General features: G+C 71.6%; 54 protein-coding genes (2 of these 54 only partly in view). 16 read left to right on the top strand and 38 right to left on the bottom strand.

Annotated features, from left to right (window positions below; genetic code table 11):
• On the top strand, positions 1-24 hold the final stretch of the coding sequence (locus RUR49_RS23685; RefSeq protein WP_409148915.1) for a hypothetical protein. It extends 867 nt beyond the left edge of the window; 24 of the gene's 891 nt are visible here — the last part of the coding sequence; its start codon lies off the left edge, out of view; its stop codon occupies positions 22-24.
• Between the two features lie 63 nt (positions 25-87).
• On the opposite strand, the gene RUR49_RS23680 is transcribed toward RUR49_RS23685, so the two are convergent.
• Positions 88-1101, bottom strand: coding sequence for a zinc-binding alcohol dehydrogenase family protein (locus RUR49_RS23680; RefSeq protein WP_409148914.1), 1014 nt, complete (start codon positions 1099-1101; stop codon positions 88-90).
• A 151-nt stretch (positions 1102-1252) separates the two neighbouring features.
• On the opposite strand from RUR49_RS23680, the gene RUR49_RS23675 reads away from it, so the two are divergent.
• Positions 1253-3091: a heavy metal translocating P-type ATPase gene (locus RUR49_RS23675; RefSeq protein ID WP_409148913.1), complete on the top strand. Its 1839-nt coding sequence runs from the start codon at positions 1253-1255 to the stop codon at positions 3089-3091.
• Between the two features lie 9 nt (positions 3092-3100).
• Here the strand turns inward: RUR49_RS23675 and RUR49_RS23670 are convergent, their stop codons facing one another.
• The 7 genes from RUR49_RS23670 to RUR49_RS23640 all read right to left on the bottom strand — a co-directional run bounded on the left by RUR49_RS23670 (position 3101) and on the right by RUR49_RS23640 (position 11670).
• On the bottom strand, positions 3101-4177 hold the full coding sequence (locus tag RUR49_RS23670; RefSeq protein ID WP_409148912.1) for an NAD(P)-dependent alcohol dehydrogenase: 1077 nt from the start codon (positions 4175-4177) through the stop codon (positions 3101-3103).
• A gap of 159 nt (positions 4178-4336) precedes the next feature.
• A complete protein-coding gene (locus RUR49_RS23665; protein ID WP_409148911.1) occupies positions 4337-5458 on the bottom strand; it encodes an ABC transporter permease in 1122 nt (373 codons plus the stop codon).
• A 13-nt stretch (positions 5459-5471) separates the two neighbouring features.
• A complete protein-coding gene (gene rbbA, locus RUR49_RS23660) occupies positions 5472-8189 on the bottom strand; it encodes a ribosome-associated ATPase/putative transporter RbbA (protein ID WP_409148910.1) in 2718 nt (905 codons plus the stop codon).
• A gap of 26 nt (positions 8190-8215) precedes the next feature.
• A complete protein-coding gene (locus RUR49_RS23655) occupies positions 8216-9241 on the bottom strand; it encodes an HlyD family secretion protein (RefSeq protein ID WP_409148909.1) in 1026 nt (341 codons plus the stop codon).
• Between the two features lie 180 nt (positions 9242-9421).
• Positions 9422-9709, bottom strand: coding sequence for a hypothetical protein (locus RUR49_RS23650; protein ID WP_409148908.1), 288 nt, complete (start codon positions 9707-9709; stop codon positions 9422-9424).
• A 114-nt stretch (positions 9710-9823) separates the two neighbouring features.
• Positions 9824-11212, bottom strand: coding sequence for an FAD-containing oxidoreductase (locus RUR49_RS23645; protein ID WP_409148907.1), 1389 nt, complete (start codon positions 11210-11212; stop codon positions 9824-9826).
• The gene (locus RUR49_RS23640; protein WP_409148996.1) at positions 11209-11670 is read right to left on the bottom strand and encodes a DUF4126 family protein; all 462 of its coding nucleotides are present in this window, start codon (positions 11668-11670) and stop codon (positions 11209-11211) included. The genes RUR49_RS23645 and RUR49_RS23640 overlap by 4 nt, the downstream gene beginning before the upstream one ends.
• 178 nt (positions 11671-11848) lie before the next feature.
• Between RUR49_RS23640 and RUR49_RS23635 the strand changes: the two genes are divergently transcribed.
• A complete protein-coding gene (locus RUR49_RS23635; protein WP_409148906.1) occupies positions 11849-13942 on the top strand; it encodes a methyl-accepting chemotaxis protein in 2094 nt (697 codons plus the stop codon).
• A gap of 137 nt (positions 13943-14079) precedes the next feature.
• Here the strand turns inward: RUR49_RS23635 and RUR49_RS23630 are convergent, their stop codons facing one another.
• Complete coding sequence (locus tag RUR49_RS23630) at positions 14080-14508, bottom strand: VOC family protein (protein ID WP_409148905.1); 429 nt, start codon at positions 14506-14508, stop codon at positions 14080-14082.
• 224 nt (positions 14509-14732) lie between these two features.
• Between RUR49_RS23630 and RUR49_RS23625 the strand changes: the two genes are divergently transcribed.
• Positions 14733-16211 (top strand): methyl-accepting chemotaxis protein, encoded by a 1479-nt coding sequence (locus RUR49_RS23625; RefSeq protein ID WP_409148904.1) that lies wholly within the window; start codon positions 14733-14735, stop codon positions 16209-16211.
• A gap of 87 nt (positions 16212-16298) precedes the next feature.
• Here the strand turns inward: RUR49_RS23625 and RUR49_RS23620 are convergent, their stop codons facing one another.
• A complete protein-coding gene (locus tag RUR49_RS23620) occupies positions 16299-16781 on the bottom strand; it encodes a VOC family protein (RefSeq protein ID WP_409148903.1) in 483 nt (160 codons plus the stop codon).
• Positions 16782-16870: 89 nt separating this feature from the next.
• Positions 16871-18028, bottom strand: coding sequence for an iron-containing alcohol dehydrogenase (locus tag RUR49_RS23615; RefSeq protein ID WP_409148995.1), 1158 nt, complete (start codon positions 18026-18028; stop codon positions 16871-16873).
• 353 nt (positions 18029-18381) lie between these two features.
• Here RUR49_RS23615 and RUR49_RS23610 point away from each other — a divergent pair, with 353 nt between their 5' ends.
• Positions 18382-19101 carry a hypothetical protein gene (locus RUR49_RS23610; protein ID WP_409148902.1) on the top strand — a complete coding sequence of 240 codons (720 nt, stop codon included), beginning with the start codon at positions 18382-18384 and terminating at the stop codon, positions 19099-19101.
• Positions 19102-19122: 21 nt separating this feature from the next.
• On the opposite strand, the gene RUR49_RS23605 is transcribed toward RUR49_RS23610, so the two are convergent.
• Positions 19123-20373, bottom strand: coding sequence for a cytochrome P450 (locus RUR49_RS23605; protein ID WP_409148901.1), 1251 nt, complete (start codon positions 20371-20373; stop codon positions 19123-19125).
• A gap of 190 nt (positions 20374-20563) precedes the next feature.
• Between RUR49_RS23605 and RUR49_RS23600 the strand changes: the two genes are divergently transcribed.
• The gene (locus RUR49_RS23600; RefSeq protein WP_409148900.1) at positions 20564-21232 is read left to right on the top strand and encodes a spermidine synthase; all 669 of its coding nucleotides are present in this window, start codon (positions 20564-20566) and stop codon (positions 21230-21232) included.
• A 209-nt stretch (positions 21233-21441) separates the two neighbouring features.
• Here the strand turns inward: RUR49_RS23600 and RUR49_RS23595 are convergent, their stop codons facing one another.
• From RUR49_RS23595 to RUR49_RS23575, 5 genes are all read right to left on the bottom strand, one after another.
• Positions 21442-21912 carry a DUF2269 family protein gene (locus RUR49_RS23595; protein WP_409148899.1) on the bottom strand — a complete coding sequence of 157 codons (471 nt, stop codon included), beginning with the start codon at positions 21910-21912 and terminating at the stop codon, positions 21442-21444.
• The gene (locus RUR49_RS23590) at positions 21912-23204 is read right to left on the bottom strand and encodes an NAD(P)H-binding protein (protein WP_409148898.1); all 1293 of its coding nucleotides are present in this window, start codon (positions 23202-23204) and stop codon (positions 21912-21914) included. The genes RUR49_RS23595 and RUR49_RS23590 overlap by 1 nt, the downstream gene beginning before the upstream one ends.
• Before the next feature lie 261 nt (positions 23205-23465).
• Positions 23466-24869, bottom strand: a complete 1404-nt coding sequence (locus RUR49_RS23585) for a GH1 family beta-glucosidase (RefSeq protein WP_409148897.1) — start codon at positions 24867-24869, stop codon at positions 23466-23468.
• Positions 24870-24894: 25 nt separating this feature from the next.
• Complete coding sequence (locus tag RUR49_RS23580) at positions 24895-26271, bottom strand: GntP family permease (RefSeq protein ID WP_409148896.1); 1377 nt, start codon at positions 26269-26271, stop codon at positions 24895-24897.
• A gap of 193 nt (positions 26272-26464) precedes the next feature.
• Positions 26465-27262, bottom strand: a complete 798-nt coding sequence (locus RUR49_RS23575; RefSeq protein WP_409148895.1) for a right-handed parallel beta-helix repeat-containing protein — start codon at positions 27260-27262, stop codon at positions 26465-26467.
• A 230-nt stretch (positions 27263-27492) separates the two neighbouring features.
• On the opposite strand from RUR49_RS23575, the gene RUR49_RS23570 reads away from it, so the two are divergent.
• The 4 genes from RUR49_RS23570 to RUR49_RS23555 all read left to right on the top strand — a co-directional run bounded on the left by RUR49_RS23570 (position 27493) and on the right by RUR49_RS23555 (position 30440).
• Positions 27493-27969 carry a hypothetical protein gene (locus RUR49_RS23570; protein ID WP_409148894.1) on the top strand — a complete coding sequence of 159 codons (477 nt, stop codon included), beginning with the start codon at positions 27493-27495 and terminating at the stop codon, positions 27967-27969.
• Between the two features lie 148 nt (positions 27970-28117).
• Positions 28118-28519, top strand: a complete 402-nt coding sequence (locus RUR49_RS23565) for a YciI family protein (RefSeq protein ID WP_409148893.1) — start codon at positions 28118-28120, stop codon at positions 28517-28519.
• Positions 28516-29799 carry an RNA polymerase sigma factor gene (locus RUR49_RS23560; RefSeq protein ID WP_409148892.1) on the top strand — a complete coding sequence of 428 codons (1284 nt, stop codon included), beginning with the start codon at positions 28516-28518 and terminating at the stop codon, positions 29797-29799. The genes RUR49_RS23565 and RUR49_RS23560 overlap by 4 nt, the downstream gene beginning before the upstream one ends.
• Positions 29800-29891: 92 nt before the next feature.
• Positions 29892-30440 carry an SRPBCC family protein gene (locus RUR49_RS23555; protein ID WP_409148891.1) on the top strand — a complete coding sequence of 183 codons (549 nt, stop codon included), beginning with the start codon at positions 29892-29894 and terminating at the stop codon, positions 30438-30440.
• A 31-nt stretch (positions 30441-30471) separates the two neighbouring features.
• On the opposite strand, the gene RUR49_RS23550 is transcribed toward RUR49_RS23555, so the two are convergent.
• Positions 30472-31041, bottom strand: a complete 570-nt coding sequence (locus RUR49_RS23550) for a hypothetical protein (RefSeq protein WP_409148890.1) — start codon at positions 31039-31041, stop codon at positions 30472-30474.
• 142 nt (positions 31042-31183) lie between these two features.
• Here RUR49_RS23550 and purB point away from each other — a divergent pair, with 142 nt between their 5' ends.
• Positions 31184-32491: an adenylosuccinate lyase gene (gene purB, locus RUR49_RS23545; RefSeq protein ID WP_409148889.1), complete on the top strand. Its 1308-nt coding sequence runs from the start codon at positions 31184-31186 to the stop codon at positions 32489-32491.
• Positions 32492-32542: 51 nt separating this feature from the next.
• On the opposite strand, the gene RUR49_RS23540 is transcribed toward purB, so the two are convergent.
• From RUR49_RS23540 to RUR49_RS23445, 20 genes are all read right to left on the bottom strand, one after another.
• Positions 32543-33073, bottom strand: coding sequence for a PQQ-dependent catabolism-associated CXXCW motif protein (locus tag RUR49_RS23540; RefSeq protein ID WP_409148994.1), 531 nt, complete (start codon positions 33071-33073; stop codon positions 32543-32545).
• 80 nt (positions 33074-33153) lie between these two features.
• Positions 33154-33942: a substrate-binding domain-containing protein gene (locus RUR49_RS23535; protein ID WP_409148993.1), complete on the bottom strand. Its 789-nt coding sequence runs from the start codon at positions 33940-33942 to the stop codon at positions 33154-33156.
• Between the two features lie 115 nt (positions 33943-34057).
• A complete protein-coding gene (locus tag RUR49_RS23530) occupies positions 34058-34579 on the bottom strand; it encodes a c-type cytochrome, methanol metabolism-related (RefSeq protein ID WP_409148888.1) in 522 nt (173 codons plus the stop codon).
• 214 nt (positions 34580-34793) lie between these two features.
• Positions 34794-36578: a lanthanide-dependent methanol dehydrogenase XoxF5 gene (xoxF5, locus tag RUR49_RS23525; protein ID WP_409148992.1), complete on the bottom strand. Its 1785-nt coding sequence runs from the start codon at positions 36576-36578 to the stop codon at positions 34794-34796.
• A gap of 320 nt (positions 36579-36898) precedes the next feature.
• Positions 36899-37903: a quinoprotein relay system zinc metallohydrolase 2 gene (locus tag RUR49_RS23520; protein ID WP_409148887.1), complete on the bottom strand. Its 1005-nt coding sequence runs from the start codon at positions 37901-37903 to the stop codon at positions 36899-36901.
• Positions 37900-38817 (bottom strand): quinoprotein dehydrogenase-associated SoxYZ-like carrier, encoded by a 918-nt coding sequence (locus tag RUR49_RS23515; protein ID WP_409148886.1) that lies wholly within the window; start codon positions 38815-38817, stop codon positions 37900-37902. Before RUR49_RS23515 ends, RUR49_RS23520 begins: the two co-directional genes overlap by 4 nt.
• A 125-nt stretch (positions 38818-38942) precedes the next feature.
• A complete protein-coding gene (gene folK, locus RUR49_RS23510) occupies positions 38943-39455 on the bottom strand; it encodes a 2-amino-4-hydroxy-6-hydroxymethyldihydropteridine diphosphokinase (protein ID WP_409148885.1) in 513 nt (170 codons plus the stop codon).
• Positions 39445-39846: a dihydroneopterin aldolase gene (gene folB / locus RUR49_RS23505; protein WP_409148884.1), complete on the bottom strand. Its 402-nt coding sequence runs from the start codon at positions 39844-39846 to the stop codon at positions 39445-39447. The genes folK and folB overlap by 11 nt, the downstream gene beginning before the upstream one ends.
• Positions 39843-40688, bottom strand: a complete 846-nt coding sequence (gene folP / locus RUR49_RS23500) for a dihydropteroate synthase (protein WP_409148883.1) — start codon at positions 40686-40688, stop codon at positions 39843-39845. The genes folB and folP overlap by 4 nt, the downstream gene beginning before the upstream one ends.
• A gap of 115 nt (positions 40689-40803) precedes the next feature.
• Positions 40804-41181 (bottom strand): hypothetical protein, encoded by a 378-nt coding sequence (locus RUR49_RS23495; protein ID WP_409148882.1) that lies wholly within the window; start codon positions 41179-41181, stop codon positions 40804-40806.
• The gene (locus RUR49_RS23490; protein WP_409148881.1) at positions 41156-41842 is read right to left on the bottom strand and encodes a hypothetical protein; all 687 of its coding nucleotides are present in this window, start codon (positions 41840-41842) and stop codon (positions 41156-41158) included. The genes RUR49_RS23495 and RUR49_RS23490 overlap by 26 nt, the downstream gene beginning before the upstream one ends.
• Positions 41843-41923: 81 nt before the next feature.
• Complete coding sequence (locus tag RUR49_RS23485) at positions 41924-42715, bottom strand: response regulator transcription factor (protein ID WP_409148880.1); 792 nt, start codon at positions 42713-42715, stop codon at positions 41924-41926.
• A complete protein-coding gene (locus tag RUR49_RS23480; protein WP_409148879.1) occupies positions 42715-44457 on the bottom strand; it encodes an ATP-binding protein in 1743 nt (580 codons plus the stop codon). Before RUR49_RS23480 ends, RUR49_RS23485 begins: the two co-directional genes overlap by 1 nt.
• A 271-nt stretch (positions 44458-44728) precedes the next feature.
• The gene (locus tag RUR49_RS23475) at positions 44729-44935 is read right to left on the bottom strand and encodes a hypothetical protein (RefSeq protein ID WP_409148878.1); all 207 of its coding nucleotides are present in this window, start codon (positions 44933-44935) and stop codon (positions 44729-44731) included.
• Between the two features lie 157 nt (positions 44936-45092).
• Complete coding sequence (locus tag RUR49_RS23470) at positions 45093-45302, bottom strand: hypothetical protein (RefSeq protein WP_409148877.1); 210 nt, start codon at positions 45300-45302, stop codon at positions 45093-45095.
• Between the two features lie 367 nt (positions 45303-45669).
• On the bottom strand, positions 45670-46473 hold the full coding sequence (locus RUR49_RS23465) for a formylmethanofuran dehydrogenase subunit C (protein ID WP_409148876.1): 804 nt from the start codon (positions 46471-46473) through the stop codon (positions 45670-45672).
• On the bottom strand, positions 46473-47378 hold the full coding sequence (gene fhcD / locus RUR49_RS23460; protein ID WP_409148875.1) for a formylmethanofuran--tetrahydromethanopterin N-formyltransferase: 906 nt from the start codon (positions 47376-47378) through the stop codon (positions 46473-46475). Before fhcD ends, RUR49_RS23465 begins: the two co-directional genes overlap by 1 nt.
• Positions 47366-49003: a formylmethanofuran dehydrogenase subunit A gene (locus RUR49_RS23455; RefSeq protein ID WP_409148874.1), complete on the bottom strand. Its 1638-nt coding sequence runs from the start codon at positions 49001-49003 to the stop codon at positions 47366-47368. The genes fhcD and RUR49_RS23455 overlap by 13 nt, the downstream gene beginning before the upstream one ends.
• Positions 48997-50106, bottom strand: coding sequence for a tungsten formylmethanofuran dehydrogenase (locus RUR49_RS23450; RefSeq protein WP_409148873.1), 1110 nt, complete (start codon positions 50104-50106; stop codon positions 48997-48999). The genes RUR49_RS23455 and RUR49_RS23450 overlap by 7 nt, the downstream gene beginning before the upstream one ends.
• Before the next feature lie 82 nt (positions 50107-50188).
• Positions 50189-50572 (bottom strand): 4a-hydroxytetrahydrobiopterin dehydratase, encoded by a 384-nt coding sequence (locus RUR49_RS23445; protein WP_409148872.1) that lies wholly within the window; start codon positions 50570-50572, stop codon positions 50189-50191.
• Positions 50573-50804: 232 nt separating this feature from the next.
• On the opposite strand from RUR49_RS23445, the gene RUR49_RS23440 reads away from it, so the two are divergent.
• The 5 genes from RUR49_RS23440 to RUR49_RS23420 all read left to right on the top strand — a co-directional run.
• Entirely contained in the window at positions 50805-51890 is a 1086-nt protein-coding gene (locus RUR49_RS23440; protein WP_409148871.1) for a beta-ribofuranosylaminobenzene 5'-phosphate synthase family protein, read from the top strand.
• 171 nt (positions 51891-52061) lie between these two features.
• A complete protein-coding gene (locus tag RUR49_RS23435; protein ID WP_409148870.1) occupies positions 52062-52958 on the top strand; it encodes an NAD(P)-dependent methylenetetrahydromethanopterin dehydrogenase in 897 nt (298 codons plus the stop codon).
• Positions 52924-54111: an ATP-grasp domain-containing protein gene (locus RUR49_RS23430; protein WP_409148869.1), complete on the top strand. Its 1188-nt coding sequence runs from the start codon at positions 52924-52926 to the stop codon at positions 54109-54111. The genes RUR49_RS23435 and RUR49_RS23430 overlap by 35 nt, the downstream gene beginning before the upstream one ends.
• A gap of 41 nt (positions 54112-54152) precedes the next feature.
• Positions 54153-55154 carry a methenyltetrahydromethanopterin cyclohydrolase gene (mch, locus tag RUR49_RS23425; protein WP_409148868.1) on the top strand — a complete coding sequence of 334 codons (1002 nt, stop codon included), beginning with the start codon at positions 54153-54155 and terminating at the stop codon, positions 55152-55154.
• Between the two features lie 2 nt (positions 55155-55156).
• A protein-coding gene (locus RUR49_RS23420) for a RimK family alpha-L-glutamate ligase (protein ID WP_409148867.1) crosses the window boundary here: on the top strand, positions 55157-55551 show its 5' end (the start). 547 nt of this gene lie beyond the right edge of the window; 395 of the gene's 942 nt are visible here — the first part of the coding sequence; its start codon is at positions 55157-55159; its stop codon lies beyond the right edge, outside the window.

The raw sequence follows: 55551 nt of genomic DNA, 5'->3' as shown, positions 1-55551 counted from the left end.
GGAGGACCGCGGCCGACGTGCTGAGGCGTCATCCGCGGCGTCGGGCGACGGCGGCGCAGCACAGGCCGCAGCGCCGGCCGATGGGGCTCAGAAGCCCGACAGGACGATCTTGCCGATGCTGGTGCCGGCCTCGACCGCGGCGTGGGCGCGGCGGAGGTTCTCGGCGTTGATGGTGCCGAAGTGGGCGTTGGCGGTGGTGCGCAAGACGCCCGCATCGACCAGCGCCGAGACCTCCTCGAGGATGGCGTTCTGCTCGGCCATGTCGGACGTCTCGTAGAGCGAGCGGGTGAACATCAGCTCCCAGTGCACCGACAGGCTCTTGCGCTTGAAGGGCAGGATGTCGAGCTTTTCCGGATCGTCGATCAGCGCGAAGGCGCCCTGCGGAGCGAGGGACTCCAGGATCGCCGGCAGGTGCCGGTCGGTGGCGGTGAGGCCGGCGACGTAGCGCACCTGCGGCAGGCCGATGGCGGCGAGGCCCTCGTTCAGCGGCGTGCGGTGGTCGATGACGTGGTGGGCGCCCATCTTGCGGCACCAGTCGACCGTCTCCGGCCGCGAGGCTGTGGCGATCACGGTGAGGCCGGTGAGCCGGCGGGCGATCTGCGTCAGGATCGAGCCGACGCCGCCGGCGCCGCCGACGATCAGCAGCGCGTCGCCGCCGCGCTTGTCGCCATAGGGCAGGCCGAGGCGGTCGAACAGCAGTTCCCAGGCGGTCAGCGAGGTGAGCGGCAGCGCCGCCGCGTCGGCGAACGACAGGCTCTTCGGCTTGAGGCCCACGATGCGCTCGTCGACCGCCTGCAGTTCGGCATTCGAGCCCGGCCGCTGCAGCGCGCCGGCGTAGAACACGTCATCGCCGACCTTGAAGCGCGTCACCTCAGGCCCGACGGCCTCGACGGTGCCGGCGGCGTCGAAGCCGAGCACGCGCGCCGTGCCGGCCGGCGGGGTGGTGCGCAAACGCTGCTTCACGTCGACCGGGTTGAGGGCGATCGCTTCGACGCGCACCAAAAGGTCGTGCGGACCGATCTCGGGCGTCGGCAAGTCGAGATCGACGAGCGCCTGCGCATCGTCGATCGGCAGCGGGCGGTGGAAACCAACGGCCTTCATGCGGCTCTCCTGGTGCGATGGACGGCGCCGCGCCCCTATGCCGGCCGGCGCATTTGCTGTAGTAATTCTAAACTAAGGGCCGCCTGCGGGTTGGCGCAGCGGACCGGGACGGCGCCGCGGGCGCCGCCGCCGACAGGAGTGCCCCATCCCCGTGTCCGGCGCCATCGCCTTCCTCCGCTCGGGCCAGGGCCTCCTCGTCGTGGCGATCGCCGTGGCGCTGGCGGCGGGGCTGGTGCTTTCGGCGCTTGGAAGGCCCGAGCTCGCGACATTCGCCTACAGGGCGGGCACCGCCGCCGTTCTCGCCACCCTCGTCGTCTCGATCATCGCCAGCCTGCGGCGGGGCCAGTTCGGCCTCGACATCGTCGCGGCGCTGGCGATGGCAGGTGCGCTCGCCGTCGGCGAGAACCTCGCCGCCGCCGTGGTGGCGCTGATGTATGCCGGCGGCCAGGCGCTCGAGAGCTACGCCGACGGCCGCGCCAAGCGGGAGATGACGGCGCTCCTCGCCCGCGCCCCGCGCACCGCCGTGCGCCACCGCGGCGCCGAACTCGAGACCGTCGACATCGAGGTCATCCGCCCCGGCGACCGCCTGATGATCCGCCGCGGCGACGTGCTGCCTGTCGACGGCACCATCGCCGGCGGCCGGGCCCTGATCGACACCGCGGCGGTGACGGGGGAATCGCTGCCGCGCCACGTCGCCGACGGCGCCCCGGTGATGAGCGGCACCACCAATGTCGGCGACGTCTTCACGCTGCTCGCCACGCGGCCGGCGTCCGAGAGCACCTATGCCGGCATCGTCCGGCTGGTGCGCGACGCCATCGAGGGCCGCGCCCCGATGGCGCGCCTCGCCGACCGCTTCGCCCTCGGCTTCCTCGCCGCAACGGTGATCCTGGCGGTCGCCGCCTGGGCGATCTCCGGCGACCCGGTGCGAGCGGTGGCCGTGCTGGTGGTGGCGACCCCCTGCCCGCTCATCCTGGCCGTGCCGGTGGCGATCGTCGCCGGCCTGTCGCGCGCCGCCGGCCGCGGCGTGCTGGTCAAGGGCGGCGGCGCGCTCGAGGCGCTCGCCCGCGTCCGCGTCATCGTCCTCGACAAGACCGGCACGCTGACCCACGGCGAGGCGCGGCTCGCCGACATCGAGGTCTTCGAGGGCTTCGACCCCGACGAGGTGCTGCGGCTCGCCGCCTCCCTCGACCAGGCCTCGCCGCACGTCGTGGCGCGGGCCCTGATCGCCGCCGCCACCGAGCGCGGTCTTGCGCTCGCCACGCCCGAAGCAGCGACGGAGGCGCCCGGCGAGGGCGTCGACGGCATCGTCGAAGGCCGACGGGTGCGCGTCGGCGGCCGCGCCTATGTTCTGTCGGCGCTGGCGGACGGGCAGACGGCACCGATGCGACCGCTGCCGGCGGGCGTCGGCGTCGTCGTCTCGGTGGCGGTGGACGGGCGGCTCGCCGGCCGCATCCTGCTGGCCGACGGAATCCGCGACGGCACCGAGGCGCTACTCGCGCGGCTGCGCGGTCTCGGCATGCGCCGCATCGTGCTCGCCACCGGCGACCGCGCCGACATCGCCGAGGCGGTGGCGGGCGGGCTCGGCTTCGACGAGATCCACGCCGGCCTGACGCCGGAGGGCAAGATCGCGGTGATCGCGGCGGCCCGCGCCAGCGGTCCCGTTTTGATGGTCGGCGACGGCGTCAACGACGCGCCGGCGCTGGTGGCGGCCGATGTCGGCATCGCCATGGGCGTGCGCGGCGCCGCCGCCTCGGCCGAGGCGGCGGATGCGGTGCTGTTGTCGGACAGCCTCGACGGGCTCGCCGACGGCATCGCCATCGCGAAGCGCGCGCGCCAGATCGCGCTGCAGAGCGTCGTCGCCGGCATCGCCCTGTCGGTCGCCGGCATGCTGGCCGCAGCGGCGGGCTACCTGCCGCCGCTGCAGGGCGCGCTGTTGCAGGAGGCGATCGACGTCGCCGTCATCCTGAACGCCCTGCGCGCCCTGCGCTGAGGGCGCGCCTCAGGGCGTGATCGCCACCTTCAGCACGCCGTCGCGCTGGTTGGCGAACAGCGCATAGGCCTCCTCGATGGCATCCAGCGAGTAGCGGTGCGTCACCAGGGGTCGGGTGTCGACGCGGCCGGAGGCGACGACGTCCATCAGCCGCCGCATCCGCTCCTTGCCGCCGGGGCAGAGCGTCGTGACGATGGTGTGGTCGCCGAGGCCGGCGCAGAAGGCGCCGAGCGGGATGTGGAGGTCGCCCGAATAGACGCCGAGGGAGGACAGCGTGCCGCCCGGCCGGAGCACCTTCAGCGCCGCCTCGAACGTCGACTGCCGGCCGAGCGCCTCGATCGAGACGTCGACGCCACGCCCGTCGGTGAGGCGCATGATCTCCTCGACCGGGTCGGTGGCGCCGAAGTCGACCACGTGGTCGGCGCCCATCCGGCGGGCGATGGCGAGGCGCTCCGGCACGGTGTCGACGGCGATGATGGTGGTCGCCCCCATCAGCCGTGCGCCGGCGGTGGCGCAGAGCCCGATCGGCCCCTGGGCGAAGATCGCCACCGTGTCGCCGATGCGCACCTTGCCGCTTTCAGCCCCGGAGAAGCCGGTTGAGAGGATGTCCGGGCACATCAGCACCTGCTCGTCGGTGAGCCCGTCCGGCACCGGCGACAGGTTCGCCATCGCGTCGGGCACCAGCAGGTATTCGGCCTGCGAGCCGTCGATGGTGTTGCCGAAGCGCCAGCCGCCCATCGGCTTGAAGCCGTGCTTCGTGCCGGCACCGTCCTGCGAGTGGCAGCCGCACAGGCAGGCGTTGCTGTAACCGCTCGGAGTGATGGCGCCGGCGATGACGCGCTGGCCTTCGCTGTAGCCGGAGACGGCGGAGCCGAGCTTCTCGATGATGCCGACCGGCTCGTGGCCGATGGTGAGGCCGCGGGCGACGGGGTACTCGCCTTTGAGGATATGGACGTCAGTGCCGCAGATCGTCGTGGTGGTGATGCGGATCAGCGCGTCGAGCGGCCCGACCTCGGGGATCGGCTTGTCGTCGAGCACGATGCGGTTCGCCTCGACGAAAATCGCGGCTTTCATCATCTTCGCCATGACCAGTCCTCGTTCTGCTGCGTGCCGGACGCCCCGCGAGTGCCGGGCTCACAAGCTCGCTCGGATGCTGCGGCGCGACGATGCGGGCGCAGGGTGTCATGTCCCACTGCGGTTGATTGCGTAGGGACAATTGCGGAGGGGCGCGGCTGGCGCTCTCCCCTACTGCGCCTTCAGAAGCGCGGCGCGGAAGCGCATCCCAGCGAGCGCCAGGAAGGCGAGGCCGATGACGAGGAGCGCCGCCATCTGCGGCCAGACGATGTCGAGCCCGGCGCCGCGGTAGAGGACGGCCTGCGAGAGCTTGACGAAATGCGTCGAGGGCGAAGCCTGCATCGCCGTCTGCAGCCAGTCCGGCATGCTCTCGAGCGGCGTCGAGGAGCCGGACAGAAGGTTCATGACGATCAGCACCGGCATGACGACGAGGCCGAACTGGGCCATCGAGCCGGCGATGGTGGCGACCAGGATGCCAAGCGCCGTCACCGAGAACAGGTAGATGACGGTCGCCAGCACGAAGAGCGGGATCGAGCCGGCGATCGGCACGCCGAGCAACCCCTCGACGACGAAGATCAGGGACAGCGTCGCCGCCACGACGATGACGAACCCGTTCGCCCAGATCTTGGCGAGCATGATCTCGATCGGCGTCACCGGCATGACGAGCAGGTGCTCGATGGTGCCATGCTCGCGCTCGCGGATGAGGGCGGCGCCCGTGAGGATGACCGAGAGCATGGTGACGTTGTTGATCACCTGCATCACCGCCATGAACCAGCCGGACTTGAGGTTGGGGTTGAAGGCGACCCGCACCACCACCTCCACCGGTGCGTCAGTGGCGGCGGCCGGGAACATCGCCAGCACCTCGCGCTGCACGATCTCCTGCAGGTAGCGGGCGCCGTTGCCGGCCTGGGACATCGCGGTGGCGTCCACCTCGATGCCGACGGCGGGGGAGCGGCCGCCGACGATGTCCTCCTCGAACTTCGGCGGGATCTGCACGACGAAGCCGAAGCGGCCGGCGTCGAGCGCCGCATCGACCTCGCGCACGGAGACCATCGTCGGCGTCTGGAAGAACGGCTCGAGCAGCGCGTCCTTCAGGCGGGCCGACAGCCGCGAGCCGTCCTCGTCGACGATGGCGACGGCGGCGTTCTCGACCTCGAAACGGGCACCGGAGGCGACCGTGTAGATGGCGAAGGTGAAGGTGTAGACGATCAGGAACAACATCACCGGGTCGGCGCGCAGGCTGTAGAGCTCCTTGACGCCGAGACGGACGATGCGGGCGAGGCGGGCGATCATGGCAGGTCGCTCCTCACTTCGCGCGCTTGCGGAGCGCGAGCGCGGAGGCCGCGAGGAAGCCGACGCCGAACAGCGCGAGCACGCCGATGTTCGGCCACAGCGTCTCGAAGCCGAGGCCCTTGGCGAAGGTGCCGACGGTGACGGGCTGATACCAGGCGGACGGGAAGCCGAGCCCGACCATGCGGGCGCCGCCGGTGAGCGAGGACACCGGCACCAAAAGGCCGGAGAAGTTCACCGCCGGGATGATCGCGAGAATGGCGGTCGCAAAGATCGCCGCCACCTGGCTCTTCACGAAGCTCGAGACCAACAGGCCGAAGCCGGTGGTAGCGAAGACATAGGCCGCCGTCCCGACGGCGAGGGCCAGAAACGAGCCGGTGAACGGCACAGCGAAGACGAGCCGCGCCTCGGCATAGAGCACGAGGAAGCCGGCGAAGGCGATGGCGAGATAGGGAAGCTGCTTGCCGAGCAGGAACTCGAACCGCGTCACCGGCGTCGCCCGGAAGTTGGCGATCGAGCCGGTCTCCTTCTCCTTGACGACGCCGAGCGCGGTCATGATCGCCGGGATCAGCACCAGCAGCATCATGATGACGCCCGGCACGATGGCGTTGGCGCTGACGAAGGCCTGATTGTAGCGAAAGCGCGTGACGAGCTCGACGGGGGCTGAGGCGGCGCCGGTGCCGGTTTCGCGGCGATGGGCGTCGCTCCAGTAATCTTGGGCGAGGCCGACGACGTAGCCGCGCGCCGTCTCGGCGCGGAACGGCATGGCGCCGTCGATGAAGACGCCGATCGACGGCGTGCGGTCGCGGGCGAGGTCGCGGCCGAAGCCGGACGGGATCTCGATCGCGACCGTCAGTTCGCCGCTCTTCAACCGCGCCTGCATCTCGTCGGGCGTCAGGATCGGCGTGTGCTCCTCGAAGTAGCGCGAGCCCTGGAAGCCCTCGAGCAACTGCCGGCTCTGGGTGGTGCGGTCCTGGTCGAGGGCGGCGAAGGACAGCTTCTCGACGTCGAAGGAGATGCCATAGCCGAAGGCGAGCATCAGGAGCATCGGCCCGAGGAAGGCGAAGACGAGCCGCGCCGGGTCGCGCGCCACCTCCAGCGCCTCGCGCACGGCGTAGGCCCACAGGCGGCGGAAATCGAAGCGGCGCAAGCGGGCCGGTGCGGCCTCGACCGCCGGCGCCAGCACCGCTCCCTCGCCGCGCCCCATGCCGGCCTCCTCCAGCACGGCGATGAAGACGTCCTCGAGGCTCGCCATGCCGCGCTCGGCCTTCAGCGCCGCCGGCGTGCCGACGGCGAGCACGCGGCCCTCGTGCATCAGCGAGATGCGGTCGCAGCGCTCCGCCTCGTTCATGAAGTGGGTGGAGACGAAGATCGTCACCCCGTCGTCGCGCGACAGCGCCACCAGATTGCGCCAGAAGCCGTCGCGAGCGACCGGGTCGACGCCCGAGGTCGGCTCGTCGAGGATGAGGATCTCGGGCCGGTGCAGCACGGCGACGGCGAGCTGCAGGCGCTGGCGGATGCCGAGCGGCAGGCCGTCCGGGCGCTGGTCGGCATAGTCCTCGAGGTCGTAGCGGGCGAGCATCTCGGCGACCCGGGGGCCGCGCTCGGCGCGCGGCAGGCCGAACAGCTCGGCGTGCAGCACGAGGTTCTGGCGCACCGTCAGCTCGCCATAGAGCGAGAAGGCCTGCGACATGTAGCCGACGCGCCGGCGGGTCTCGAGGTCGCCGGCGTCGAGCGGCTTGCCGAACAGCCGCGCCTCACCCTCGCTCGCCGGCAACAGGCCGGTGAGCATCTTCATCGTCGTGCTCTTGCCGCTGCCGTTCGAGCCGAGGAAGCCGAAGATCTCGCCCTTCGGAATGCGGAAGGAAACGTGGTCGACGGCGGTGAACGTGCCGAAGCGGCGCGTCAGCCCCTCCGCCTCGATCGCCGGCACGCCGTCGGCCGCGACCGCGGCCCGGGGCGGCGGTGGCGGCGGAACGGCGGCGCCACCATCGGCCATCAGGCGGACGAAGGCTTCCTCCAGCGTGGCCGCATCGCCGGCGGCGGCGCGCACGTCGGCGGGCGAACCGCTGGCAAGCAGCCGGCCGGCGTCCAGCGCCGCGAGCCACTCGAACTGTTCGGCCTCCTCCATGTAGGCGGTGGCGACGAGCACTGTCATCGCCGGGCGGCGCGCCCGCATGCGGTCGATCAGCTCCCAGAACTGCCGGCGAGACAGCGGGTCGATGCCGGTGGTCGGCTCGTCCAGCACGACGAGGTCGGGATCGTGCAGCAGGGCGGCACAGATGCCGAGCTTCTGCTTCATGCCGCCCGAAAGCTTGCCCGCCGGCCGGTCGCGGAAGGGGGCGAGGCCGGTGGCGACGAGGAGCTCGTCCATCCGCGCCCGGCGCTCGGCCTGTGGAAGACCGAACAGGCGGCCGAAGAACTCGAGGTTCTCGGCGATCGACAAGGTGGGCGTCAGGTTGCGGCCGAGGCCCTGGGGCATGTAGGCGATGCGGGCGGCGTTGGCGCGCCGGGCGCCGCGGGTCGCCATGTCGGCGCCGAGCACCGTGACGCCGCCTGTCTGGATGCGGGTGACGCCGGCGACGAGGCCGAGCAGCGTCGATTTGCCGACGCCATCGGCACCGACGAGCCCTGCCGTGACACCCGCGGGTACCGACAGCGTCACGCCGTCGAGGGCGATCGTTCGGCCGTAGCGGTGGGTGACGCCGTCGAGCAGGACGGCGGGCACAGTCATCTTTTCAAGAGCGACGGCGGGCGCCGTCATTGCGGCAGCTTGATCGCCAGCGCCTCCGGCCACGCCGCCGTCGGGCTGGTGCGCACATAGGCGAGGCCGCGCACGCCGATCTTCACGCGGCTCTCGTACTGGCGCAGCAGCGCCGGCGGGATGCGCAGCTTGACGCGGAACATCAGCTTCTCGCGCTCGTCGGCCGTCTCGACCGTCTTCGGTGTGAACTGCGCCTGGCCGGCGACGAAGGCGACGATCGCCGGCACGACGTATTCCGGCGCCGGGTCGAGGACGATGCGCGCCTCGTCGCCGATCGCCACCCGGCCGGCGGCGCGGGCGGCGAGGAACACCGTCATGTAGACGTCGGAGAGATCGAGCAGCGTCGCCACCGGCGCGCCGGCACCGACCACCTCGCCGGACTGCACCAGCTTGTACTCGACGCGGCCGCGGCGTGGCGCCTTCAAGACGGCGTCGTCCAGCAGCGAATGGATGCGGGCGACGTCGGCCCGCGCCGTGTCGGCGGCGGCGAGCGCCACGTCGAGGCGGGCCTGGGCGGCGCGGTGGGCGGCGGTGGCGGCATTGAGCTGGCTCAGCCGCCGGTCGAGCTCCTGCATGGTGCCGTGGCCGCGCTTCTGCAGCTGTTCAGCGCGCTCGTGCTCCTGGGCGGCGAGCAGGCTCTCGCTGTCGCGCTGGGCGATCAGCGCCTCGGCCTCGGCGATCGCCTGCTCGGTGCGGCGCACCTCTGCCTCGGCGCCGGTGAGCTGCGCGTCGAGCTCGGCGGTGTCCATGCGGGCGACGACGGCGCCGGCCTCGACGGTGTCGCCCTCCTCGACGAGCACCTCCAGCACGCGGCCGGCGAACTTGGCGGCGACGAGCACCTGCTCGGCCTCGATCCGCCCGTTGGTGACGACGATGTCGTCCGGCAGGCCATCGCCGGCAACGCGGCCCCACAGCGCCTTCAGCTTCGCGCCGAGGCCGTTGCCGTTGTCGGCGACAGCCGGCGCGCCGGACGCAGCGAGCACGAGGGCAACGGCGAGGGAGATGAGGACACGTCTGTGCATCGGATCACTCCGCGCGACGGCTCGATCGACGGGCGGCCCTCAGCGCATGGCCGACGCCTACCGTCCGGGCCGCCCGCCAGCATTGATGCAGATCACGCGGGTGCGTCCGGCCGATGACGCTACCCTAGCGACGTCGACGCGGCTTGGCTTCCCATCAGATCGACGGGGGCCGATCCGACCTCAAATCAGTTCGTCTGGGACGTCGCCGATCTTGCCGAGGATGACCGGCTCGTCATAGTCGCCGCTTTCCGGATCGCCGGAGCGGCTGAAGGCCACGGCGCCGACGATGCCGGTGCGATGCGGGGCGCGCTCGAGCAGAAGCCGGGCGTGCGCCTCGTCGCGGGCGGCCAGCGCCGGCGTCGGCGCGAGGCCCATCGAGCGGCCGCGACGCTTGATCTCGAAGGGCTGCACGACGAACACCGTGTGCCGCGGCGGCTTGCCGTTGGTCGCTTCTGCGGTCCGCTGCATGCCGGTCTCCGATTCGCACGTTCGAATTTTGTTCTAGGCGTGTCGGAGGGGCAAGTCGAGGCGCGACGGAGCGTGGAGGCGGAGGCCGGGGCAAACGGCGGCTCGCCCGTGCCGTCAGCCTGTCGGACGGTCCGGGGCGAGGCTGCCGAGCAGCGTCGGGATCAGCTCCGACACTGTCGGGTGGATCGGCACCGACCATTGCAGAACGTCGTATGGCGTGCCGGCATTGACCGCGTCGAGCAGGCCGTGGATCGCCTCGTCGCCGTTCACCCCGAGGATGCCGGCGCCAAGGATGCGGCGCGTCCCGGCGTCGACGACCACGGACATGAAGCCCTGCGTCTCGCCCATCTCCACCGCGCGGCCGACGCGGCTCATCGGACGGTTGGCGACGAGCAGCGGCCGGCCGGTCTCGCGGGCTTCAGTGAGCGTCATGCCCACCCGCCCGAGGGGAGGATCGATGAAGAGGGCGTAACCCGGCACGCGGTCGGAGACGCGGCGGTCGGCGCCGTCCAGCAGGTTGGCGGCGACGATCTCGAAGTCGTTGTAGGCGGTGTGGGTGAAGGCACCGCGGCCGTTACAGTCGCCGATGGCGAAGATGCCGGGGACGCTGGTGGCGAGGTGGTCGTCGACGGTGATGTAGCCCCTTCTGTCCGTTGTGACGCCGGCGACGTCGAGCCCGAGGTCGTCGGTGTTGGGCCGGCGGCCGACAGCCAGCAGCACGTGCGAGGCGACGACATCCGGCGGCCCCTCGGTGCAGTCGACGCCGACGGCGGCGCCCTCGGCGTGGGGGGCGAGGCGGATGCACGCGGCGCCGGTGCGCACCGCGATCCCCTCGCCTTCGATGATCTCGCGGATCGCCTGAGACACCGCCTCGTCCTCGCGCGCGACCAGCCGCGGCCCCTTCTCGACGACCGTGACGCGGGCGCCGAAGCGGCGGAACATCTGCGCGAACTCGAGCCCGATGTAGCTGCCGCCGATCACGACGAGATGCTCCGGCACCTCGGTCAACTGCAGGATGCCGGTGTTGGTGAGGAAGGGCGCCTGGTCGATGCCGGGCAGCGGCGGCACCGCCGCGCGGCCACCGACATTGAGGAAGATGCGTGGCGCCGAGAGCCGCTCCTCGCCGACGGCGAGCGTGTCTGGCGAAACGAAGCGGGCGTGGCCCTCGATGACGGTGCAGCCGTCCATGCCGTCGAGCCACGTGCGCACGTTCGCGCGGGCGTTCGCCGAGACGGTTGCGGCGCGTGCCTGCACGCGGGCCATGTCGACGCGGACCTCGCCGTCGATCGAGAAGCCGTACTCGGCGCCGCGGCGGGCGAGGTGGATCGCCCGGGCGCTCGCCACCATCGTCTTCGTCGGCATGCAGCCGGTGTTGACGCAGGTGCCGCCGAACAGGTGGCGCTCGATCACCGCCACCGTCTGGCCCGCTGCCGTCAGCCGCCCGGCGAGCGCCGGCCCCGCCTGACCGGCGCCGACGACGATGGCATCGAAGCGGCGGGTCATCGCAGTGCCGTGACGATCAGCACGGCGGCGAAGATCGCCACCGCATCCTCGACCAGCGCGGCCGGCGTGTCACTCCCGAACGCGCTCGCCATGCGGGCACGCGCCGCCCGCCCACGCAGCGTGCCGACGACCGCCCCGGCGACGCCGAGGCCGGCGCCGGCCCAGAGATTGCCGGCGGCGACGCCGATCGCGGCACCCGTGAGCGCGCCGCTGGCGAGGCGGGCGCCGAACTGTGTCGGCACGGTGCGGCTCGGCGTCGACGGCAGCTTGTCGGCGACAAACTCGAGGAGCGCCAGTGCCGTGAAGATCCACGGCGTCCATTGCCAGCCGAGGAAGGCGGGCCACGTGTCGCCGAGGTCGAGCCAACCGAGATGCGCCGCCCAGGCGACCGCTGCCGGCGCCGTCATCGTCCGCAGCCCGGCGACGATGCCGATGAGGAAGGCGAAGAGGAGGAGCATCGTCGTCATCAGATGTCGCCTCGCGCCGACGGTCCCCGCGGCGGCACCATAGCCGCTCCGCCAGCCGCCGCAAAACCCCGGTGTGCTGTGCGCCGGAACCGCCCGATGGGTTCCGCTGCGCGAGCCTCGCGCAAGCCTCCGCCACGATTGTGCCGCCGCAGGCAATACGGGGACTCCTATGCAGATTTCGATCCGGACCACGCTGGTCGCGCTGTTCTGCGCCATCAGCGCGATCGTCGCGGCCCTTTGCGCGACCGCACTCCACGGCGCGTACGGCACCCTCCAGGCTGCCCAGCGCGTCACGGTCCTCGCCGACATCGATCGCAACCTGTTCGAGGCCGTATCGAACTTCCGCTTCGAGCGTGGCGAGAGCGCCCTGCTGGTGGCACAGCCGGCCAGCGAGAGCGCCCAGCTCGCCCGCAACGTCGAGATGCGCCGCGCCACAGTCGTCGCCGCCATGGATACGGGCCTCGCACGCCTCGCCGAGGCGTCGGAACCGAGGTTCGCCGAACTCACTGCCCGGCTGCAGGATCAGTACGAGGTGGTGAAGGCCGCCCGCGAGAAGATCGACGCCGCCCAGGCGCTCCCCCTCGAGCAGCGCGACGCCACAGTCGGCAAGACGATGATGGCGGAGGGCGGCAAGCTCCTCGATGCCCTTACCGCCCTGACGACGGAGGTCGAGGCCGAGATCCGCACGATCGATCCGCGCCTGTCGCAGCTCATCCTCGCGCGGGCGATGTCGTGGGGCTCGCGCACCTATGCCGGCGTCAGCACCCTCGCCCTCAACGCCATCCTGTCCGAGGATCGTCCGGCGACGGCAGAGGAGATCGTCGCCATCACCACCAACGACGCCCGCGCCGACCTCGCCTGGGCGACGACCCGCGAGATCGCGCTCGCCGGCAATACACCGGAAGCCCTGAAGGCGGCGGCCGAGACCGCCCAGTCGACGTACTTCTCTGGTGCCTTCAAGGAGTACCGGGACGGCATCCTGAAGGCGCTCGCCGCCGGCGAGCCGTCACCGGTGCCGCTGCAGGACTGGCGGGCGCGCGTCGTCGAGCCGCTGGCCTCGATCGCCAACGTGTCGGGCACCGCCGTCGACAGCCTCGCCGCGACGGCCGCCGCGACGGAGGCCGCCGCCGGGCGCACCGCTGTCGTCTATGCGGTCGTGCTGGCGCTGTCGCTGCTGCTCGCCGGCCTCGGCCTGGTGGTGGTGGTGCGCCGCGTGACGGTGCCGATGACCCGCCTCACCCGCGTTATGGAGATGGTCGCGGGCAACCAGTTGGACGTCGAGGTTCCCGATACCACCCGAAGCGACGAGATCGGCTCGATGGCGAAGACGCTCCTCGTCTTCCGCGACGGCCTGCGCCGCAACGCCGAAATGGAGCGGGCCGCCGAAGAGGAGCGCCGCGCCGCCGAGGACGAACGCCGGCGCACGATGATGGCGCTCGCAGACGACTTCGAGGGCGCCGTCGGCTCGATCGTCGGCAGCGTGTCGACTGCCTCGTCCGAGTTGCACGTCACCGCGCTCGAGATGACGAAGGCCGCCCGCACCACGTCGGAACAGTCGACCAGCGTCGCCGCCGCGGCCGAGGAGGCCTCCACCAACGTCGTCGTCGTCGCTTCGTCCGCCGAGGAGCTCGGCTACTCGGTCGAGGAGATCGCCCGCCAGGTGAAGCAGTCGGCGCAGATGTCGGCGGTCGCCGTCAGCGAGGCGGCCGCGACCGGCGAGGTGATCCGGGAGCTGTCGCAGGCGGCGTCGCGCATCGGCGACGTCATCGGCCTGATCTCGTCGATCGCCTCGCAGACGAACCTGCTCGCCCTCAACGCCACCATCGAGGCGGCGCGGGCGGGCGAGGCCGGCAAGGGCTTCGCCGTCGTCGCTTCCGAAGTGAAGACGCTCGCCACCCAGACGGCGAAGGCGACGGAGGAGATCGAGACGCAGATCGGCGCCATCCAGGAGACGACCAAGCAGGCCGTGCGGGTGATCGAGGGCGTCGGCGAACAGATCCGCCGGATGAGCGACATCGCCACCACCATCTCGACCGCGGTCGAGCAGCAGGGCCTCGCCACCCGCGAGATCGTCCGCAACGTCGACCAGGCGGCGACCGGCACCAACTCGGTCAGCGCCCACATCGGCGACGTTGCCCGCACCGCCGACGAGACGGGTGCGGCAGCCGGCCAGGTGCTCGACGCCTCCGCCCGCCTGACCCAGCAGGCGAGCCACCTGCAGGACCGCATGCGCGGCTTCCTCACGACCGTGCGCGCCGCCTGACGGCCGCACGGCCGGCCCGCCCCCGAGGACGTCGCGTCTCTCCCCCCTGCGCGACGGACCCGGGGGCGATGGTCTGCCAGACCCGCTCCACCGGCGGCCCGCGACGACCCGCGGCCGCGCCGCGGGGCCGGGCGCCGTCAGGCCGTTGCCCGCTCCGGCTCACTGCCGGCGACGGCGGCCGGATCCATCCAGAACATCTCCCAGACGTGGCCGTCGGGGTCCTCGAGGCTGCGGGAATACATGAACCCCAGCTCCTGCACCGGGTTCGGGTCGGCGCGGCCACCGCCGGCGACGCCGCGGTCGAGCACGGCATCAACCTCGCCGCGGCTGTCGTGGTTGAGCGCGATCAGCACCTCGCTGACGGAGCGGTCGGCGATCGGCTTCGTCGTGAAGCCGCGATATTTCTCATGCGTCAGCAGCATCACGTAGATCGTCTCGGAAAGGACCATGCAGACGGCCGTGTGATCTGAGAACTGCGGGTTCTTCACAGCGCCGATCGCCTCGTAGAAGGCGGTCGCCGCGGCGAGATCGCGGACGGGCAGGTTGACGAAGATCATCTTGGGCATGCGCGGTCTCCTCTCCCAGCCGGCCAACAAGGCAAGCGGACAGACCTAGGACGCGTGAGAAGCACGACAACCGACATTGGCCCGGCAAAATCGACTTCAGCGCCAGCGACGACAGTTTCGAGCAAGGTGGCCCGGCCACGGTGCAAGCGCGGACGAAGAACTCTGGGCGCGCCCACCGACCTCAACATGACAGTCCGCGGCCGTGCGCGCGAAGGAAACTGACCATGGCGACTGGCTCCGTGCGCATCCTGCGGCGCGGGCCGCAGGCTGGTGCTGTCGAGAACCGCTGGCTCGACACTCTTCCGGCCGCGGTCCTGCTCTGCGACCCCTCCACCCTGATCGTCCGGTATGCGAACGAGCGCGCCCTGCAGCTCTTCCGCGACCTCGGCAATGCCCTCTCCGTCGCCGCCGACGCGGTGGTCGGCGGCCCGATCTCCGTGCTGCCGCTGTCCGACGGCCAGGCCTGGCAGCGCCTGACGGACGCCTCCGCCCTGCCGCGCACCTTCACGGTGACGCTCGGCGAGCGGACGATCAACGTCGACGCCAGCGCCGTCACCGGCCCGCGCGGCGGCTATGAATACGCGCAGCTGCTCGTCACCGACCGCACCGATCTCATCGCCGCGGAGACGCGCAACCAGCGTCTCTTCCAGATGATCGAGAAGATGCCGATCAACGTGATGACCTGCGAGCCGGGCACGCTCAAGATCGACTTCGCCAACAAGACCAGCCTCGACACGCTCGCCCGCATCGAGCAGCACCTGCCGATCAAGGCGAGCCAGCTGGTCGGCGCCTCCATCGACATCTTCCACAAGCACCCCGAGCATCAGCGCAAGATGCTGGCCGACGCCAGCCGCCTGCCGCACAACGCTCGCATCCGCGTCGGCCCCGAGACGCTGGACCTGCGCGTCTCCGCCATGACGAAGGCCGACGGCAGCTATGACGGCCCGATGCTCACCTGGTCGATCATCACCGAGAACGTCGCGGTGGCCACTCGCGTCACCGACGTCGTGCGCGACATGAGCCACACCGCCGACGCCGCCTCCGCCTCCAGCGGCACCCTGCTCACCCTCTCGCAGGAGAGCGAGGGCATGGCCTCGACCGTGTCCGCCTCGGCGGTGGAGATGTCGGCCTCGTTCGACGAGATCACCGGCCAGATCCATAGGGCCTCGGAGATGGCGAGCGACCTCGCCGTCAAGTCGGCGGACACCAACAAGGAAGTCGCCGGCCTCGCCGAGAGCGTCCAGAAGATCGGCAGCGTCACCGGCCTGATCGAGAAGATCGCCGGCCAGACCAACCTGCTCGCCCTCAACGCCACCATCGAGGCGGCGCGCGTCGGCGAGGCCGGCAAGGGCTTCGCCGTCGTCGCCCAGGAGGTGAAGGCGCTCGCTTTGCAGACCGCCAAGGCGACGCAGGAGATCCGCCAGCAGGTCGAGACCCTGCAGCTGGCGAGCACCGGCGCGGCCGGCGCCGTCAGCGACATCACCGGTGGCGTCGGCCAGCTGAGCGACGTCTTCGTGGCGCTCTCGGCCGCCGTCGAGGAACAGTCGGCGACCAACCGCTCGGTGAGCGAGAGCATCACCGGCGTCTCGTCGGCCGTCAGCCAGATCCGCGGCGCCGCCAACGACATCCGCACGGTCTCGGGCGAACTCGGCACCTATGCCGAGCGCCTCGATCGCGAGATGGCGGCGCTCCTGAAGACCTGAGGCGGGGTCGCGACCTCCACGGCCCGCGCCGGCGCACGCCGCCGGCGCGGAAGCCCGTCCGGGCTATCCAGCACGATCTGCCGCTGCTCAGGCGGCGCAGCCGCCGGTCATCGTCGCCATCGCCGCCTTCGCCTCCTCGAGCGAGACCTCGCGGACAGTGGTGGCGAGCGACCAGGAATGGCCGAACGGGTCCTTCAGAACGCCGTAGCGGTCGCCCCAGAACTGGTCGGCGACCGGCATCGTCACCGTCGCCCCGGCGGCGACGGCCCGGGCAAACGCCGCGTCGACGTCCGGCACATCGAGGTGCAGTGTGACCGGCGAGCCGCCGAGCGCCGACGGCGACAGCATCCCGTACTGCCTGTTCTCGTCGACCAGCATCACCGTCTGGCCAGCGATCCTGACGCAACCATGCATGAGCCGCCCGTCCGGCCCCGGCAAACGCGCCATCTCCTCGGCCCCGAAGGCCTTCACGTAGAAATCGATGGCCTCAGCCGCCCCGTCGATGACGAGGTGCGGCGAGAGCGGGCTCATCCGGCTGGCCTTGGGACTGGCCTCGGGCTGATCGGTCATGGCGGGGCTCCTCCTGTTCAGCCGCGGGCACCGCGGCCGACCGGAGGACGAACGGCAAGGGCGATCGCCGACAAGGTCCGGGACAATCCTCACCACGCCCGGCGGTAGATCGCCAGGATGTCGGCCTCGTGGAGCGGGCGCGGGTTGTTCACCAGTAGCCGCGTCTGGCGGGCGGCGTCGGTCGCGAGATGCGGCAGCGCCGTCTCCTCGACGCCGACGTCGCGCAGGCGGGCGACGAGGCCGCAGCGGGCCGACAGCGCCGCCAGTGCGTCGGCGAAGGCGTGGGCCCGGCCCTGCTCGCCGATGTCGGCGAGCTGCGGGAACGCGTGCGGGGCGAGCGCGGCGTAGGGGGCCGGCACCGTCTCGGCGTTGAAGCGCAGCACGTGCGGCAGCACCAGCGCGTTCGACAGACCGTGCGGCACGCCATAGTGGCCACCGAGGGGGTAGGCGAGCGCGTGCACGGCGGCGACCGGCGAATTGGCGAAGGCCTGGCCGGCGAGCATGGCGCCGAACAGCATGTCGGCGCGGGCGGCCCGGTCGTGGCCCTGGTGGACCGCCCGCTCGATCGCGCCGCCCATCAGCCTGAGCGCCTCGCAGGCGAGAGCCCGCGACAGCGGGTTGTTGTTGGGGCTCGCGGACGCATAGGCCTCGATGGCGTGCACCATCGCGTCGATGCCGGTGGCGGCGGTGACCGCGGGCGGCAGGCCGAGCGTCAGTTCCGGATCGAGGAGCGCCACGTCGGGGATGATGACGGGCGAGGAGACGCCCATCTTCTCGTGGGCGCCGGTGGTGACGACGGCAATCGGCGTCACCTCCGAGCCTGTGCCGGCAGTTGTCGGGGCGAGTAGTAGCGGCAGCCGCGGGCCCTTGGCGCGCCGCACGCCGTAGATGTCGGCGAGGTCCTCGCGGCCGACCGCCAGGAGTGCCGCGAGCTTGGCCACGTCGAGCGACGAACCGCCGCCGAGGCCGACGACACCCGTCGCCCCATGCGCCACGGCCGCCGCGGCCGCAGCGCGAACGACCGCCTCCGGCGGGTCGGCGACGACCTCGGAGAACACCACGACCTCCACCCCCGCCGCCGCCAGCGCCGCGAGCGCCGGGTCCACAAGGCCGGCGGCGACAACGCCGGCGTCGGTGACGAGGAGCACGCGAGACCCGAGCCGCGCCGCCGCGATCTCGCCGATCCGGCCGGCGGCGCCGAAGCCGAAGACGAGGCTCGGCGGCGTGTCGAAGGTGAATGGGGCGATCGGCTCGGTCATCGCGGGCTCCGAAACTCTCAGCTTGCCGTCGACCGCTGTGGGTCGAGGCGTGGACAATAGCGGCTCCAGCGGAACGTGGCGGGTCAGCGGAGACGATTCGCTGTTCGCCGCATCATGGTGCGACCCCCGCCCGCAATTGGGTCTCCCCGCGGTTCGCCCCGGCGCAGCGCGGCGCGGGCGGGCCGGAGCGGGCGCCGGTTGGCGCGCGCCGCCCCCGGTTGTAGCGTGCCGGCGGCCCCGGGCGCCACGACGGCGGCTGGACTCGCCGACGGCGCTCCCAACACACCTTGGGCGGCGGCGCCGGCGAGATCGAGGGAACGGTGAGAGCGACGGACGACGGGATGACCGAGGAGAAGCGGAGCCCCTCGGCGGGGCAGCGGTGGGCGCTGGAAGAGGCGATGGTGCACCTGGTGCCGGCGGAGTTCACCGCCTGGTGCGAGGCCGTCGACGCCCGCAAGCGCGAGCCGACGCACTTCCCGAAGACCTCCTATCTCGATCCCGGCCGCACGGTCGCCGGCGACAAGAACCCCGGCTGGGCGCGCGCCGTCGCCGTCGAGCGGGAGGCGCTGCGCGCCCTGCTCATCGCCTTCCGCGACGCGCTGAAGCGCGCCGGGCTCGCCGCCTACGGCCGCCGCGGCGGCCTCGACGGGCCGCGCGAGCGCATCCCCGACGGCGGATGGCAGACCTTCGAGCGGGTGAACGCGCCGGAATCGGTGATCGGCGAGGTCCGCAGCCGCGGCACGCACTACCGCGCCGTCGAGGTCATGGCCGACGGCGCGGCGGGAAGCGCGGCGGAGGCGCTGCCGCCGCCACGCCTGCGGCGGCCGGGCTCGCCGGACATGTACGACTGGGACGCCGGCGTGCAGCTCCTCATCCGCGACAGCTACGTCCACGGCTGGCCGCAGAGCCGCGCCGAGATCCGCGCCCGGCTGCTCACCCTGATGACGGCCGAGGGGCTCGCCGTGCCACGCAAGCGCGACACCGCCGACAACGTGCTCGCCCGCGACCTGCCCTTGTTGTGGGAGGCGGCGGGCCGACCGCCCGCGACGGAGGGCGACTGAGCCGAGCGCGCCGCGGCACCCTCACCAGCCGAGCCGCAGCTCCTCCAGGCCGTGGAAGTGGAAGGTGTCGCGGAAGCGCGGCGGCGCCGCGAAGGCGAGCCCCGGCAGCCGCTCGAACAGGATCGGCAGCGCCACCTGCATCTCGAGGCGCGCGAGCGGCGCGCCGAGGCAGAAGTGGATGCCCGCCCCGAAGGCGACGTGCGGGTTCGGCGACCGCTCCGGCCGGAAGGCATCCGGCTCGGCAAAGCGCGCCGGATCGCGGTTGGCGGCGCCGAGCAGCAGGCCGATCTTGTCGCCGCGCTTGAAGTCGATGCCGTCGTAGGTGAGGTCCTCGAGGGCGAAGCGGGTGAACAGGTGCAGCGGCGCGTCGTAGCGCAGCGCCTCCTCGACCACCGCCGCAGCGTGTGCCCCCGGCTCGGGCCGCACGCCGGTCTCCAGCAGCGCCTTCACGCCGTTGCCGATCGCATGCACCGTCGCCTCGTGGCCGGCGTTGAGCAAAAGCACCGCGGTGCCGACGATCTCGCCGTCGGTCAGCCGCTCGCCGTCGACCTCCGCCGTGACCAGGCGGGTGAGCAGATCTTCGCGCGGCGAGCGGCGCCGCTCGGCGACGAGGTCGCCGAGGAAGGCCGCGAACGCCTCGCTCGCCGCCACGGCCGCCGCCTCGACCTCGGCGTTGCGGCCGAACTGGTACATGCCGACCATGGCGTGCGACCAGGCGAGCAGGTCCGGCCCGTGCTCGGTCGGCACGCCGAGGAGCTCGGCGATCAGCGTCAGCGGGATCGGCGTCGCGAAGGCCGGCAGGAGGTCCACCTCGCCCGCCGGGAAGCGGTCGATCAGGTCGTGGGCGAGCGCTGCGATGCGCGGCGCCAGCCGGTCGACCTCGCGGGAGACGAAGGCACGGTTGACGAGGCCGCGCAGGCGCGTGTGCTGCGGCGGCTCGACGTCGAGCATCGAGCCGCGCTCGAGCTGGAGAAAGGGCTCGAGCCGCGGGTCCGGCTCCGGCCAGCCGAGCTCGGCGCGCGTCGCGACGTGCAATACGTACCGCCCGAACCGCCTGTCGCGCAGGAGCGCCGAGACGCCGGCGTGCGAGGCGAAGCACCAGAAGCCGTACTGCTCCCAGAAGAAGGCCGGCGCCTCCGGCCGCACGGCGGCATAGGCGCCATAGGGGTCCTGCACGAAGGCGTCGTCGCGCGGGTCGAGGTCGAGGCGACGGTGGCGGGCATCGAGTTTCATCGACGGCAGGGTGGAGGCTTGCAGGATGGGGGCTTGCATCGTCGAGGCATCCGGTGGACTTGGGCAGCCCCCGCCAGTACACGCTCGGGCCGCCGCCGACGAGGGCCGTCGGCGCGGACGAGCCATGCGGCGCGCCGGGCGATGACCTGCAACGGGTCCGCCGGGCGGACCAGTTCCCCAGCGCCGGTGACGATCCCGAGGATGGTGCGATGATCCCGAGCCTCTCGCGATGATTCCGTGGATCGAGGTCGATGCCGCGACGGTGCCGGGCGGCGCACGGCTGCGGCTGATGCGGCGCGGCGACGAGTTCTCCATCCGCCTCGGCGGCAACGAGCTGATGAACAGTCGCGCCGGCGGCTCTGAGGAGGTGCTCGCCACCGCCACCTGCGAACGGATCGCAGGCCGAAGGGCGCCGGCCCTGCTGATCGGTGGACTCGGCATGGGCTTCACGCTGCGTGCGGCGCTCACCGTGCTGCCGGCGGACGCCCGCGTGACGGTGGCCGAACTGGTGCCGGAGGTGGTCGCCTGGGCGCGCGGGCCGATGGCGGCGGTGTTCGCCGGCTCTCTCGACGACCCGCGCGTAACGGTCGCCGAGGCCGATGTCGGCGGGCTGATCCGAGAGGCGAGCGGCGCCTTCGACGCCATCCTGCTCGACGTCGACAACGGCCCCGACGGCCTGTCGCGCCCCGGCAACGACCGCCTCTACGACGCCGGCGGCCTCGGATCGGCGCGGGCGTCGCTGAGACCCGGCGGTGTGCTGGCGGTGTGGTCGGCGGGCCCGGACGCGGCCTTCACGCGCCGGCTGAAGCAGGCGGGCTTCACGGTCGAAGAGGTCCGCGCCCGGGCGCTCGGCAAGCGCGGCGGCGCCCGGCACGTGATCTGGCTGGCGAGGAAGTAGGGCGGTCGGACTGGCGCGACGCCGTCCTCCCCCTGCCAGGGGGGAGGACAGCCGGCGCAGCCGGCAGGTGGGGGCCCGTCAATCAAGATTGCGACGCCAGTCGAGGTCGAGCCTCTGATTGACAGGCCCCACCCTGACCGCTTCGCGGTCTGTCCCTCCCCCTGGCAGGGGAGGGACGGGGCGCCGGGCGTCGCACTCGTTTGCCCGCCTCACAGATCCGGCTTCGCCACCATCAGCCAGACGATGGCGGTGACCGCCGAAAACGCCGGAAAGCCCAGCACGAACCACACCCGGAACAGCCGGAAGTAGCGTGCCGGCAACGGCGCACCGGTGGCGACGGCCTCCCGGGCGAGGTCGCGCAGGCGGAGCTGGATCCACACCACCGGCAGCCAGCAGAGGCCGGTGACGACATAGAGGGCGAGGCTCCAGGCGATCCATCCCGACCACAGCGGATAGCCGACGAGGTGGGCGAGCGCCGCGCCCGTGACCGGTTGGAGGATCACCGCCGAGGCGGTGAACAGCGTATCGGCGAGGACGACGACGCCGGCGGTGTGGGCGATCAGCGCCGGTTCGCGGGCGCGGTGGGCCATCAGCATGAAGAAGGCGATGCCGGCGCCGGTGCCGAGCAGCACGGCCGCGCCGATGACGTGGGCGACCTTGAGGAGGGTGTAGAGGTCCATCAGCGCTCGTCCAGCGTGGCGAGCGCGGCGAGCGCCAGGAAGGCGGCCGGGATGGACTTCACGAGCGGTCCCAGCGGGTCGAGCCAGAGGTCGGGGCGCACCAGCGTCGCGCCGATGAGATAGCCGGCGGTGACGAGCAACATGCCCTGCAGGGCGCGGGCGGCGGTCGGCCGCCAGGCGAGCAGGAGGGCGAGCGCGATGTCGACGAGGCTGCCGCCGATCACCGCCCCGGCCGCGAGCCCGGCGGACATTCCGGCGGCGGTCAGCTCGGCGACGGCCGCCGGAAAGCCGACCGTCAGCCCGATCAGCCCTGACACCAGCCAGAAGCCGAACAGGCAGATGAGGATGGCGGGCTTGGCGAAATAAGCGCGGGCGAACCAGCGCTCCTGCACGCCCGACGGCGCGGCGGCGAGCACGGCGTCGAACGAGCGTGGCGTGAGCCCCAGCCGGTCGGCGTCTTCGGATCGGCCGCGCACGCCAATCCGCAACTGCTCGAGCGAGGCGGTGCGCATCGGGCTGCGCCAGCCGAGAAAGGCGAGGCCATCGCTTGCGGCGGCGGTCAGGCGGGCGAGAACGGGCGGCAGGCGGAGCGTGGGCGCAGGCGGCAGGCCGAGCCACCCGCGCAGGCGGCCGACGAGGTCGACCAGCGTCAGCGCCTCGGCGTGGACGAGGTCGAGGCTGACGCGGGTGGGGGCCTCCGGTGCAAGGCAGCGGACGACGGCGTCGGCGAGATCCTCGGTCCCGATCACCTGGATCAGGCTGTCGCCGAAGACGACGGGGGTGACGCCGGGAAAGCCGGCCAGGCCGCGCAGGAGCGCCGTCCCGCCATAGGCCGCCGGGCCGAAGACGAGGCCGGGGCGCAGGATGATCCAGTCGAGTGGGCCTTCGGCCAGGAGGGCCTCGGCCTCGAGCTTCGTCGTGTTGAAGGCCGTGCCCCGTCCCGCCGCGACCCCGGCCGCCGAGATGTGCACGAAGCGGCGGACGCCGACGGCTGCGCACGCCTCGACGAGACGGCGGACCCCGTCGACATGCACGGCCCGGAGGTCGTCGCGCGGGCTGTCCTGCAGGGCGCCGGCGCAGTTGACCACCGCCTCGACCCCGGCGAGCACGGCCGTCCAGTCGGCGACCGAGGCCGTGGCGAGATCGGCGCGCTGCCATTCCAGCGCCGGAAAGCGCCGCCGGGCCGCCACGACGTCGCGCCCGACGCCGACGACCGCATGACCGTCGGCCACCAGACGGGCGGAGATGGCGGAGCCGACAAGCCCATAGGCCCCGATGATGGCGATGCGCATCGACGAGGCTTAGCGCGTGGCCGGAGGTGGGGGAAGCGGGGGCGGAGCCGGCCGGGGGCATGAACGAGCACAGCGCGTCCTCCCCCTGTCAGGGGGGAGGACAGTCGGCGCAGCCGGCAGGTGGGGGCCCGTCAATCCGGGATGCGACGCCAGTCGAGGTCGAGCCTCCGATTGACAGGCCCCACCCTGACCGCTTCGCGGTCTGTCCCTCCCCCTGGCAGGGGAGGGACGGTGGCCGAGCCCGCGGCCGCCCCCCACCCCTCAGCGGTGCTGCGCGATCACATCCTTCAGGTACCGGTAGGACGTCTTCGGCGTCCTGACCTGGGTCTCGAAGTCCACCGCGACGATGCCGAAGCGCTTGGCCTCACCCTCCGCCCACTCGAAGTTGTCGAGCAGCGACCAGGCGAAGTAGCCCTTGAGGTTCGCGCCGGCCTCGATGGCGCGGGCGGCGGCGGCGAGGTGGGAGGCGATGAAGGCGGCGCGCTTCGGGTCGTCGACGACGCCGTCCTTCGGCGCCGGGTCGTCGTAGCAGGCGCCGTTCTCCGTCACGTAGGTGACCGGGTTGCCGTAGTTGCTCCTGAGATCGCCGAGCACCTCGACGAGGCCCTCCGGGTCGATCGGCCAGCCGAGCGCCGTCACCGGCATGCCCGGCGGCAGCGCGCCGTAGCCGGTGCCGCCGAGGACGCCGCCGGGGTCGTCCTTCATGTAGGAGGGGCCGTAATAGTTGACGCCGAGGAGGTCGACCGGCTGCTGGATCGCCGCGAGGTCGCCGACCTTCACCAGCGGCTCGAAGTCGGCGGCGAACAGCTCCGGGTAGCGGCCGTGGAAGAGCGGGTCGAGGTTGATGCGGTTCCAGATGGCGTCGAAGCGCGCCGCCGCCGCGCGGTCGGCCTCGCTGGTGGACGCCGGCCGGATCGGCTGCAACGAGAACACCGTGCCGAGAGTGAGCCCGGAGCGCTCCGCCCGCGCGGCGACGAGGCCGCGGCCTTGCGCGAGGTTCATGTGGTGCTGGGCCGAGACGTAGTTCGGGAAGCCAGTCAGGCCGGGCGCGTGGATGCCGACGGCGTGGCCGAAGATCGCGTGGACGTTCGGCTCGTTCAGCATCACCCAGTTCGGCACGCGGTCGCCGAGGCGGGCGACGACGACGCGGACATAGTCGGCGAACCAGTCGGCGCTCTCGCGGTTCGTCCAGCCGCCGCGGTCCTGCAGGGCCTGCGGCAGGTCCCAGTGATAGGGGCAGGCCCACGGGGCGACACCGGCGGCGAGCAGCGCATCGACGAGGCGGTCGTAGAAGTCGAGGCCCGCGTCGTTCACCACGCCGGTGCCGTCGGGGAGGATGCGCGGCCAGGCGATCGAGAAACGGTAGGCCTCGAAGCCGGCGCCGGTGAGGAGGCCGATGTCCTCGGGGTAGCGGTGATAGTGGTCGCAGGCAACGTCGCCGGTGGTGCCGTCGGCGATGCGGCCGGGGGTGTGGGAGAAGGTGTCCCAGATCGACGGCTTGCGGCCGCCTTCCTTCACGGCGCCCTCGATCTGGTAGGCCGAGGTGGAGGCGCCCCAGAGGAAGTCGCGCGGCAGCGTCGGCACCGGCTGCGCCTGAGCCCGCGGCACGGGCAGCGCTCCCGCCAGAAGCCCCGCCGTCCCGATCAGCACGTCCCGTCTGCGCATCCTCGTCTCCGTCGTTGGTCCGCCCTCAGGCGAGCAGGGCGGCGAGCGCCATGAGCATGGCGGCGGCGGCCGCGCCCTGCACGGCGAGCCCGCCCGTGACCAGAGCGAGCCCCTGCCACGGCTTCAGCCGCGCCTCGCCGGCGATCAGCCAGAACAACGGGTCATTGATGTGGCCGATTGTGACCGAGCCGGCGCCGACGGCGAGTGCGGCGAGCGCCCGCCCCGTCTCGCCGTCGAGGCCGAGCGGCATGAGCAGCGCCTCGGTCATGCCGGCGGCGGTGATGGCGGCGACGAGTGTCGAGCCCTGCAGCGTCTTGACGATCGCGGCGGCCAGAAACGGCACCAGCACGCCATAAGGCAGCGCCAGCACCCGTTCGCCGAGGAGCTCGGCCATGCCGGGCTGCTGCGTCACCGTCTGCAGACCGCCGGCGGCGGCGACCAGCAGCATCGGCAGCGCCGCCGCGCGCATGGCGCGGGTCGCCCAGCCGGTGGCGGCGCCGTCGCGGCGGCCGACAAAGGCGAGGGTCGCGAGGCCCATGACGGCGACGGCGAGGGCGATGAGCACCAGCGGCCGGCCGGCGCCGAGCAGCGTCTCGCGGGCGCGGCCGCCGCCGAACGGCTCGCTCGGAATGTCGCCGAGCGACTGCACGATGGTGAGGCCGACGATCGTCAGCGTGACGGCGACGAGCGCCACCGCCGCCACCGCCGGCCCGAGGCCGCGCGGCTCGGCTCCGGCGACTGCAGTGGCCGCCTCGACGGGCGGCGCATCGCGCAGGGGCGCTGCGGCGAAACGGACAAAGACGAGACCGACGACGGCCGTGACGACGGCGAGCGGCAGTCCCCACGTCAGCGTCGTCGCCCAGCCAGCGCCGAGGATCGAGACGGCGGCGATCATCGGCGGCGCCGGCAGCACCAGCGCGTGGGCGGCGGAGAGCGACAACCCGGCCGACAGCGCGGCACGGCGCGCCGATGCCGGCATCGTCTCGGCGCCGGTCGCGGGCGCGCCCGACAGCGCACCACGCAACGGCGCGGTGATGGCGTAGGCGACAGCCGCCGAGGCGCCGAGGCCGGCGACGAAGCCGAGCGGCCGGGCGAGTACCGCCGCACCGGCGCGCTCCCGCAGCCGCCGGCAGGCGGCGGCGAGGCGGGCGGAGCCGCCACTGACGTTGGCGAGTTCGGCGAGCATGGCCGCAGCAAGTACGGCAAGCCCGACGGCGGCCGCCGTCAGCCCGAAGCCGGTGCCGAACGCCTTGCCGACGTGGGCGACCGACATGCCCTCGACAAGCGCGAAGCCGATGGTGGCGGCCACCAGCGCCAGGAACGGGTCGATGCGCCGCCAGGCCGTCAGGAGTGCGACGGCGGCGACAGCGACGGCGAGGAGGGCGGCGTCTTCGAGCGGCATGCGGGAGGGGTCGCGTCCGGCAGGGTCGGGCAGAGACCCGCCGCGGCGCCCGGCGGGGAGGACGCCGGCGGCCGGAACGTGCCCCCGCGACGATGCTTAGCCGGCCCTCGCGCCGCTGTCACCGGTGCGACGCGCAGCTCCAGCAGCCCCGCCGGCGCTCGAGTGTGCCGGCGGGTTCGACGGCAGCAAACCGCTACTTCAGCGGCACCAGATCCGTCGGCTCGCCGTCGGGGTTGTTGTTGATCACCGTGTTGTTGCCGAGCGAGATGATCTTGCCGTTGCCCGTCGCCGAAAGGCCCGGCGCATTCCGGGTGAGCACGGCGTTCGTCAGGCGGGCAGAGCCGCCCTGCCCGGCGAGCACGCCGGCAGCGGTGCTGCCCTCGATGACGACGCGGTCGAGCGTCACCTTGGCGAGGGCACCACCGGTCGGCGCGACCTGCACGCCGACGCGGTTGCTGGTGATCAGGCAGTTCGAGAGGAGCGCGGTCGCGTTCCCCGCGCTGTTGGCCATCAGGAAGCCGTTGCCGTTGGGGGCGGCTGCGAGGTTGCCGCGGATGATGCAGTCGCGCATGACGAGCGACTTGCCGGCGAGGAAGCGGATGCCGTTGAGGCCCGTCGACGCTCCCGTCGATCCGTCGATGATCAGGCCGCTGATGAACACCGAGTCGTTGGCGCCGGCGTTGACGGTGATGCCATTGATCGTGGTGTTCAGGATGCTGCCGAGGCTCGGATCGCTCTGGATCGAGATCGCCTTGGTGATCGTCACGGCCCCGTAGCCACCGGGGTCGAGCACGCTGATCGTTCCGCCTGCGGCGGTCTTGGAGATGGCGCCGGCGAAGGTCTTGCAGGGAGCCGTGCGGCTGCAAGGATTGACGTCGTCGCCGACGCCGGAAACCCAGGTGCGCGTCGCCTGGGCGTTCGCGGTGCCGGAAAGGGTGGCGAGCAGGGCGAAGCCGGCGAGGACGGTCGCGAGCGAGATCGGGAACCGCATGGCGGAGTCTCCTGTGAGCACCGGGGCCGGCGAAGAGTGTGACACGGGGCGACGTCGGCCGGCGTCACTTCGTCGTGCACGGCGGGACGGCGGCGACCGTTTCCACTTCACGGCGAGTTTGACGCCCGCAGCGCGCAAATGTGGCAAGCTGCCGCGATCGCGGCGCTTCGGCGAGACCGCGGGAAGTGCCGCCGGCACAGACGCGGCCGGCACCAGCCGGGAAACGATCCATGCCAGTCAGCCGACTCCCGCTCGTCGTCACGGCCCTGATCGCCGCATGCGCCCTGTTGCCGCTCGCTGCGTCGGCCGACCCGTTCCAGCCCGGCTCCGGCAAGGCCGGCGAGCGCGCCCTTCCCGTCGCGGCGACGGGAAAGCCCTTCACCGTCCGCGCCGATGGAGCCTGCGTCGGCTCCAGCTGCCTCGTCGATTTCGGCAAGAAGGCAAACAAGACGCGGACGGTTACTGCCATCAATTGCGGCCTGTCCAGCAATAATGGGCAAATGCAGCTCGGCAGCGTCTTCTTCGACGACGTGCAGGGTGTCTTCATCCCCGTCCTGTCGCGCGCCGTCGACGGAACGACGGAGGTGGCGATCGCCGCCTGGGCCGAGCCGATCACGGTGCCGGCGGGAGAGCGCCTGCGGATCCTGCTCGCCAGCTTCGGAGCCGCACAGGCTGGCGTCTGCAACATCCAGGGTTTTACGGAGTAGCGGCGGCTGCCCCTGGGCAGACCAAGCAGCGGGGTCCGGGCGGTGGCACCATCGCGCTGCGCCGCCTGACGAAAAGGCCGCCCCCGCTCGCGAGGGCGTGTCGGAACGGGGCATAGTCGGGCGTCCTTGAACCGGGAGGCCAGCGCCGATGCTCTACGCCATTCTCTGCTACCATGACGAAGACGTCGTCGGCTGCTGGTCGAAGGCGGAGGACGACGCCGTCATGGCGCGCCTCTCCGTCGTGCACGGCAAGCTCGCCCGCGAGGGCCGGCTCGGCCCGGTGGCGCGGCTCTTGCCGACGACCGCGGCGACGACGCTGCGCAAGGACAGCGACCCGCCGGTCGTCCTCGACGGCCCCTTCGCCGAGACGAAGGAGCAGCTGCTCGGCTTCTACCTGATCGAGTGCGCCTCGCTCGATCAGGCGATCGAGGCAGCGCGCGATCTCGCCCGGGCGAACCCCGGCGGCGCCTACGAGATCCGCCCGGTCGAGCGCTACCACCCCGACAGCCGCCCGCCCCAGGACCTCCCCGCTGGAGGCGGTTCGGCGTGAGCGAGGCGGCGGGCATCAGCGCGGCGTGGATCGAGGCGGCGCTCGCGGCCGCCCGGCCGCGTGCGGTGGCGGCGCTGCTCCGCCACTTCCGCGACCTCGACCTCGCCGAGGAAGCGGTGCAGGAGGCGTGCCTCCGGGCACTCGCCAACTGGCCGAAGAACGGCCCGCCGCGCGACCCCGCCGCCTGGCTCGTCTTCGTCGGCCGCAACGTCGCGATCGACCACACCCGCCGCCAGAAGCGGCTCGCGCCGCTGCCCGACGAGGCGGTGCTCTCCGATCTCGACGACGCGGAGGCGGGCATCGCCGAGCGCCTCGACGATGCCGGTTACCGCGACGACATCCTCCGTCTCCTGTTCGTCTGCTGCCATCCCGAGTTGCCGGCGACCCAGCAGATCGCGCTCGCGCTCCGCATCGTTTCCGGCCTGTCGGTGCGCCAGATCGCCCGCGCGTTCCTCGTCAGCGAAGCGGCGATGGAGCAGCGCATCACCCGCGCCAAGGCGAAGATCGCCAAGGCCGACGTGCCCTTCGAGGCGCCCGGGCCGGTCGAGCGAGCGGAGCGGCTCGCCGCGGTGTCGGCGATGGTCTACCTCGTCTTCAACGAGGGCTACTCCGTCAGCCATGAGACGGCGGAGGCGCGCGGCCGGCTCGCCGAGGAGGCGATCCGCCTCGGCCGGCTGCTCTTGCGGCTGTTCCCGGCCGAGCCCGAGATCATGGGCCTGCTCGCCCTGATGCTGCTTTCGCACGCCCGCGCCGCGGCCCGCTTCGACGCCGATGGCGCCATCGTGCTGCTCGACGCGCAGGACCGCTCGCGCTGGAACGCCGCGATGATCGCCGAGGGTCTGGCGCTGATCGACAAGGCGGTCCGCCACCGCCGGCCGGGCCCCTACCTGGTGCAGGCTGCGATCTCGGCCCTGCACGCCCGCGCCCGGCGGCCGGAAGACACGGACTGGGCGGAGATCGACCTCCTCTATTCGACACTCGAGCGCCTGGCGCCCTCGCCGGTGGTGACACTCAACCGCGCCGTCGCCGTCTCGAAGCTGCGTGGGCCCGCTGATGCGTTGGCGATGATCGAGCCCCTCGTCGACCGGCTGTCGGGCTACTTCCACTTTCACGGCCTGCGCGGCGCGCTGCTCTCCGAGCTCGGCCGCGCGGACGAGGCGGCGGAGGCCTACTGCCGGGCGATCGCCCTCGCCAATTCGCCCGCCGAGGCCCAGCACATCCGCGCCCACCTCGACCGCCTGCAGGCGGAGGCGGCGGCGCGGGACGGCGCGCGGCGGTGAGGGCCCGGCACGGCGTTCCGCGGCATCGGCGACCGCGGCACGGACACCCTTCGGCGGCGCCGGCGGAGCGCCGCGGCAGCGGGAGAACGGCCATGAAAAAGGTCCTACTAGGGTTGCTGGCGGTCGTCGTGGTGGCGATCGCGGGCGTGCTTGTCGCGGCGGCGATGCAGCCTGACAGCTTCCGCATCGCCCGCTCGCTCGCCATCAAGGCGCCGGCGGACCGCATCTACCCGCTGATCGCCGACTTCCACCGATGGAGCGTCTGGTCGCCCTACGAGACGCTCGACCCGGCCATGAAGCGCGAGATCGGTGGGCCGCCGAGCGGCGTCGGCGCTACCTACGCCTGGGCTGGCAACGGCCAGGCCGGCGCCGGCACGATGCGCATCACCGAGGCCGCGCCGTCGTCGCGCGTCGTCATCGACCTCGCCTTCACCGAGCCGTTCGAGGCGAACAACACCGCCCTCTTCACGCTCGCCCCGGACGGCGACGGCACGCTCGTCACCTGGGCGATGGAGGGGGAGAGCTCGTTCCCGTTCAAGGTGATGTGTCTGTTCTTCGATGCGGACGCGATGATCGGCCAGGACTTCGAGAAGGGGCTCGCGAACCTGAAGCGGGAGGCGGAGGCGGCGGCGGCGGGGTGAGGTGAGACGCGCTGCTGCAAATGGGATTTCGTTAACCTGGAGCCGGCGTCGGCGCCGAGCCGGGTGAGTTCGCCGTGGCCGCCGTGTTCGCAGCAATGTGGCGGCGGCAGGTTTCGATCAGTTCCGGGGCACCACGAAGTCTGCTGTCGAGCTTGAGGTGCTCCCCTTGCCTGAAACGAAGGGTCGCCTCACCACCCTCCACCACATCGATGGATGAAAGGTCATGGAATTCCAAGCATCTCGCTCGCGAAAAGACGCCCGTCTTGCAAATTCTCATGTTGTTCCAGCGAATGATCGTAAAGAAGATTTCGTTTGATTTCCAGACGGCATATAGGGTGAATAAAATTATGCATATATTAGACAAAATGCCATCCGAAGCGGTCTGGGAACTGCCTGAGAAATAAATCGCCAAGAAAAACGCCGGCATAAGATAGGACATGACGAGATCGATGAATTGCCATCTGCCTGCTTCCAGGTACATCCAGCCGCGCTCGGCGCGAGCGCGCGCAGCGGCGGGACGCGATAGAAGCCAAAGTGCCAGTGCCGATGCGAAACTCGCCGCAGACGGGAGCACGATGTAAATGATGGCCGTTTCCGGCACGGTCGCCCTCCGCCATCCGAGTTGCAACCATGCTACGCGCGGTTGCGCCAGCGGACCAGTGGCCGCTCCCCGCCCCTAGCCCCCTCCCCGCGCATCTGCTACTCCCCGCCGCGTTCCCGAACCCCGCTCAGAGGCCCCGCCCATGATCCCCCGCTATTCCCGCGACGCGATGGTGCGGATCTGGACGCCGGAGACGCGCTTCCGCATCTGGTTCGAGATCGAGGCGCACGCCGCCACCGCGATGGCGGAGATCGGCATCATCCCCCGGGACGCCGCCGAGACGATCTGGCGGATGGGCGAGCCGGCCGTCTTCGATGTCGAGCGCATCGACGCCATCGAGCGCGAGACCAAGCACGACGTCATCGCCTTCCTGACGCACCTCTCCGAGATCGTCGGCCCGGAAGCGCGCTTCGTCCACCAGGGCATGACCTCGTCGGACGTGCTCGACACCTGCCTCAACGTGCAGCTGACCCGCGCCGCCGACCTGCTGATCGCCGACGTCGACCTGCTGCTCGCCGCCCTCGAGAAGCGCGCCTTCGAGCACAAGCTGACGCCGACGATCGGCCGCAGCCACGGCATCCACGCCGAGCCGGTAACGTTCGGGCTGAAGCTCGCCCAGGCCCACGCCGAGTTCGCCCGCGCCCGCCGGCGGCTCGAGGCGGCGCGGGCGGAGGTCGCCACCTGCGCGATCTCCGGCGCCGTCGGCACCTTCGCCAACATCGACCCGCGCGTGGAGGAATACGTCGCGGCGAAGATGGGCCTCGCGCCGGAGCCGGTGTCGACCCAGGTGATCCCGCGCGACCGCCACGCGATGTTCTTCGCCACGCTGGCGGTGGTTGCCTCGTCGGTGGAGAGGCTGGCGACGGAAGTGCGCCACCTGCAGAGGACGGAAGTGCTGGAGGCGGAGGAGTACTTCTCGCCGGGCCAGAAGGGCTCCTCGGCGATGCCGCACAAGCGCAACCCGGTGCTGTCGGAGAACCTGACCGGCCTCGCCCGCATGGTGCGCGCCTATGCGGCCCCCGCGATGGAGAACGTTGCGCTCTGGCACGAGCGCGACATCTCGCACTCCTCCGTCGAGCGGATGATCGGCCCGGACGCCACGGTGACGCTCGACTTCGCGCTGGTGCGGCTCGCGGGCGTGATCGACAAGCTGCTCGTCTATCCCGCGCGGATGCAGGCGAACCTCGACCGGCTCGGCGGGCTCGTCCACTCGCAGCGCGTGCTTTTGGCGCTCACCCAGAAGGGCGTGTCGCGCGAGGACGCCTACCGGCTGGTGCAGAGGAACGCCATGCCGGTGTGGGAGCGCGGCGGCGACTTTCTCGAGAACCTCTCGGCCGATGCCGACGTGACGGCGTCGCTGTCGAAGGCCGAGCTCGCCGAGCTCTTCGACCTCGGTTACCACTTCAAGCACGTCGACACGATCTTCGAGCGGGTGTTCGGGCGGAGCTGAGGCTCGGCCCGACGAGGCGTCAGGGCCGAGCGGCACGCGGCCGCGACCGGTTCAGGGGACCGGCGAGGCCTGCGCCGTCGGCAGGCCGGCGGCGGCCCACTCGGTGGCGCCGCCCGGATACCAGCGCACGTCGGTGTAGCCGAGCGAGAGCGCGCGCTTCGCCGCGTTCCACGACATCCAGCACTCGGGCTCGCAGAAAAAGACGAGCGTCGTCGCCTTGTCGTCCTTCGTCAGCGACGCGAGACGGCCCTCGAAATAAGTCTGGGCCTCCGGCGGCAGCTGGCCGTAGCCGGTGTTGATCAGCCAGTGGCTACCCTCGATCGAGGTGCGCGGCTTGTCGTGCCAGACCGTGCCGGCCGGCAGGTTGGCCGGCTTCACCGGCCGCGGCATGGCGTCGACGAAGATCGCCGCGCCGCCCTTCCACAAGGCTTCCGCCCTGGCAGTGTCGAGCACGGTGGCGCCGGCAAGCGTATCGGGCACCGGCGCGCGGTACTCCTCCATCCGGTAGCCGTCGGGCTCCGGAACATCGGCAGCCAGGGTGGCCGGTGCGATCCAGGATCCCGCCGCCAGCAGCAACACCATGGCCGCCAGCAGACCAGCCGGTCGAAGGACACCGGCGGTGCTGCCGCGCCGGCCCGCCGCGTCGCCGGCTGCCCGCCGCATCACTTCGTCTCGACGATGACGGCGTTGTCCTGCTCGTCGAGCAGCGGCACGCCATAGTCCGCCAGGATGGCGTTGATCTCGTCCTGGTTGTCGCGAATCAGCCGGTTGAGCTGGCGCTTCCAGTCCTGGTCGTGGAAGCGCACGCCCATGGTGATGCGGTAGGTCATCCGCGACCCCGGCTCCTTGGGCAGCGCCACCACCTTCAGCGGCACGTCGGACTGCTTGGCGTAGTAGCCGCCGATCGGCCCCCACAAGAGTCCACCGTCGATGGTGCCGGAGACGATGTCGGCGATCATCTCCTCGGTCGGCGATTCGAAGCGCCGGTCGACCATCAGCGAATAGCCCTTCGCCTTGCCGATCAGGCCGTTCTGGGCGAGCACGGTGGCGGGCGGCGTGCCGGCGATGACGCCGATGCGCTTGTCCTTGAGCAAGGGGTCCGACAGCGTCGTGACGCCGGCCAGTGGACCGTCCGCCTTCGTCACGAAGACGTAGGTGGAGCGGTAGTAATGGTTGGTGTTCTGGACGAGTTCGTCGCCCTGGGCGAAGCCGATGATGACGTCGCAGCGGTTGAGGCCGAGCGTCATGCGGACGAAGCCGGTCGCCTGCGGAAACCACGTGTACTCGACCGGCACACCGAGTTTGCCGGCAATGAGCTCGGCGATCTTGTTCTCGAAACCCTCGCCGGCCGTGTTGGAGAACGGCATGTTGGCGGGGTCGGCGCAGACGCGCAGCGCCTGGCGTGTCACGAGGTCCGAGGTCTGGGCCGAAGCCGCCCCGCTCCCGGCGATGGCCACGGCGACGATCGCCGCGGCCGCGAAGGCCCGTGCGCACCAGCCCACGCGGTGTGCACGGGGCCGGGCGCTGCCCGGCAGCGGCGCGTTCATCACGCCCGCCCGCCGGCCGTCAGGTGCGGCCCAGACATGCGTTCTCGTCCTCCGTCGCCTGCGGCGGCTTGTCGGCGCGCTTGGCCGGACGGCCGCGATCGAGCACGCCGTCGGAGCGCGCCTTCAGGTAATCGTAGATGTCGTCGATGTAGCACATCACGTTCAGGTTGTCGCCGAACGCCGGCATGACACTTTCCTGCGAGCTCGACACGACTTTGCGGCCGTTGACGACGACTTCGAGGAAGGCCGGATAATCGAGCCGCTTCAGCGATTCCGTCAGGTTCGGCGCGTAGCTCGAACCGAGGCCCTCGGGGCCGTGGCAGACGTGACACTCGGAATGGTAGCGACGGAAGCCGGAGTACGTGTACCAGTCGACGACGCCGTCGTCCGTGATGTAGTAGGTCGGGTTTCCATCGGCGTCGAAATACTTGCCGTTCTCCACCGTCTTGCCGTCCGGAAGAGCCTGATCCTGTGCAGCGGCGCCCGCCAGGTTCAAGAGCACGCCGGCCATGGCCAAACTGCCCAGGACTATCCTCCGCATCATCTTCCTCCTCATACTTATGATACACTTAGCATTGCCGTCGGCTTTGCCTTTAACGACCGATAGCATCGCTCGCCAACTGCATCAACACTTACGGCGATGGTGCGCCAACTTGCCTGCGCCGGGCTCAAGGAGGCGGGCCTGAAAAAGCGAAACCCGGCGCAGCCTGAGCTGCGCCGGGTTCCAGAAGGTCGCTTGCCGGTGAGGCGCAGCCTCAGTTCGGCAGGGCGAACACGGTCAGCTGGCCGCCGAGCGCGGTGTAGTTGGAGAGCGACGCGTAGCCGCCCACCGCACCGAGACCCGCCTGCGGATCCGTCAGGCCGGCCGCCAGACCGATACCAGCCCAGCCGCCGATGCCGGACAGGATGCCGACATACTGCTTGCCGCCGTGGGTATAGGTCATGACGTTGCCGATGATGCCGGACGGGGTCTTGAACTTGTAGAGTTCCTTGCCCGTCTCGGAGTCGACCGCCTTCAGGTAGCCCTCGAGGGTGCCGTAGAAGACCACGTCACCAGCCGTCGCGAGAGCGCCCGACCACACCGAGAACTGCTCGGGCAGCGACCAGACGATCTTGCCCTTCGTCGCGTCCCACGCGATGAAGTTACCCATGCCGCCGTGGCTGTCCGGAGCCGGATACATCGACAGCGTCGCCCCGACATAGGGCTGGCCGGCGGTGTAGCTGACGCGGAACGGCTCGTAGTCCATGCAGACGTGGTTGGTCGGCACGTAGAACAGGCCGGTCTTCGGCGAGAACGCCGCAGGCTGCTGGTCCTTGGTGCCGAGCGCCGCCGGGCAGATGCCGGTCGAGTTGACGTCCTCGCCGTTCTGTTCCGTCGAATACTTCGCCACCACGGCCGGACGGCCATAGGTCGGGCTGTTCTTGTCCATGTCGACGCCGGTGGTCCAGTTCACCACCGGATCGTACTTCTCGGCGACGAGCAGCTCACCGCTGTCACGGTCCATCGTATAGGCGAGGCCGTTGCGGTCGAAGTGGACGAGCATCTTGCGCGGCTGACCGTCGATATCCTGGTCGACCAGGATCATCTCGTTGACGCCGTCGTAGTCCCACTCGTCGTGCGGGGTCATCTGGTAGACCCACTTCGCCATGCCGTCGTCCGGATCACGGGCAAAGATCGTCATCGACCACTTGTTGTCGCCCGGGCGCTGGGCCGGGTTCCAGGTCGAGGGGTTACCCGAGCCGTAGTACATCAGGTCGAGCTGCGGGTCGTAGGAATACCAGCCCCACGTGCAGCCGCCGCCGATCTGCCACTGGTCGCCTTCCCAGGTCTTCAGGCTGGAGTCGGCACCGACAGGCTTGCCGAGCTCGGTCGTCTTGGCCGGATCGAAGAGGATCTCGCTGTCCGGGCCCGTCGAATAGGCGCGCCACAGCTGCTTGCCGGTCGCCTGATCGTAGGCGGTGACGTGGCAGCGAACACCGAACTCGCCGCCGGAGATGCCGACGATGATCTTGTCCTTCACCGGCAGCACGGTGGCGGTGTTGGTCTCGCCCTTCTTCGGGTCACCGTTGACCGCTGTCCAGTTGACCTTGCCGGTCTTGGCGTCGAGCGCCACGACGGTGGTGTCGGCCTGGTGCAGGAAGATCTGCCCGTCGGCATAGGCGAGACCGCGGTTGACGGTGTCGCAGCACATCACCGGGATGACGTCCGGATCCTGCTTGGGCTCATACTTCCAGACGATCTGCGCTTCCTTGTCGAGGTCGAGCGCATAGACGATGTTGGGGAACGGCGTATGGACGTACATCATGTTGCCGATGACGAGAGGCGAGCCCTCGTGACCGCGCAGCACACCCGTCGAGAACGTCCAGGCGACCTGAAGATCCTTGACGTTGCTCTTGTTGATCTGGTCGAGCTTCGAGTAGCGGGTGTTGGCGTAGTCGCCGGTCTGGATGACCCACTGGTTGGGGTCGTCGATCAGCTTCATCAGGTCGTCGTTCGCCAGAGCAGGCGCGGTGACCATGAGCGGCAGGGCCGCCACCATGGACGACCAAGCGGATCGCCTCATGCCAGTTCCTCCTTGCGTTTTCCCGAGAGTCGACACGCGCGTACGCACAGGCGCACACCCGCCGACTTCCTGTTATTGGGACCAACGCTCCCGACAGCGTGTCACGGCCTGCCGGACTTTGTCCGGTCATTGTCGCTGGGCATGGCGCCCGCTCGGCCTTCGAACCGGACGGCCCGCTCCCAAACGGGTCGCCGCTGCAGTCGGAAACTGAAGCGATCTTATGGTAGGCTTAGGCCGGTGACAATCCCCTTATATCGGCTCTGAAATCGAGGGGTTCTTGCCTTTCAGCACGGGAACTACTCCCACTCCAGCTCTTGGAAAGCCGCCGTCGCATTGCGCGGATTGAACTCCTCGAACAGCGCCCACATCTCGCGTTCGCTGAGGCCGGCGGTCTCCGCCGCAGCAGAGATCGAACGGCCTTCGGCGATCAGCGTCCGGACGTCGGAGGCGATTCGCGCGAGGTAGCGCCGCTGTGGCGCCAGCGCCTCCGGCCAGGCCATCACGCGCGGGCCGTGGCCGGGCACGACACGCGCCACCGGGCGTTCGGCGAGGCGGTCCATCTCGGCCAGCCAGCCGGTCAGCGAGCCGTCGATCGTCGGCAGGTGGCCGGCGAACAGCAGGTCCCCGAGGAACCAGGTGCCGGTCTCGACGTCCAGCACGGAGAGGTCGGCGTCGGTGTGCGCCGTCGGATGAGCCTCGAGCACCAGTTCGCGCCCGCCGAGATCGAGGCGCATCGTTCCCTCCACGGCGAGGTCGGGGGGCAGGAAGTCGCTCTGCGCAGCATCCGCGGGGGCGAGCTGGCGGTCGGCCTGCTCGCGGTAGAAGGGCGCGCGGGCGGCCAGCGCACGGGCGAGCTTGTGGTGACCGACGATCTTCGCCCCCTCGGCCGTGAAGGCGGCGTTGCCGGCGAGGTGGTCCGGGTGGACGTGGGTGTTGACGACGTAGCGCACTGGCTTGTCGGTGCGAGCGCGCACCGCCGCCAGCAGCCCCTGTCCCACGGCGACGCTGCCGCCGGTGTCGATCACCGCGACCGCGTCGTCGCCGATGATGAAGCCGAGGTTGGCGATGTCGCCGCGGTTTGCCGGCGCAATCAGCGCGAACGGCGCCTCATGGACGAACACGCCGGGCGCCACCTCTGCGACCGCGAGAGGGGCGACGGTGGTTGAAGTGGGAGGGGCGGACGCCCCCGGGGGGCTCGCTGTGCCGGCGGCCGGGGCGCCGTCCGCGGCGGCGACGGCCTCGACCGGCGCCACCGCCATCAGCGCCGCCGCCAGGGAGGCGGCGGCGAGAGCGTGCCTCACGAGCGGCCCGTGTCCACCGGGAAGGCGCCGGAGAAGACCTGGCCGTCGGTGTCGATCGCCTTCACGTCCAGCACCGGCGAGCCGTTCGAGACGAAATCGAAGGCGATGGTCGGATCCTCGCTCAGCGAGATGCCGCCCTCCATCTTCAGGAGCATCTGGCCGCCCTGGCTGATCTCGATGTCGTTGACGAAATGGGCCGGGATGTAGAGCTGGGTCAGCTGGTTCATCTGCAGGCCCGAATAGTTCGGGTGGCGGATCATGATCTGCGCCTTCAGGCGCTTGGCTCCGCCCGCATCCGCCGTGGTGCTGGCGGACGGCACCGCAACCGGCGTCGAGGTCGCCGCCTTTTCCGCGCCCTCGGGGAAGCGGACCTTCATCTTGCCGAGTTGGGCGAGCGCCGCGTCGGCGTCCTTCAGGGCCGGCGCCGAGCAGCCGCCGGAGGCCTTCACATAGCGCCGCGACATGTAGAGCGAGCCGTCATCCGCCTCGACGATGGCGCGCACCCACGAGTAGGAGTTGATGCGCACGCGCGTCGACACCGCCATCTCCGCCTGCGGCTCGCCGAAGGTGAAGGTGGCGGCGACGGGGGCCGGGTTCTCGTCGATGACGAGCGTCATCCGCTTCACCGTCCGCCCCTCGGGCAGCCGGGCGGTGACGTCGATCGGCACGATGGCGGCGTCATGGGCGCGGTAGGGCGCCTCGATCTCGACGATGCCCTCGCCGGCGGTGATCGCCGTGTCGCCGACGACATCGGCCCGGATCGCCTCCCAAGTCGTCTCGGCCGGCTCCTGGGCGGCCGGCTGAGCTACCTCCTGGGCCGAGGCGGGTGCCACGAGAAGGGTCGTGCCGAGGCCACCGGCGACCAGCGCCAGCGCCAGAGCTGCACTCTGAAGGTTTCGCCCGGTCGCCGTCATGATGTTCCCTCCTCGCGCCGGGATGCCACTGCCCCGGTCGTCGTCGTTGTCGTGGAGTTATTCCTATCACGTCCCGTCATTGTGCCCGAATCACGACGGGCTGACATCCGGGAAGGCACGGTGGTTCACGCCGGCGGCACGTCCCAGTCGAGGCGCTCGACGCCGCCGGCGCCGACGGTGGCGAGCGCATCGGCGACGCGCACACCGCCGACGCTGAGATCCGGCCGCAGCTCGGCGAGCGGCGCCAGCACGAAGGCGCGTTCCATCAGTCGCGGATGTGGGACCTCGAGACCTGGCTCGTCGATCGTGCGGCCGCCGAAGGTGAGGATGTCGAGGTCGATGATGCGCGGCCCCCAGCGCTCGGCGCGCCGGCGCCCGAGCGAAGTCTCGACCGCCAGGCAGGCGGCGAGCAGGTCGGCCGGCGACAAAGTCGTCTCGACGACGAGGCAGGCGTTGAGGAACCAGTCCTGCTCGGTGATGCCCCACGGCTCGGTCCGGTAGTAGCCGGAGCGGGCGACGACGCGCACGCCCGGCACCGCCGCCAGCCGCTCGACGGCACGGTCGATGTTCGCCCGCTTGTCGCCGACGTTGCCGCCGAGCCCGATCGCCGCCTCCACCTTCACCGGCTCAGGCGGCATCGGAGCCGCCCGGAGCCTCGCGCCGCCGGCGGACCGTCACGGCGACGTGGTCGAGGATGCCCTCGACCGGTGCGCTCGGCTTGCGCACGGTGACGACGCTCGCGGTGATCTTGTCGAAGCGCAGGAGCACCGCGCGGGCGATACGGTCGGCCAGGACCTCGATGAGGCTCACCCGCTCGCCCGCGACCACCTCGCCGACGACGTCGAGCAGCTTGTCGTAGCCGACGGTGTCGGCGAAATCGTCGCTTCGCCCCACCGCCGACAGGTCGATGTCCACCGTCAGGTCGACATAGAAGCGCTGGCCGAGCCGCTCTTCCTCCGGGTGCAGGCCGTGGCGGGCGAAGTAGGCGACGTTGGCAAGGGTGATCTGGTCTGTGATCTGGTCGCTCATCGCGCGTGTGTTCCCTTGAAGTCACCGCGCGAGATCACGTCGGCGATACGGCAGGCCTCGAAGTGGGCCCGCACGTCGTGGATGCGCACGATGTCGGCGCCGCCGGCGACCGCGAGGATGTGGGTCGCGAGCGTGCCATGGAGCCGGTCGCCGATCGGCTGGTCGAGCAGCTTGCCGATCAGCGACTTGCGCGAGGCGCCCACCAGCACCGGCAGCCCGAGGGCGCGGATCGCCGGCAGGCGGGCGATCAGCTCGACGTTCTGCTCGAGCGTCTTGCCGAAGCCGATGCCGGGGTCGAGCACGATCCGGTCGTCGGGAATGCCCGCCTTCTCGGCGATGACGAGCGAGCGCAGGAAGAAGCGGCGCACCTCGTCGACGATGTCGAGGGTGGCGTCGACCGTCGTGCGGTTGTGCATGATCATCACGGCGGCGCCGTGGGCGGCCGCGACGCGGGCGATCTCCGGCTCGCGCTGCAGGCCCCAGACGTCGTTGACAACGCTCGCCCCCAAGGACAGCGCCCGCTCGGCCACCGCCGCCTTGTAGGTGTCGATCGAGATCGGCACGGAAACGGCGGCCGCGACGGCCGGAATGACCGGAGTGATGCGGGCGAGTTCTTCCTCGGGACCGACCTCGGTCGCGCCAGGGCGGGTCGATTCGCCACCGACGTCGATGATGTCGGCACCCTCGCCCACCATCTGCCGCGCGTGCGCCACGGCCGCCTCGACGCCGGCGTGGCGGCCGCCGTCGGAAAACGAGTCCGGCGTGACGTTGAGGATGCCCATCAGGAGGGTGCGCGTTCCGACCGGATGATCCAGCCGGCCGAGCCGCAGGATGCGGGTCATGGGGAAATCCTGTGCCGCGGCCCGGCGGCGGGCGGCGGCTCGGGGCGAAGGCAGGGCACGGCCACCGCCGGAGGAGGCCGGCGGCGCCGTGGAGGCGGAGGAGCGGCGATGGGCGTCAGAAGCAGCGGATCTCCGCCTCCGCCTGGGCCCGGCGCAGTTCGGCGACGATCTTGTTCATCACCGGCGAAGACTTGAACATCGACGTCTTCTCGCCCCCGACGCGGCCGACGCTGAGGATCGTCTCGGCCTGCACGTAGCGATCATAGGGCAGCACCGAGGCGATGACGTCGATCGAGCACGAGCAACGCTCGAGCGCCGTCCGCGTCTCGCCGTTCGCTGCCATGCAGCCGAACACATAGTCGGCGCGGGTGATGGTCGGATAGTCGTTCGGCAAGTCCGTCGGGGACTGGGCGGACGCGGGTGCGGCGATGGCGAGGGCCAGCGCGACGAGGACGGCGCCGAGCGCCTCAGCCTTTGGGAGCGGCACCGACATAGCGGATCTCCTCCTCGAGATAGGGCTCGCCCGTTCCGGCGAGCTGGGGGGTGACGGCGCGCAGGAGCACGAGCGAGCCCGGCACCTTGTCGGACACGACGAACTCATAGGTCTTCTCCACGAAGGCCCCGAGCTCGGCGCGATGGACGTCGTCGGCGAACGGCTTCAGGCGGATGCGCTCCGCCGGCACCTCGACGCCGTCGACGGTGACCGTCGTCGCCTCGACGTTGCCGGCGTCGCGGAAGGCCGCGCGGATCTTGTTGCGCAGATAGCGCGGATTGCCGCCGACGAGTTCCTTCATGACGTTCACGTCCGCCTCGAGGAACAGCATCACCAGCGGATTGCCGAGCATCTGCGAGAACGGCCCGGCCGGCTTGCGGCGATCGCCGGAGAACAGTTGCACGACGATCTCCCGCCGACCGTCGGGACCCGGCGTGCCGAGCGTCAGCTTGATGTCGTCCTCGAAGGCGCCGCCGAGCTTGGCCGGGTCGACGGTGTCGCGCTCATAACGGTAGGACAGCACCGTGCCGTCCGGCAGCGTGTTGAAGTGTGCATTCTCGAACAGGAGCGACGTCGCCGTCGCCTCCGCGGCCTTCGCCGGCGCCGCCGCGAACGTGGCGGCGAGGGCGGCGGCGATCAGGGTGCTCATCGTCAGGCGCATCGGGTACTCCAGTCGGACAGGTCGAGCGGTCGGCATCGCAGCGGGCGCGCGTGCGCTCGCTGCGGCCGGGCCGCCCGCGGTTCAGTCGGCGGCGAGCAGGAAGCCGCGGCCGCGGATGGTGCGGATCGGGGTTTCGCCGGAGCCGCCGTTGGGGCTGAGCTTGCGGCGCAGGTAGCCGATGTAGACGTCGACGACGTTGACGGCGGCGCCGCCCTGGCCCGCCCACATCGTCTCGAAGATCTGGCCGCGCGTCAGCGGCTTGCCGGCGTTGCGCATCAGCAGCGCCAAGAGCTCCGCCTCGCGTTCGGTGAGCGTCGCCCGATGCTCACCGCTGACGACCGTGCGGGTGCCGAGCTCGAGCACGAGGTCGCCGACCGCGAGCCGCCCGGTATCGTCGTCGCGACGGCGCACCTGCTGGACGGCGAGGCGGGCGAGCAGCTCGTCGAAATCGAAGGGCTTGGCGATGTAGTCGTCCGCCCCGGCCGCGAGCCCCTCCACCCGGTCGGGAACGGCGGTGCGCGCTGACAGCATCAGGATCGGGCTCGTCACGCCGATCTGGCGCAGCGAACGGCAGAGATCGAGGCCCGACGAGCCCTGCAGCATGACGTCGAGGATGACGGCGTCGAAGGACTGGTGCAGCGCCAGCGCCAGCGCCGCGTCGGCGCTCTCGACGAGCTCGACGGCGAAGCCCTCGGCCCGGAAGCCGCGCTGCAGGAAGCCGCCGATGTCCGGATCGTCCTCGACGACGAGGATGGCGGCGGTATCGCCCGCGACGGGCGGCACAGAACGGCCACCGCCGAGCGTCGGTCCGGCCTGATCCGACCGGACGTCCGCGCGCGCCGAAGCCCCCGGACCGATGCCGGAAACGCTCATCACGCCTGTCCTCCCATCACCATGACCGACGGATCGGCCGGACGGACTGCCGGCAGCCGCAGTGTGACCCGTGTTCCCGGCGGGCGGGCTCCCAATCCCGCTTCGCCGGAGGACACGGACTGCGCGCCGTCCGTCCCGGTCCCCGCCTGCGACCCATCCGGGCGCGCGGGGCTCTCGATTTCGACGGCGCCATGATGTTGATCGACGATCCACTTGGCAAGCGACAGGCCGATGCCATAGCCGAGCCCGCGCTCGGCACTGTCGCCGCCCCGATAGAACCGCTCGAAGACGTGCGGCAGCACCTCCGCGGCGATGCCGGGTCCCTCGTCGACGACAGTCACCGCGATGGTATCCCCGCCCGCGCGCGCGAGGACCCCGACGGTGCCTCCCGGCGGCGAGTGGCGGACGGCATTCTCCAGCACCCCGGCGACGACTTGCCGCAGCCAGTCGGCATCGCCGTGAGCGGTGCAGCCGCTATGCGGCAGCGTCGCCTCGAGCCGGACGCCGGCGGCCCGCGCAAGGGCCGAGACGTCCTCGACGGCCTCCGACACCATCCGGGCTACGTCGAAATCGGCGTCGGCGAGCTCGATCTGGCCACTCTCCGAGCGCGCCACGCGCAACAGGTCCTCGACGCGGCGGCGGAGGCGGCGGCCGCGCTGACGGATCGTCGTCAGCGCCGCCCGGTAGACCGGCTCCGGGTTCTGGGCGGCGCGCAGCGTCACGTCAGCCTCGCCGAGGATGACGGTGAGCGGCGTGCGCAACTCGTGGCTGACATCGGCGAAGAAGCGCCGGCGGGCGGTGTCGGTCTCCTCGAGCGCGCGGTTGGCGGCGCGCAGGTCGGCGGTGTTCGCCTCGATGATCTCGGTGAGCCGCGCCCGGTCGGCGTCGACGCGGGCCTCGCGCCGGGCGAGGCGCGACGCCATGCGGTTGACGCTGAGCATCAGCAGGCTGAGCTCGTCGCGGCCGCCGATCGCGAGGCGGGTGTCGAAGCGGCCCGCGCCGATGTCGCCCACCGCCCGCGCGACGGCGGCGGCGCGCGTGGCCACCGGCCGCACGATGCCGAGATAGACGAAGCCGGCGAGCAGCAGCACGGCGCAGACGGCGGCGACGCCGAGCATCGTCAGCCGGCCGCGCAGAGACTTCGTCTCGGTCTGTGCGAGCGATGAGGTGCGGCGCTCCTCATCGATGAGTTCGGCGAGCAGCGGCGCGAACGAGGTGGCGAAGGTGTCGAGCATGGCGCGCAGCCGGCCGGCATCGGCGGCGGGGTCGCCGGCGTGGCCGAACACCAGCGGCTGTACCTGGCGGTCGAGCGACTGGAAGCGGGCGCGCATTCGGGCGAGTACGATCGAGCGCGTCGCGACCATCGTCTTGCCGTCGGCGTCCGGGGTGCGGTCGATCTCGGCGCGCAGGGCGCCGTCGAGGTCGACGAAGGCGCGCTCGACCTGGACGCGGGCGCTGTCGAGGCGCGTCCCGGCGACGTCGGCACCGCCGCCCTGCGGCGCCGTGGCGGCCGGCGCCAGCGCTTGCAGCAGCAGCACCGCATAGTCGGAGACGCGGGCCGACAGCGCACCGAGGAGCTCGACCCGGCGGTGCGCCGCCGCCGCCGTGTCGATGTCGCGCGTCGCCGCCGAGATGCCGACGACGAGCGCCACCGCCGCCGCCATGGCGACCAGCGCGAGCAGGCCGACGGCGAGCAGGAAGCGGGCGCGCAGCGAGCGCAGCAGGGTGAGCGCGCGCCTCATCGCCGCCGGCCACCCGCGCAGGGGCGCTCCGTCGCCGGGACGCGGCGAGGCCAGGTTCGTGGTGCGTGCCGCACGGCTCCCGATCCGTGGGGGTATCACCGCCGGCGGCGGCGATCGTCACCCGCGGCGCAGTAGAGGCCGAAAGCGGCCGTCACGCCAAGCCCCCCGGGAACAATGCCCCGAAGATCACCGTGCCGAGCGCCCGCAAACGACGGTCGAGCCTGCCAGGCCCCGCCTCACCCGCCGAGTCACCGGGCGACGATCGGGCGTCTCAGATCTCGCGGCCGTCCATGCCGGGAATGGCGCAACGCCATTTCTTGATGACGAACTGCGGATGATCCCCGGCCCACTGGGCGAGATGGGGCATCGCCTTCGCCATGCAGAGCGACTGCGGCACGGGCTCCAGCGCGACCGAGAGGTGCTGTTCCTCGCAGACGGCGGCATTGGCGACGAGGCAGACGAAGACGATGAGTTCCACGGGCTTTCCCCTCGGGCAGCGGTCGCTGCGCGGAGCGGGCGCGGCTAGCCGTGAGTGCCGCGCCGAAGCCCGCCGATCGCCGGGTTTGACGGGAACTTTTACGCGCCTCGGCGGGAATGGATGCCCTCTGCGACATCACATCCCTGCGACTGGACCGTCAGACCGGCCACTCCTTGCGTGAGCGGTCGGCGCAGCGCCAGCGCTTGACCACGAGCTTCGGATGCTCGCTCGCCCACTGCGCGACGATCGGCATCGCCTGCATCATGCAGGTGGCCGGCGTGATTCGCGCCTCCGGATCGAGGCCGATCGAGCGGTCCTCGCAGGGGTGGGCGGCGAGCAGGGCACAGACGGTGATGACGATTTCCACGGCAGGTCGCTCCATGGACCGCCGGCTGGTCGAACAGCCTCGGCGGCCGGGTTGACCTCGCGCGTCTCGCTCCCCCGGGGGGCTGGTCCAAGACCGCCCCGCCACGACGGCCCCGTTCTTCGCGGGAACCGCTGTCTCGTGCCTAAGAACCTGCAGGAAGAATGCCAGCTAGCCCTCACGATCGCGCGAGCAGCCTGCAGCAACCGTCACCGTGCGGCAGCAGACCGGCCGCGGGCGACGGCGCTGCATCGCCGCGCACGGTGTCGCCTGGGGCGGATGCGAGGTGGACGGATTGGGTCCCGGGCCCGGCCGGAGCGCCACGGGGGTGATGCCGTCGCGGGATCTCTGCCGAAGGCGTCCCGGATGCTCAGGCGGCGAGCAGAATCTCGCCCAGGCCCAGGGCAGCCATGTCGCCCTGCAGGCGCAGCACGCGGCGGGGCACCGCCGGCGGAGCGGCGAGGCCGAGCGTCGCGACCCAGGCGGCGAGCATCGGCAGCACCTGCAGGTCGTGCTCGCCGCAGGACACGAAGGTCGGCAGCGGCGGTGCATCGAGAGCGCCGGCGATGAGCGTGCCACGCTTCATCAGCACCCCGGCGTCGGCTCCGAAGCGCGTGGCGAGGATGGTGCCGGCGATCATCCGCGATCCGGCCTCGGGCCCACAGGCGCCGGCGACGATCAGGCCGCGGCGCATGCGGTCGCCGCAGCGCGGCCCCGCCGTGCCGCCGATGGTGAGGATGCCGCCGGCCATGCCGGCCATGCGACCGGGCAGCGCCCCGCCGGCGCGCTCTGCAGCATCGCCCGCGACCGACACCCGCCCCTCCGTGAGCCCGGCGGCGAGCCAGGGTCCGGCCGAGCCCTCGACATCGAGACGCCCGCCGCGCATGCCCGCGCCGGCGCGGGCGCCGACGTCGCCGACGACGCGGATCGCGCCGCCACCCATGCCGGCGCCGACCGAATCGAACAGCAGCGAGCCGCCGTCGATGACGATGGTCTCGGCGTCACCGGCGCGGACGGTGAAGAGATCGCCGACGGTGAGGCCGTCGCGACCGCCGACCAGCGGCCACTTCGCGATCTCCCGCGGCTTCAGCCCCGCGAGCTTTTCCGGCGTCAGCGGTGCGAGGTCGACCCGGACCGCCGGGGGCGCCTTCAGGGTGAAGGTGAGCGCGCCCATCAGACGAGGTCCTTCAGATGGAAGTGGTGGCGACCGAGCTTGCCGCCATAGTTGCCGGCGGCGATGCGGCGCAGACCCGATTCACGGCCAAGGGCCGCCGCCGCGTGCAGCCCGGCGCGCATCGCCTCCTGCACGGCAGCGAACGACAGCCCGTCGATGACGATTTCGAGCACCGCCTCGATCTCCGGATCGAGGGCGCTTTTGACGCCGCCCTTCAGCGTCGGGCAGTAGGCGTCGTTGGTGGACGCGGGTTGGCCCTTGTACTTCGAGCCGACCTTGGAGCCCGACCGCACCACGCCGCCGGGGAACGGCATGATGACGTCCGGCACGTCGCGCATCGCCGTCACCGCCGCTTCCGCGGCGGCGCGGGCGCCGGCCCGCGAGGTGGCGAGGAACAGGAGGTTGCCGCCGCCGACAGCGCCTTCGACCGCAAACGTGTGGTGCTCGACGAGGAACTCGCCGTCCATCACCGGCACGCGCCAGTAGCGGCGGCCGGCGATCTGCTTGGCGATCTGGTGGCCGTCGCCGAAGTAGCGCAGGCTCGCCCCGAGCTTGATCGGCGTGCCGTCGGGCAGGCCGGCGAAGCAGGCGGTGCCGGCGCAGGTGAGCACGCACTGGCCGACGCGGGTGACGATCTGCGTCTCGCAGATCTGCGGCGAGAAGCCGAACAGGAGCACCCGCACACCCGGGCGGCCGTCCGGCGTCTCGTCGGGCGTAAGCTCGCGCTCGATGCCGGCCTCGCAGCCGCAGGCGATGACGGAGGTGGCGAAGCCCGTCATCGAGACCGCGGCGACGCGCGCCCACTCGAGGGTGTCGGCGGTGATGACGACGCCGGTGGCGGCCATATCGAAGGCCTCGGCGAAGCCCTCGTCGATGCCAATGCCGTTGACCTTCAGCTTCGGCATGGATGCACCCGGAACGGTTCGTCGCGGCCGATCGCGCCGGCCGGCACCGTGAACTGCCGCGTGTCGGTGCCGTAGAGGTCGCCGAGCCGGCCGTCGATCTTTCGCACGATCCCCTTGTCGAAGCCGGGCTCGACGGTCTCGGCGCGGCCGAAGCGGTACTCGGTCACCTCGCCATCGCGGACGACGAGATGACCGTCCTTGAAGACCAGCGCCGCCCTCTCGAACATCGCGGTGCGGTCGGCAGTGTCGGTGTAGACCGACACGTCGGCGATCGAGCCGGGCGCGAGGTGGCCGCGGTCGGTCAGGCCGAGCAGGCGCGCCGGTGCCGCGCGCGTCATGATCGCCACTTCCTGAAGCGTGAACTCGCGGGTGATCGAGGGCAGCGCCGACAGCGCCATCGCCGCCTTCGGCAGGCCGGCGATGTAGCGGGCGCGCTCGTCGCGGTCCATCAGGAGGTGCAGGATCTTCGGGTAGGTGGTGAACGGCGCGCCGTTCGGATGGTCGGTGGTGAAGAACACCTGCCAGGGGTCGTGCGCCGACAGGAAGATCTCGAGCCCGATCGCCCACTGCAGGGCGTTGATGACGTTCGAGGCCTTGTAGTGGAACGGCACGATGCCGCCGCCGTTGCCCTCGCCGTCCCAGACGATCCACTTGTTCGGGCTGGCGAGCGCGTGGGCGGAGTATTGCCGCAGCGAATCCGACGAGATCGTCACCGTCTGGCCGAACATCACCTGACCGACGTCGACCGTGACGTTCGGGTTGAGGTTGAGGGAGCGGATCAGTTGCTGCGCGCCGGAGGAGAAGCCGCGCTTGCCCTCGCGCCCATAGGCGTAGAACTGCACGTGGGCGAGGTGCAGCGGCAACCCGTCCGCCGCCTCGATCGTCTCGGTCAGCGTCTCGATGGCGCCGGCGACGCCGAGATTGTTGCAGTGCAGGTGCAGCGGATGGCGGATGCGCAGGTCGACCACCGCCTGCTGCAGCGCCTTGAAGATCTGCCGCGACGACAGCCCGTAGGACGGGATGACGTCGTCGAGGCCGAAGGTGCGGACGTTGTCCTTGAAGGCGGCCGAGCCGCCGGCGTTGATGCACTTGACGCCGATCGCCCGGCTCTTCGCCACCACCAGCCCGACATAGTCGGCGATGGCGTCGCGGCCGGCCTTGTCGCGCATCAACCCGAGCAGCACCTCGTCGTTGCCGAGCACCGACAGGGTCGCCTTGTCGAGGATCGGCAGGTCGGCGAGCTCGAGGTGCGCCTGCAGCGCCTGCGACGGGGCGACGGCCGGCTCGACGACCGTGGTGAAGCCCATGCGGGCATAGAGCCGGCCGGTCTCGTAGCTCGACCAGCGGGCGGTGCCGAACGGCTGGCCCTCCGGCGGCGCCTCGGTGCCCTCGTGCAGCTCCGGCAGCAGCAGCCGCGACAGCGTGACGTTGCCGCCGGCGACGTGACTGTGGATGTCGATGCCGCCGGCCATGACGACCTTGCCGGAGACGTCGTGGACGGCATCCGGCTCGGTCCCGCGCGGCGGCCGCGCGACGATGCGGCCGTCCTGCATCCAGATGTCATCGATCTCGTCGCGGTCATGCGCCGGATCGATGACGCGGCCGCCCTTCAATCGGATCAGCATGGCGCGCCACCCTTGCCGGAGAGCCGGAGATGGATCGCCTCGATCACCGCCGCCACCGTCGGCGCGCCATCGGCGGCGGCCTTGCCGCGCGGCGCCGCCACCGGCGTGAGCGTGTTGGTGCGGGCGTCGTGGAGAACGGCGTCAGCGGTGCGGTCGGGCCGGCGCACCTCGATGACGACGGCCGGCGGCGTGGCGAAGCGGGTGCCGGCGGCGACCAGCGCCACCGTCGGCGGCGACTGCGTCCACGTCGGTGCGCCGGGCGTCATCGCGGAAATCCACAGCGCCGCGTCGGCCTCGCCGCTCGCCACCATGCGGTCGACGTCGAAGCGCCACGGATCATGGGTGGCGATGCCGCCGGGAAAGCCGAGCGGCGGCGGGAAGCCGGTCGTCCAGGCGCAGGCGAGCACGGTCCCGGCGGCGTTGTCGTCGCCTGGGAATGGCACGGCGGCAAAGCGCGTGGCGGCGTTGAGATCACGCACGAGGCCGGCGGCGGCCTCCACGGCGAGACCGTCGAGATCGGCCGCGTCCCAGACGACGACGCCGTACTGGGCGGCCGCGAGCGTCTTCACCGCCTTGTCGAGATCACGCAGGCCGGTGCGACCGAGACGCGCCGCGTCCACCGGTCGCCCGCCGACGCGGGCCTTCAGCGCCAGCAGCGTGTCGCGCACGCCGAGACCCTTGATGTCGAGCGCGAGCAGCGTTCCCCCCGCGTCCAGCGCCGCCGCAGCCTTCGCCGAGGCGGCGAGGCTCACGACCGTCCGCGTCGGCGCACCATCCCGGCCGAACACCTCGGCGAGCCAGCCGGCGCGGGCGGCGAGATCGCCGACGAGCAGCACGGTGTCGGCTCGCCGTCCGGCCTCGGTCGGGGTGGCGAACAGGAGCCCGGTCTCGGACAGCACGGCGATGTCGCGCGCCAGCGCCGGACCGGCGCTGTGGCCGACGGCGGCGCGCAGGTGCTCGGCGAGCTTGAGCGCCGCCCGCACGCCGGCAATGTCGGTGCCGAGCCCGGCGACGACGGGCGCGCGCCCGGCCGACAGCACCGCCGCCGCCCGCTCGATCGCGTCCTCGAAGCTCGCCGCCTCGCCGTCGATGCGCACGCTCATGGCAGGCGCGGGCTCCCCGCGGTGCACGCGCAGCGGTGGGGCGCCCGTGGCCGGGCGCCCGCGCCCGCATCTCGGAGGCCGGTCATGTGTCGTACTTGACGTAGGCGAAGCGGAGGTCGCCCTGCGGGGTGCCCTCGAGGCCCGATCCCTCGGTGCCGGGCTGCCACTGCACCACCTCCTCGATCTTCTTCGCGAGCGCGAAATCCTTGTCGGTGATGCCCTTGGCCGAGTGGGTCTGCAGCCGCACCTCCACCCACGCATAGGACGCGGTGAGGTCGGGATGGTGCCAGGCGGCCTCGGCGAGGTGGCCGACGGTGTTGATCACCATCAGCGTCCCCTTCCACGAGGCGGTCTTGTAGGTGCGGCGGATCCAGCCGTCCTCGAAGCGCCACTGCGGCAGCTCGGCGGCGAGCTTCGCCGTCACCTCCTCCGGCGTGTAGACGCGTTCTTTCCTCGCGTCGGACATCGCGATCCATCCTCCCTCGGCCTGGCGCCGGCTGCACGGACGACGGACGCTCCCAAACGCCCGGCGGCCGTGATTTGCCTCGCGCCCGCGGCTTTGCCACACTCGTGGCGCCCGCGGACGGGCATTGTTGCCGGCCGATCTTAGTCGTTCGTCGCAAGCCGTCTAGGGTGATCCCGGGCCGCGACGTCGGGTCGAGGCGAGCACCGACGGCGGAGCGAGGTCGACGACACCCATGGACGACATCGCCGCCCCGGCCGCCGACGCGGCGCCGGACGCCACCGAATCCGACCCGATGGCGCTGCTGCGCCGGCTCGCGCGCGGCTTCGTACCGGACCTCACCGACCGCGCCGCCAGGCGTGCCACCACCGCCCGCGTCAGCGCGCCGGCGCGGCTGCATTTCGGCTTCCTCGACCTCAACTTCTCGCTCGGCCGCCGCTTCGTCGGGCTCGGCATGGCGGTGGACTCGCCCGCGACCGTGCTGTCGCTCGCCCGCGCCCCCGACGGGACACTGAGCGCCGAGGGGCCGGAAAGCCTGCGCGCCCGCGACCATCTCGCCCGCCTCGTTGCCGAGCACGGCGCCCGCTCAGGCTTCCGCCTGACGATCGAGCGCGCCATTCCGCCGCACGCGGGACTCGGCTCCGGCACGCAGCTCGCGCTCGCGGTGGCCGCCGCCTATGCGGCGCTCGAGGCTCCGGCCGCCGAGGCGACCCATCTCGCCCGCGAGCTCGGCCGCGCCGAGCGCTCGGCGATCGGCTTCGCCGCCTTCCGCGCCGGCGGCGTCGTGCTGGACGGCGGCCGAGGCCCCGCCACCGAGGTGCCGCCGATCATCTCGCGGCTCCCCTTCCCGGACGACTGGCGCGTTCTGCTGATCTTCGACGGCGCCCGCGTCGGCGTGCACGGCGAGGAGGAGCGTGCCGCCTTCGCGACGCTGCCGCCCTTCCCCGAGGAAGCGAGCGCGGCGCTCTGCCGTCTGGTGCTGGTGCGCGCCCTTCCCGCCCTCGCGGAGGAGGACTTCCCCGCTTTCGCCGCCGTCATCGGCGAACTGCAGGCGCGCGTCGGCGACCACTTCGCCCCCGCCCAGGGCGGCGGCCGCTTCGCCAGCGCCGACGTCGCCGAGGTCCTCGCCTGGCTCGGCCGCGAGGGTCACGCCGGCCTCGGCCAGACCTCGTGGGGACCGACGGGATTCTGCCTCGTCCCAGACGCCGCGGCGGCCGAACGACTTGCGGAGACGGCGCGGGGCCGTTACGCACATCGGCCTCAGCTTTCGTTCGCGGTGGTGCGCGGCCGCAATACCGGCGCACGCATCACCGTCCGGTAGGGCCTCCCCGGCTCCACCTTCGAAACCGCACCACCGCCGGCGTGCAGCCGGCGGCCGACAGGCGAGCGGCGCGGCCGATTTCGGCCGGACCGCCTGTCGCAACCAGAAAATCACCAGCAGCGCTGGGCTCGCACGCGCGGGTCCAATCGTTCGGCCGACGGGAGGCGTTCGATGGGCAATCCCCACATCCTTCACATGATCACGCCCTTGAAGCACATGAGCCCGTTCGACGTGAACATGGCGCTCGATGCCGGCTTCGACGCGGTCATCCCCTACACCCAGGTGACGCTCGAGGAGGTGCGCGGCCTCGTCCAGGACGCGATCTTCTCGCGCTCGCCGTCCGACGCCTCCCGCACCGGCCTGTTCATCGCCGGCAAGAACGCCAGCCTCGCCCTCGACATGGCGGAGGCCGCCCAGGAGGCGATGGTCGGGCCGTTCCAGCTGTCGATCTTCGCCGACCCGGCCGGCTCCTTCACCACGGCGGCCGCGATGGTGGCGATCGTCGAGGCGGAGCTGAAGAGCCGCCACGGCCGCAGCCTGAAGGGCGCCAAGATCGCGATCTTCGGGGCGACCGGCGTCGTCGGCACCTCGTCGGGCGTCATCGCCGCGCTCGAGGGCGCCGACGTGACGCTCGTCGGCTACGACGGCCCGACCCGCGTCGGCCGCCTCGCCGACGAGATCAAGATCCGCTTCGGCGCGCCCGCGCGCGGCGCCGACGGATCGAGCGCCGAGAAGAAACGCGCCGTGGTCGCCGAGGCCGACGTGGTGTTCTGCGCCGCCGCCGCCGGCGTGCAGGTGCTATCGGCCGCCGATCTCGCCGCCGCGCCGAACCTGCTCGTCGCAGCCGACGTCAACGCCGTGCCGCCAGCCGGCATCGAGGGTCTCGCCATCGACGCGCGCGGCGCGCCGATCCCAGGCTCGAAGGCCGTCGGCGTCGGGCCGCTCGCCATCGGCGACGTCAAGTACAAGACCGAATCCGGCCTGTTCAAGCGCATGATCGCGTCCGACGAGGTGCTCAACCTGGACTTCCGCGATGCCTTCGCGCTCGCCCGCGAGATCGTCGGCTGACGGGCCGATCCTGGTCGTCGCCGTGTCCGCCCGCGCCCTGACCGAGGCCGTCGTCCGAAGCGGCCGCCCCGTCATCGCCGTCGACCTGTTCGGCGACGCGGACACGCGCGCCGCTGCGACCGCGCACGCCGTGGTGCCGGGCTCGCTCGACGACGGGCCGGACCTCGCCGCCGTGATCGCCGCCGGCGAGCGCCTCGCTGCCGCGCACGGCGAACCGGCCGGCGTCGTCGTCGGCTCGGGCTTCGAGCACCGGCCGGACGCGCTGGCGGCACTCGGCGAGCGCTGGCCCCTCCTCGGCTGCCCGCCGGATGCGGTTGCGGCGGTGAAGAACCCGGGCCGTCTCGCCACCCTCTGCGCTGACCTGTCGATCCCGCACCCGGAGATCGCCGCGACGTCGCCGGCGGACCCCAACGGCTGGGTCGTCAAACGCGCCGGCGGCAGCGGCGGGGCGCACGTCGTGCCAGCGACGGTAGTGGCGGCAACCGGCTTTGCCGACGGCCATTACTGGCAGCGTCGCGTCGACGGCCGGTCGATGTCGGCGACGATCCTCTGCGACCGTGTTGGTGCTCGCCTCATCGGCGTCTGCGCCGCCGCCTTCGCCCCGACGCCAGCAGCGCCCTACCGTTTCGGCGGCCTCGCCGGCCCCGTCGCCGTCGCCACCACCCTTGCCGCAGAGATCACCGCCGCCGCCGATCGGCTGGCGCGGACCGCAGGCCTGCGTGGCCTGGTCGGCCTCGACCTCGTCGTCGACGGCGCGCGCTGGTGGCTGATCGAGGTGAACCCCCGCCCGACCGTGGCGCTGGACGTGCTCGACCGCGGTATGCCGCCGCTGATGGCGCTGCACATCGCGGCGTGCGAGGCGACATCCGCGACCGGTGAGGGATCGGCGACACCCGCGGCGCCCGCCTGGACACCGCCCGCGACGACGGCCGCCACCGCCCTCGTCTACGCGCCGGCGGACGGCGTCACCGTCGCCGCCGACTGGCCCGACTGGGTTGCCGACCGCCCGCTTCCCGGCACGGCCATCCCGGCCGGCGCACCGATCTGCACCGTGCGGGCGGAGGGCGACGACGCCGGCGCACGCACCACCCTTCTTGAACTCCGCGCCCGCTCCGCCATGACGTTGGCGTTCGGCGAAAAGACCAAGCACTAGAGCGCCCTAGAAGAACAACGAGACACTCGAGGGAGACGACCGTGGCAGAAGCGCATGAAGGGGCCGAGAGCCGACCGCGTCCGAGCGGGCGCGGCGACCGGCCGAGCGTCGGAGAGAGCGTCGCGCCGCTGGTCGCCACGCTCGTCGCCGACGCCGCGCGGCTGCGCGTCGCGGTCTCCAGGGGTTTGCTCGGCGAGACGCTGATCGACGCCGGCGCGAAAGCCCCGGGCGGCATCGAGGCCGGCCTCCGCCTCGCCGAGATCTGCCTCGGCGGGCTCGGCCGCGTCACGGTCGAAAGCTCCTCGGCGACGCCGCGCTGGCCGTTCACCCTGACGGTGCGCACCTTCGATCCTGTGCTGGCCTGCCTCGGCAGCCAGTATGCCGGCTGGAGCCTGTCGCACGAGAACTACTTCGTCCTCGGCTCCGGCCCCGGCCGCGCCCGTGCCGCGGTGGAGGACCTCTTCGCCGAGCTCGGCTACCGCGACGACTCCGATCGTGCCGTGCTGGTGCTGGAGTCCGACGCCCCGCCGCCGCCGCCGCTGGTCGAGAAGATCGCTGCCGAGACGGGCCTGACGCCGGACCGGCTGACCTTCCTCTACGCCCCCACCCAGAGCCTCGCGGGCTCCGTGCAGGTGGTGGCGCGGGTGCTCGAGGTGGCGCTCCACAAGGCCCACACGCTGCACTTCCCGCTGGAGCGGATCGTCGACGGGATCGCCTCGGCGCCGATGGCGCCGCCGGTGCCGGACTTCGTCGCCGCGATGGGGCGCACCAACGACGCCATCATCTATGGCGGCCGCGTGCAGCTCTTCGTCACCGGTGACGACGTGGCGGCGGCCGACCTCGCCGCCCGCCTGCCGAGCCGGACGGCGAGCGACTACGGCGCGCCCTTCGCCGAGATCTTCAAGCGCTTCGGCGGCGATTTCTACAAGATCGACCCGATGCTGTTCAGCCCGGCCTCGGTGATCGTGACCAACCTCGACAGCGGCGTCAGCCACCACGCCGGCGCGATCGACCTCGCCCTTCTCGACGCCTCCTTCGGCTGACGATGGGCACCGGGCCGGACGTCGCACTGTTCATCTCGGGGGCCGACTGGCACGCCCGCCGGCTCGTGCTGGCGCTGCGCGCCGCCGGCGCCGCGGTGACGCGCACGTCGCTGACGCGCTGCCGCTTCTCGACCAATCATCCCGCCGGCCTCGACATCCCCGGCTTCCCGGATCGGCTTCCGGACGCCGTGTTCGTGCGCACCATCGACGCCGGCAGCTTCGAGGCGGTGACGCTGCGCCTCGGGCTGCTGCACGCGCTCGCCACCGCGGGCGTTCCAGTGTGGAACGCGCCGCGGGCGATCGAGGCGTGTGTCGACAAGGCCCAGACCACCTGGCGCCTGCAGCGTTCCGGCCTGCCGACGCCTGCCACCTGGGCGCTCGAGTCCCACGAAGCGGC

The organism is Pseudoxanthobacter sp. M-2 (genome assembly GCF_046156265.1).
Lineage (GTDB): Bacteria > Pseudomonadota > Alphaproteobacteria > Rhizobiales > Segnochrobactraceae > CAMDHY01.
This window is presented reverse-complemented; position numbering and strand designations above follow the sequence as displayed.

Bases quoted from the DNA above. Each gene is read 5' to 3' on its own strand.
- RUR49_RS23680 (WP_409148914.1), bottom strand. From the start codon at position 1,101: ATGAAGGCCGTTGGTTTCCACCGCCCGCTGCCGATCGACGATGCGCAG.
- RUR49_RS23670 (WP_409148912.1), bottom strand. From the start codon at position 4,177: ATGGCGAAGATGATGAAAGCCGCGATTTTCGTCGAGGCGAACCGCATC.
- RUR49_RS23665 (WP_409148911.1), bottom strand. From the start codon at position 5,458: ATGATCGCCCGCCTCGCCCGCATCGTCCGTCTCGGCGTCAAGGAGCTC.
- rbbA (WP_409148910.1), bottom strand. From the start codon at position 8,189: ATGACTGTGCCCGCCGTCCTGCTCGACGGCGTCACCCACCGCTACGGC.
- RUR49_RS23655 (WP_409148909.1), bottom strand. From the start codon at position 9,241: ATGCACAGACGTGTCCTCATCTCCCTCGCCGTTGCCCTCGTGCTCGCT.
- RUR49_RS23650 (WP_409148908.1), bottom strand. From the start codon at position 9,709: ATGCAGCGGACCGCAGAAGCGACCAACGGCAAGCCGCCGCGGCACACG.
- RUR49_RS23645 (WP_409148907.1), bottom strand. From the start codon at position 11,212: ATGACCCGCCGCTTCGATGCCATCGTCGTCGGCGCCGGTCAGGCGGGG.
- RUR49_RS23640 (WP_409148996.1), bottom strand. From the start codon at position 11,670: ATGCTCCTCCTCTTCGCCTTCCTCATCGGCATCGTCGCCGGGCTGCGG.
- RUR49_RS23635 (WP_409148906.1), top strand. From the start codon at position 11,849: ATGCAGATTTCGATCCGGACCACGCTGGTCGCGCTGTTCTGCGCCATC.
- RUR49_RS23630 (WP_409148905.1), bottom strand. From the start codon at position 14,508: ATGCCCAAGATGATCTTCGTCAACCTGCCCGTCCGCGATCTCGCCGCG.
- RUR49_RS23625 (WP_409148904.1), top strand. From the start codon at position 14,733: ATGGCGACTGGCTCCGTGCGCATCCTGCGGCGCGGGCCGCAGGCTGGT.
- RUR49_RS23620 (WP_409148903.1), bottom strand. From the start codon at position 16,781: ATGACCGATCAGCCCGAGGCCAGTCCCAAGGCCAGCCGGATGAGCCCG.
- RUR49_RS23610 (WP_409148902.1), top strand. From the start codon at position 18,382: ATGACCGAGGAGAAGCGGAGCCCCTCGGCGGGGCAGCGGTGGGCGCTG.
- RUR49_RS23605 (WP_409148901.1), bottom strand. From the start codon at position 20,373: ATGCAAGCCCCCATCCTGCAAGCCTCCACCCTGCCGTCGATGAAACTC.
- RUR49_RS23600 (WP_409148900.1), top strand. From the start codon at position 20,564: ATGATTCCGTGGATCGAGGTCGATGCCGCGACGGTGCCGGGCGGCGCA.
- RUR49_RS23595 (WP_409148899.1), bottom strand. From the start codon at position 21,912: ATGGACCTCTACACCCTCCTCAAGGTCGCCCACGTCATCGGCGCGGCC.
- RUR49_RS23590 (WP_409148898.1), bottom strand. From the start codon at position 23,204: ATGCGCATCGCCATCATCGGGGCCTATGGGCTTGTCGGCTCCGCCATC.
- RUR49_RS23585 (WP_409148897.1), bottom strand. From the start codon at position 24,869: ATGCGCAGACGGGACGTGCTGATCGGGACGGCGGGGCTTCTGGCGGGA.
- RUR49_RS23580 (WP_409148896.1), bottom strand. From the start codon at position 26,271: ATGCCGCTCGAAGACGCCGCCCTCCTCGCCGTCGCTGTCGCCGCCGTC.
- RUR49_RS23575 (WP_409148895.1), bottom strand. From the start codon at position 27,262: ATGCGGTTCCCGATCTCGCTCGCGACCGTCCTCGCCGGCTTCGCCCTG.
- RUR49_RS23570 (WP_409148894.1), top strand. From the start codon at position 27,493: ATGCCAGTCAGCCGACTCCCGCTCGTCGTCACGGCCCTGATCGCCGCA.
- RUR49_RS23565 (WP_409148893.1), top strand. From the start codon at position 28,118: ATGCTCTACGCCATTCTCTGCTACCATGACGAAGACGTCGTCGGCTGC.
- RUR49_RS23555 (WP_409148891.1), top strand. From the start codon at position 29,892: ATGAAAAAGGTCCTACTAGGGTTGCTGGCGGTCGTCGTGGTGGCGATC.
- purB (WP_409148889.1), top strand. From the start codon at position 31,184: ATGATCCCCCGCTATTCCCGCGACGCGATGGTGCGGATCTGGACGCCG.
- RUR49_RS23540 (WP_409148994.1), bottom strand. From the start codon at position 33,073: ATGGTGTTGCTGCTGGCGGCGGGATCCTGGATCGCACCGGCCACCCTG.
- RUR49_RS23530 (WP_409148888.1), bottom strand. From the start codon at position 34,579: ATGCGGAGGATAGTCCTGGGCAGTTTGGCCATGGCCGGCGTGCTCTTG.
- xoxF5 (WP_409148992.1), bottom strand. From the start codon at position 36,578: ATGGTGGCGGCCCTGCCGCTCATGGTCACCGCGCCTGCTCTGGCGAAC.
- RUR49_RS23515 (WP_409148886.1), bottom strand. From the start codon at position 38,817: ATGACGGCGACCGGGCGAAACCTTCAGAGTGCAGCTCTGGCGCTGGCG.
- folK (WP_409148885.1), bottom strand. From the start codon at position 39,455: ATGCCGCCTGAGCCGGTGAAGGTGGAGGCGGCGATCGGGCTCGGCGGC.
- folB (WP_409148884.1), bottom strand. From the start codon at position 39,846: ATGAGCGACCAGATCACAGACCAGATCACCCTTGCCAACGTCGCCTAC.
- folP (WP_409148883.1), bottom strand. From the start codon at position 40,688: ATGACCCGCATCCTGCGGCTCGGCCGGCTGGATCATCCGGTCGGAACG.
- RUR49_RS23495 (WP_409148882.1), bottom strand. From the start codon at position 41,181: ATGTCGGTGCCGCTCCCAAAGGCTGAGGCGCTCGGCGCCGTCCTCGTC.
- RUR49_RS23490 (WP_409148881.1), bottom strand. From the start codon at position 41,842: ATGCGCCTGACGATGAGCACCCTGATCGCCGCCGCCCTCGCCGCCACG.
- RUR49_RS23485 (WP_409148880.1), bottom strand. From the start codon at position 42,715: ATGAGCGTTTCCGGCATCGGTCCGGGGGCTTCGGCGCGCGCGGACGTC.
- RUR49_RS23480 (WP_409148879.1), bottom strand. From the start codon at position 44,457: ATGAGGCGCGCGCTCACCCTGCTGCGCTCGCTGCGCGCCCGCTTCCTG.
- RUR49_RS23465 (WP_409148876.1), bottom strand. From the start codon at position 46,473: ATGGGCGCGCTCACCTTCACCCTGAAGGCGCCCCCGGCGGTCCGGGTC.
- fhcD (WP_409148875.1), bottom strand. From the start codon at position 47,378: ATGCCGAAGCTGAAGGTCAACGGCATTGGCATCGACGAGGGCTTCGCC.
- RUR49_RS23455 (WP_409148874.1), bottom strand. From the start codon at position 49,003: ATGCTGATCCGATTGAAGGGCGGCCGCGTCATCGATCCGGCGCATGAC.
- RUR49_RS23450 (WP_409148873.1), bottom strand. From the start codon at position 50,106: ATGAGCGTGCGCATCGACGGCGAGGCGGCGAGCTTCGAGGACGCGATC.
- RUR49_RS23445 (WP_409148872.1), bottom strand. From the start codon at position 50,572: ATGTCCGACGCGAGGAAAGAACGCGTCTACACGCCGGAGGAGGTGACG.
- RUR49_RS23440 (WP_409148871.1), top strand. From the start codon at position 50,805: ATGGACGACATCGCCGCCCCGGCCGCCGACGCGGCGCCGGACGCCACC.
- RUR49_RS23435 (WP_409148870.1), top strand. From the start codon at position 52,062: ATGGGCAATCCCCACATCCTTCACATGATCACGCCCTTGAAGCACATG.
- RUR49_RS23430 (WP_409148869.1), top strand. From the start codon at position 52,924: ATGCCTTCGCGCTCGCCCGCGAGATCGTCGGCTGACGGGCCGATCCTG.